Annotated in this window: 51 protein-coding genes, 1 tRNA gene and 4 pseudogenes; 22 read left to right on the top strand and 34 right to left on the bottom strand. The window is 50.0% G+C overall.

The genetic code is table 11. The annotated features are described in order from the left end of the window. Positions 1–134 precede the first annotated feature (134 nt). Positions 135–2,168, top strand: a complete 2,034-nt coding sequence (locus tag SU32_RS15075; RefSeq protein WP_082376814.1) for a M23 family metallopeptidase — start codon at positions 135–137, stop codon at positions 2,166–2,168. A 93-nt stretch (positions 2,169–2,261) separates the two neighbouring features. Here SU32_RS15075 and SU32_RS15070 read toward each other — a convergent pair whose 3' ends face one another. From SU32_RS15070 to SU32_RS15045, 6 genes are all read right to left on the bottom strand, one after another. Next, positions 2,262–3,191, bottom strand: a complete 930-nt coding sequence (locus SU32_RS15070; protein ID WP_054000204.1) for an electron transfer flavoprotein subunit alpha/FixB family protein — start codon at positions 3,189–3,191, stop codon at positions 2,262–2,264. Positions 3,192–3,211: 20 nt separating this feature from the next. Further along, entirely contained in the window at positions 3,212–3,961 is a 750-nt protein-coding gene (locus SU32_RS15065; protein ID WP_054000203.1) for an electron transfer flavoprotein subunit beta/FixA family protein, read from the bottom strand. 229 nt (positions 3,962–4,190) lie between these two features. Next, positions 4,191–4,973: a rhomboid family intramembrane serine protease gene (locus SU32_RS15060; RefSeq protein ID WP_054000202.1), complete on the bottom strand. Its 783-nt coding sequence runs from the start codon at positions 4,971–4,973 to the stop codon at positions 4,191–4,193. Positions 4,974–5,006: 33 nt separating this feature from the next. Continuing rightward, positions 5,007–5,588: a cob(I)yrinic acid a,c-diamide adenosyltransferase gene (locus SU32_RS15055; protein WP_054000201.1), complete on the bottom strand. Its 582-nt coding sequence runs from the start codon at positions 5,586–5,588 to the stop codon at positions 5,007–5,009. 19 nt (positions 5,589–5,607) lie between these two features. Further along, positions 5,608–5,805, bottom strand: coding sequence for a twin transmembrane helix small protein (locus tag SU32_RS15050; protein ID WP_054000200.1), 198 nt, complete (start codon positions 5,803–5,805; stop codon positions 5,608–5,610). A gap of 71 nt (positions 5,806–5,876) precedes the next feature. Next, positions 5,877–6,725, bottom strand: coding sequence for an SDR family NAD(P)-dependent oxidoreductase (locus SU32_RS15045; RefSeq protein WP_211097788.1), 849 nt, complete (start codon positions 6,723–6,725; stop codon positions 5,877–5,879). Between the two features lie 84 nt (positions 6,726–6,809). Here SU32_RS15045 and SU32_RS15040 point away from each other — a divergent pair, with 84 nt between their 5' ends. Both SU32_RS15040 and SU32_RS15035 read left to right on the top strand, forming a co-directional pair. Continuing rightward, positions 6,810–7,685, top strand: coding sequence for a YihY/virulence factor BrkB family protein (locus tag SU32_RS15040; RefSeq protein ID WP_054000199.1), 876 nt, complete (start codon positions 6,810–6,812; stop codon positions 7,683–7,685). 71 nt (positions 7,686–7,756) lie between these two features. After that, on the top strand, positions 7,757–8,050 hold the full coding sequence (locus SU32_RS15035; RefSeq protein ID WP_054000198.1) for a hypothetical protein: 294 nt from the start codon (positions 7,757–7,759) through the stop codon (positions 8,048–8,050). On the opposite strand, the gene gluQRS is transcribed toward SU32_RS15035, so the two are convergent. Then, positions 8,047–8,925, bottom strand: a complete 879-nt coding sequence (gluQRS, locus tag SU32_RS15030) for a tRNA glutamyl-Q(34) synthetase GluQRS (protein ID WP_054000197.1) — start codon at positions 8,923–8,925, stop codon at positions 8,047–8,049. The two genes, SU32_RS15035 and gluQRS, sit on opposite strands and share 4 nt — an antisense overlap. 83 nt (positions 8,926–9,008) lie before the next feature. Between gluQRS and SU32_RS15025 the strand changes: the two genes are divergently transcribed. Continuing rightward, on the top strand, positions 9,009–9,647 hold the full coding sequence (locus SU32_RS15025) for a DNA-3-methyladenine glycosylase family protein (protein WP_054000208.1): 639 nt from the start codon (positions 9,009–9,011) through the stop codon (positions 9,645–9,647). A gap of 137 nt (positions 9,648–9,784) precedes the next feature. Then, on the top strand, positions 9,785–10,342 hold the full coding sequence (locus tag SU32_RS15020; protein WP_054000196.1) for an HNH endonuclease: 558 nt from the start codon (positions 9,785–9,787) through the stop codon (positions 10,340–10,342). A gap of 9 nt (positions 10,343–10,351) precedes the next feature. Here the strand turns inward: SU32_RS15020 and SU32_RS15015 are convergent, their stop codons facing one another. After that, the gene (locus tag SU32_RS15015; RefSeq protein ID WP_054000195.1) at positions 10,352–10,870 is read right to left on the bottom strand and encodes a disulfide bond formation protein B; all 519 of its coding nucleotides are present in this window, start codon (positions 10,868–10,870) and stop codon (positions 10,352–10,354) included. A 30-nt stretch (positions 10,871–10,900) separates the two neighbouring features. Then, positions 10,901–11,536: an exopolysaccharide biosynthesis protein gene (locus SU32_RS15010; RefSeq protein WP_054000194.1), complete on the bottom strand. Its 636-nt coding sequence runs from the start codon at positions 11,534–11,536 to the stop codon at positions 10,901–10,903. 160 nt (positions 11,537–11,696) lie between these two features. Here SU32_RS15010 and SU32_RS15005 point away from each other — a divergent pair. Then, positions 11,697–11,781 (top strand) — tRNA-Leu (locus tag SU32_RS15005). 387 nt (positions 11,782–12,168) lie between these two features. On the opposite strand, the gene SU32_RS15000 is transcribed toward SU32_RS15005, so the two are convergent. The 5 genes and pseudogenes from SU32_RS15000 to SU32_RS14985 form a co-directional block, all read right to left on the bottom strand. Beyond that, positions 12,169–15,765 carry an error-prone DNA polymerase gene (locus SU32_RS15000; protein ID WP_082376812.1) on the bottom strand — a complete coding sequence of 1,199 codons (3,597 nt, stop codon included), beginning with the start codon at positions 15,763–15,765 and terminating at the stop codon, positions 12,169–12,171. A 2-nt stretch (positions 15,766–15,767) separates the two neighbouring features. After that, positions 15,768–17,426 (bottom strand): Y-family DNA polymerase, encoded by a 1,659-nt coding sequence (locus SU32_RS14995; RefSeq protein WP_160316316.1) that lies wholly within the window; start codon positions 17,424–17,426, stop codon positions 15,768–15,770. Continuing rightward, positions 17,323–18,195, bottom strand: a complete 873-nt coding sequence (locus SU32_RS17335) for an ImuA family protein (protein WP_054000192.1) — start codon at positions 18,193–18,195, stop codon at positions 17,323–17,325. Before SU32_RS17335 ends, SU32_RS14995 begins: the two co-directional genes overlap by 104 nt. Before the next feature lie 655 nt (positions 18,196–18,850). After that, a complete protein-coding gene (locus SU32_RS17610) occupies positions 18,851–18,979 on the bottom strand; it encodes a hypothetical protein (protein ID WP_281175898.1) in 129 nt (42 codons plus the stop codon). 13 nt (positions 18,980–18,992) lie between these two features. Then, positions 18,993–19,337 (bottom strand): annotated as a pseudogene (locus SU32_RS14985) (DUF3560 domain-containing protein); the annotation flags it as partial. A gap of 42 nt (positions 19,338–19,379) precedes the next feature. Here SU32_RS14985 and SU32_RS14980 point away from each other — a divergent pair. The 5 genes and pseudogenes from SU32_RS14980 to SU32_RS14960 all read left to right on the top strand — a co-directional run. Continuing rightward, positions 19,380–20,101 (top strand): annotated as a pseudogene (locus SU32_RS14980) (transposase); the annotation flags it as partial. A gap of 564 nt (positions 20,102–20,665) precedes the next feature. After that, complete coding sequence (locus tag SU32_RS17555; protein ID WP_201454972.1) at positions 20,666–21,097, top strand: hypothetical protein; 432 nt, start codon at positions 20,666–20,668, stop codon at positions 21,095–21,097. After that, the gene (locus SU32_RS14970; protein WP_054000190.1) at positions 21,094–21,612 is read left to right on the top strand and encodes a GIY-YIG nuclease family protein; all 519 of its coding nucleotides are present in this window, start codon (positions 21,094–21,096) and stop codon (positions 21,610–21,612) included. Before SU32_RS17555 ends, SU32_RS14970 begins: the two co-directional genes overlap by 4 nt. A gap of 41 nt (positions 21,613–21,653) precedes the next feature. After that, complete coding sequence (locus SU32_RS14965; RefSeq protein ID WP_054000189.1) at positions 21,654–21,926, top strand: type II toxin-antitoxin system ParD family antitoxin; 273 nt, start codon at positions 21,654–21,656, stop codon at positions 21,924–21,926. Further along, positions 21,923–22,225 carry a type II toxin-antitoxin system RelE/ParE family toxin gene (locus SU32_RS14960; RefSeq protein WP_054000188.1) on the top strand — a complete coding sequence of 101 codons (303 nt, stop codon included), beginning with the start codon at positions 21,923–21,925 and terminating at the stop codon, positions 22,223–22,225. The genes SU32_RS14965 and SU32_RS14960 overlap by 4 nt, the downstream gene beginning before the upstream one ends. Positions 22,226–22,249: 24 nt before the next feature. Here the strand turns inward: SU32_RS14960 and SU32_RS14955 are convergent, their stop codons facing one another. From SU32_RS14955 to SU32_RS14940, 4 genes are all read right to left on the bottom strand, one after another. Further along, on the bottom strand, positions 22,250–23,530 hold the full coding sequence (locus SU32_RS14955; protein WP_054000187.1) for a relaxase/mobilization nuclease domain-containing protein: 1,281 nt from the start codon (positions 23,528–23,530) through the stop codon (positions 22,250–22,252). Beyond that, positions 23,527–23,883, bottom strand: coding sequence for a hypothetical protein (locus tag SU32_RS14950; protein WP_054000186.1), 357 nt, complete (start codon positions 23,881–23,883; stop codon positions 23,527–23,529). The genes SU32_RS14955 and SU32_RS14950 overlap by 4 nt, the downstream gene beginning before the upstream one ends. Before the next feature lie 569 nt (positions 23,884–24,452). After that, on the bottom strand, positions 24,453–25,391 hold the full coding sequence (locus tag SU32_RS14945; RefSeq protein WP_054000185.1) for a PRC-barrel domain-containing protein: 939 nt from the start codon (positions 25,389–25,391) through the stop codon (positions 24,453–24,455). 301 nt (positions 25,392–25,692) lie between these two features. Next, a complete protein-coding gene (locus tag SU32_RS14940; RefSeq protein WP_054000184.1) occupies positions 25,693–27,309 on the bottom strand; it encodes a mechanosensitive ion channel family protein in 1,617 nt (538 codons plus the stop codon). Positions 27,310–27,761: 452 nt separating this feature from the next. Here SU32_RS14940 and SU32_RS14930 point away from each other — a divergent pair, with 452 nt between their 5' ends. Then, a complete protein-coding gene (locus tag SU32_RS14930) occupies positions 27,762–29,282 on the top strand; it encodes an ATP-binding protein (protein ID WP_054000182.1) in 1,521 nt (506 codons plus the stop codon). Between the two features lie 110 nt (positions 29,283–29,392). Here the strand turns inward: SU32_RS14930 and SU32_RS14925 are convergent, their stop codons facing one another. The 8 genes and pseudogenes from SU32_RS14925 to SU32_RS14895 all read right to left on the bottom strand — a co-directional run bounded on the left by SU32_RS14925 (position 29,393) and on the right by SU32_RS14895 (position 36,603). Beyond that, a complete protein-coding gene (locus SU32_RS14925) occupies positions 29,393–31,012 on the bottom strand; it encodes a dihydroxyacetone kinase subunit DhaK (RefSeq protein ID WP_054000181.1) in 1,620 nt (539 codons plus the stop codon). Positions 31,013–31,022: 10 nt separating this feature from the next. After that, complete coding sequence (locus SU32_RS14920) at positions 31,023–32,021, bottom strand: ABC transporter ATP-binding protein (protein ID WP_054000180.1); 999 nt, start codon at positions 32,019–32,021, stop codon at positions 31,023–31,025. Then, entirely contained in the window at positions 32,014–33,111 is a 1,098-nt protein-coding gene (locus tag SU32_RS14915) for an ABC transporter ATP-binding protein (RefSeq protein WP_054000179.1), read from the bottom strand. Before SU32_RS14915 ends, SU32_RS14920 begins: the two co-directional genes overlap by 8 nt. Positions 33,112–33,114: 3 nt before the next feature. Continuing rightward, complete coding sequence (locus SU32_RS14910) at positions 33,115–33,303, bottom strand: hypothetical protein (protein ID WP_054000178.1); 189 nt, start codon at positions 33,301–33,303, stop codon at positions 33,115–33,117. Next, positions 33,300–33,923: pseudogene (locus SU32_RS14905) on the bottom strand (carbohydrate ABC transporter permease); the annotation flags it as partial. The gene SU32_RS14910 and the pseudogene SU32_RS14905, both read right to left, overlap by 4 nt. A gap of 104 nt (positions 33,924–34,027) precedes the next feature. Beyond that, positions 34,028–34,238 (bottom strand): annotated as a pseudogene (locus SU32_RS17685) (carbohydrate ABC transporter permease); the annotation flags it as partial. Continuing rightward, positions 34,235–35,182 (bottom strand): carbohydrate ABC transporter permease, encoded by a 948-nt coding sequence (locus SU32_RS14900; protein ID WP_054000176.1) that lies wholly within the window; start codon positions 35,180–35,182, stop codon positions 34,235–34,237. The gene SU32_RS14900 and the pseudogene SU32_RS17685, both read right to left, overlap by 4 nt. A gap of 86 nt (positions 35,183–35,268) precedes the next feature. After that, positions 35,269–36,603, bottom strand: coding sequence for an ABC transporter substrate-binding protein (locus tag SU32_RS14895; RefSeq protein WP_054000175.1), 1,335 nt, complete (start codon positions 36,601–36,603; stop codon positions 35,269–35,271). A 285-nt stretch (positions 36,604–36,888) separates the two neighbouring features. Here SU32_RS14895 and SU32_RS14890 point away from each other — a divergent pair, with 285 nt between their 5' ends. Next, positions 36,889–37,914 (top strand): LacI family DNA-binding transcriptional regulator, encoded by a 1,026-nt coding sequence (locus SU32_RS14890; RefSeq protein ID WP_245625553.1) that lies wholly within the window; start codon positions 36,889–36,891, stop codon positions 37,912–37,914. A gap of 58 nt (positions 37,915–37,972) precedes the next feature. Here SU32_RS14890 and SU32_RS14885 read toward each other — a convergent pair whose 3' ends face one another. Then, on the bottom strand, positions 37,973–38,854 hold the full coding sequence (locus tag SU32_RS14885) for a helix-turn-helix domain-containing protein (protein WP_054000174.1): 882 nt from the start codon (positions 38,852–38,854) through the stop codon (positions 37,973–37,975). A gap of 190 nt (positions 38,855–39,044) precedes the next feature. Here SU32_RS14885 and SU32_RS14880 point away from each other — a divergent pair, with 190 nt between their 5' ends. The 9 genes from SU32_RS14880 to SU32_RS14840 all read left to right on the top strand — a co-directional run bounded on the left by SU32_RS14880 (position 39,045) and on the right by SU32_RS14840 (position 47,155). Beyond that, positions 39,045–40,073, top strand: a complete 1,029-nt coding sequence (locus SU32_RS14880) for a TRAP transporter substrate-binding protein (protein ID WP_054000173.1) — start codon at positions 39,045–39,047, stop codon at positions 40,071–40,073. Between the two features lie 90 nt (positions 40,074–40,163). Then, positions 40,164–40,679 (top strand): TRAP transporter small permease, encoded by a 516-nt coding sequence (locus SU32_RS14875; protein WP_054000205.1) that lies wholly within the window; start codon positions 40,164–40,166, stop codon positions 40,677–40,679. Further along, on the top strand, positions 40,676–41,959 hold the full coding sequence (locus SU32_RS14870) for a TRAP transporter large permease (RefSeq protein ID WP_054000172.1): 1,284 nt from the start codon (positions 40,676–40,678) through the stop codon (positions 41,957–41,959). The genes SU32_RS14875 and SU32_RS14870 overlap by 4 nt, the downstream gene beginning before the upstream one ends. A gap of 11 nt (positions 41,960–41,970) precedes the next feature. Beyond that, on the top strand, positions 41,971–42,813 hold the full coding sequence (locus SU32_RS14865; protein WP_054000171.1) for a dihydroorotate dehydrogenase electron transfer subunit: 843 nt from the start codon (positions 41,971–41,973) through the stop codon (positions 42,811–42,813). Further along, a complete protein-coding gene (locus SU32_RS14860; protein ID WP_054000170.1) occupies positions 42,807–43,751 on the top strand; it encodes a dihydroorotate dehydrogenase in 945 nt (314 codons plus the stop codon). Before SU32_RS14865 ends, SU32_RS14860 begins: the two co-directional genes overlap by 7 nt. Further along, positions 43,748–45,010 carry a Zn-dependent hydrolase gene (locus SU32_RS14855; protein WP_054000169.1) on the top strand — a complete coding sequence of 421 codons (1,263 nt, stop codon included), beginning with the start codon at positions 43,748–43,750 and terminating at the stop codon, positions 45,008–45,010. Before SU32_RS14860 ends, SU32_RS14855 begins: the two co-directional genes overlap by 4 nt. Next, on the top strand, positions 45,007–46,071 hold the full coding sequence (pyrC, locus tag SU32_RS14850; protein WP_054000168.1) for a dihydroorotase: 1,065 nt from the start codon (positions 45,007–45,009) through the stop codon (positions 46,069–46,071). Before SU32_RS14855 ends, pyrC begins: the two co-directional genes overlap by 4 nt. 30 nt (positions 46,072–46,101) lie before the next feature. Beyond that, the gene (locus SU32_RS14845) at positions 46,102–46,812 is read left to right on the top strand and encodes an orotate phosphoribosyltransferase (protein WP_054000167.1); all 711 of its coding nucleotides are present in this window, start codon (positions 46,102–46,104) and stop codon (positions 46,810–46,812) included. A 4-nt stretch (positions 46,813–46,816) separates the two neighbouring features. Then, positions 46,817–47,155, top strand: a complete 339-nt coding sequence (locus tag SU32_RS14840; protein ID WP_054000166.1) for a hypothetical protein — start codon at positions 46,817–46,819, stop codon at positions 47,153–47,155. A gap of 298 nt (positions 47,156–47,453) precedes the next feature. On the opposite strand, the gene SU32_RS14835 is transcribed toward SU32_RS14840, so the two are convergent. The 7 genes from SU32_RS14835 to SU32_RS14805 all read right to left on the bottom strand — a co-directional run. Continuing rightward, positions 47,454–48,449 (bottom strand): ABC transporter ATP-binding protein, encoded by a 996-nt coding sequence (locus SU32_RS14835; RefSeq protein WP_054000165.1) that lies wholly within the window; start codon positions 48,447–48,449, stop codon positions 47,454–47,456. Further along, the gene (locus SU32_RS14830; RefSeq protein WP_054000164.1) at positions 48,446–49,399 is read right to left on the bottom strand and encodes an ABC transporter ATP-binding protein; all 954 of its coding nucleotides are present in this window, start codon (positions 49,397–49,399) and stop codon (positions 48,446–48,448) included. Before SU32_RS14830 ends, SU32_RS14835 begins: the two co-directional genes overlap by 4 nt. Continuing rightward, positions 49,399–50,988, bottom strand: a complete 1,590-nt coding sequence (locus SU32_RS14825; RefSeq protein ID WP_054000163.1) for a gamma-glutamyltransferase — start codon at positions 50,986–50,988, stop codon at positions 49,399–49,401. The genes SU32_RS14830 and SU32_RS14825 overlap by 1 nt, the downstream gene beginning before the upstream one ends. Further along, on the bottom strand, positions 50,981–51,853 hold the full coding sequence (locus tag SU32_RS14820) for a polysaccharide deacetylase family protein (RefSeq protein ID WP_054000162.1): 873 nt from the start codon (positions 51,851–51,853) through the stop codon (positions 50,981–50,983). The genes SU32_RS14825 and SU32_RS14820 overlap by 8 nt, the downstream gene beginning before the upstream one ends. Beyond that, entirely contained in the window at positions 51,850–52,608 is a 759-nt protein-coding gene (locus SU32_RS14815) for an SDR family NAD(P)-dependent oxidoreductase (RefSeq protein WP_201454970.1), read from the bottom strand. Before SU32_RS14815 ends, SU32_RS14820 begins: the two co-directional genes overlap by 4 nt. After that, positions 52,608–53,453 carry an ABC transporter permease gene (locus SU32_RS14810; RefSeq protein WP_054000160.1) on the bottom strand — a complete coding sequence of 282 codons (846 nt, stop codon included), beginning with the start codon at positions 53,451–53,453 and terminating at the stop codon, positions 52,608–52,610. The genes SU32_RS14815 and SU32_RS14810 overlap by 1 nt, the downstream gene beginning before the upstream one ends. Further along, positions 53,453–53,757: ABC transporter permease subunit (locus SU32_RS14805; RefSeq protein WP_144421164.1), on the bottom strand; the 305-nt coding region annotated here is incomplete at its 5' end. The genes SU32_RS14810 and SU32_RS14805, both read right to left, overlap by 1 nt.

The following is a 53,757-nucleotide window of genomic DNA, read 5'->3' as shown; positions in this document are numbered from 1 at the left end:
CTTTTCTATATTTTTTATGACATTTTTTTTAAAGCCCCAAAAATCAGGCCGGAATCTTGTTAAACCACGCTGACATGGTTCATCTTCTTCTTGTGAGAAAACCCGCCGCGTTGACATAATTTGGGCTAGAAGGCATGAAACATACTTATATCAAATGCCGCATATTAAGTGGCCCTCATTTAAACCAAGTGGCTTTTAATTTGAGCAACCGCAACAACAATGCCTTTCAGCTTATTGGTGACGAACCGCCTATACCGGCAGGGCGTCGCCGGCGTGCGCCTGATCGCCGCGAAATATCCATGCGCTGGCTCAGCGGGACGTTTCTTACCGGCCTGACATCAACTGTTCTTATGGGCGCGGCATTGTTTGCGGCACTGGACGGCAAACAATTACTGGCCACTCCGCCGGAAGTTATCACTCAGGCAAGCGTACAAAGCAGTGCGCCGGGTAACAATGCGAAAACAGAACGTCTTGCCCGCCCGGGATTAAATGCTGCTAGCGAACCTTCAGACAGACGGCGCATGAGTGTGTCCACTGTTACCCGTGTGGGCGATGCCGATGTGATACGTACAAAACCGTTTGAGTATTTAAAGGTCGCCCTCGCCGCACCGCATAAAACGGACCAAAGCTACCCTGCCTTTAATCCGCTTTCGATTTTTGCAGAAACGTCAGAAGTCGCACAGGATAATGAAAGCCTTGGCAGTTTGATTTATGGCGCCGAGGTGGAGACTGAAGCATTAATCCGGACAACGGATTTTGTATTCAACGAGGACATGAAACAATCTTCGCTGACATTGAGCGATGCAGAGGTTGAGGAGATTGTTCGCGAAACAGCGCCGATTCTGACCGATGGCTCTGTTGAAATTGCTTCTCTCTATTATGTTGATCCGGCTCGTTTTGGTGTTCCGGATATGGCACTGGGCGCATTTGACATTCCGCAGGGTGCCAAGATTGTTCCGCAAAATGTTTCGGTGGCAGCGCCGGATACCGAATTCACACCCGAGCGCTCATTTGACGAGCAGCTGATCATCATTCGCGATACGCGCAATATTCTCGAAACCCTGGAAAATACAGGTTTTGGAAAAGCGGCCCCGATGGCAGACGCGTTAATGACACTTTTGCGCACAGAAGAGTTCAAAGAAGGCAGTGTTATCCGGCTTGGATTGCAAGGCTCCATGCTGGGCCAGGAAATCGTGCGCGCCAGTGTTTATGACGACAATGAACACAGACTGACAATCGCGCTCAACGATCAGGAGCAATATGTGCCCGCTCAAGAGCCCTTTGACGACGGCATTATGGCACTTCAGCAAAACCGGAAGAATCAATCACGGCCTGCCGTGCCAGTCGCCCGAGATTTACCAACCGCATATGACGCGATCTACCGGAGCGTTCTGGCCTACGAATTGCCCTCGGATGTGGCCGGCCAGATAGTGCGAATGGTAGCAGCCGATGTCGACTTTCAATCGAAGATCAATGCAGGCGACCAACTTGAGCTTTTCTATTCCGTGCCCGAAGAAGGTGCGACAGGAGAAGCCAAGGAAGAACTGCTTTTTGTCGAAGCCACGTTTAATGATCAGACCCGCACTTTCTACCGCTTTAGAGGCGAACAGGGCGATATCGATTATTATGATGAAGAAGGCCGCAGCGCCCGTCAGTTTTTGCTGCGCAATCCGGTACCGAACGGAAAGTTCCGCTCACCCTATGGGATGCGACGTCACCCTATCTTGAAATATTCAAGGATGCATTGGGGCGTCGACTGGTCCGCACCGCGTGGCACGCCGATCATTGCGCCTGGTAATGGCGTTGTGAAAAAAGCTGGATGGTCGAACGGCTATGGCAAGCAAACACTTATTACTCACGCCAACGGGTATGAGACCTCCTATTCGCACCAGTCGAAGTTCGCCAAAGGAATCACTCCTGGCGCGCGCGTGCGCCAGGGACAGGTCATTGGTTATATCGGAACAACCGGCCTTTCGACCGGCCCGCATCTTCACTATGAAATGCGCGTGAACAACAAGCGCGTCGACCCGATGCGGGTGCGGTTGCCAAAAGGCAAATCGTTGGACGGTGAAGAACTGGAACGCTTTATTGTTGAACGCGACCGCATCAATGATCTTCTTCAAAAGACAAGTGAAGGCAATCAGCAAATTGCTCAGGTTGCAGGGTAAAGACCTGCGCTGGAAATTTTTCCAATCTAAACAACAAATAAAAAAGCCCCGCATAAAAATGCAGGGCTTTCTAAAATTGTATGCGGCGTATCTTTAAACCGCTTTTTCCAATTCTGGCAAAACATCAAACAGATCTGCAACAAGGCCATAGTCAGCAACCTGGAAAATAGGTGCGTCTTCATCCTTATTGATCGCCACAATGATCTTGGAATCTTTCATACCGGCCAAGTGCTGGATTGCACCGGAAATACCCGCGGCAATATAAAGATCAGGCGCAACCACCTTGCCTGTTTGGCCAACCTGCCAATCATTCGGCGCATAACCGGCATCAACAGCGGCGCGCGATGCACCGACAGCAGCACCCAGTTTGTCCGCCAGCGGCAAGATTACTTCCTCGAACTTTTCAGAAGAACCAAGAGCGCGGCCACCGGAGATAATGATTTTCGCCGATGTCAGCTCCGGGCGGTCACCGCCGGAAAGTTCTGAAGACTTGTAAGTCGAAAGCGCCGGATCAGCAGCCGCGTCGATCGTTTCAACAGAAGCAGAGCCACCGGAACCGGCCGCATCAAATGAGGCCGTACGCACAGTAATAACGCGCTTTGCATCCGATGACTTAACAGTCTGAATGGCGTTACCGGCATAGATCGGGCGCTTGAATGTTTCAGCGTCGATCACTTCGGTAATTTCCGAAATCTGCATCACATCAAGAAGCGCGGCAACACGCGGCAAAATGTTTTTGCCGTTAGTGGTAGCGGCAGCAACGATCGCATCATAATTATCTGCAAGTGAAACGATCAATGCGGCTGTTGGCTCAGCGAGCATCATATTAAGTGACGCATCATCAGCCAGAAGAACTTTGGCAACACCATCCAGCTTTGCCGCTTCATCGGCAACCGCCTTCACACCATCACCCGCAACAAGCACATGAATATCGCCGCCGATCTTCTGCGCTGCGCTAAGTGCTTTTGCAGTCTGGTCGGAAAGAGCTTCGTTGTCGTGTTCTGCAATCAATAAAATAGACATTAGAAATATCCTTCCGCTTTTTAAAGTACACCGGCTTCGTTTTTGAGCTTGGACACAAGCTCTTCGACGGAACCAACGATGACACCGGCTTTGCGGCCTTCAGGCTCTTCAGTTTTGACGACAGTCAAACGCGGCGCTGTATCAACGCCGTAATCGCCGACGCTTTTTTCATCGAGCGGCTTTTTCTTCGCCTTCATGATGTTCGGCAGTGACGCATAGCGCGGCTCGTTAAGGCGCAAATCTGTTGTGATGATCGCAGGCATTTTAATTTCAATGTTCTGCAATCCGCCATCAACTTCGCGCTTCACTTTTGCGGTATCGCCGGAAATTTCAATCTCGGATGCAAATGTGCCCTGGCTCCAACCGAGCAAGGCAGCCAGCATCTGGCCGGTCTGGTTGGAATCATCATCAATGGCCTGCTTGCCCAGAATAACAAGGCCCGGATTTTCTTCTTCAACCACGCCTTTCAGAATTTTTGCAACGGCCAGCGGCTCGACAACATCATCGTGTTTGACAAGAATGGCGCGGTCCGCACCCATGGCCAACGCCGTACGCAAAGTCTCTTGCGATTGTTGCGGCCCAACGGAAACCACGACAATCTCTTCAACCTGCCCCGCCTCTTTCATACGAATCGCCTGTTCGACAGAAATCTCGTCGAATGGATTCATAGACATTTTGACATTCGCAAGCTCGACGCCTGAATCATCCGATTTAACCCGGATTTTCACATTATAATCGACAACCCGTTTTACCGGTACGAGGACTTTCATAATTTCATCTCCCGAAAGGCTTTTGCCAACCTAACGCTGCAAAGGCCAAGATTTCCATTACAATGATCTAACCGCACAGCGGCAGAACATTCTTACTTAGTGACGACATTTTACGTCGACAAAAAATCAATTTCCCGCATGCCCTTTTCCGCACCGCACCACAAGGCCACCTGTTGAAAAAAGACTATGCCAGTGCTCTCAACTTAAATGACGTTTACGTTCACGTCAATTATGTTGACGACCCCCTACCCCAGATATTTGTGTCCCGTTCTTTTGTATTTGCGACCGCAGGTTCAGTCTCAACGACTACAGCTTCCGGCGTTACCAAATTCTGGTCGAAAAGCGGCACGCCGCGGCGGCGCATGAAAACAACAAGAATTGCCCCGGCCGCAAATCCGCCAATATGCGCGCCCCAAGAAACAGCATCTTCGGGCATGGCAAAAACCATAAATATCTGAAACCCGATCCAGATAATAAGCGGAATATAAGCGGGCACGCGCAGCGGAATACGGCTGAATGCCAGAACCCAAACGCGCACCTTCGGGTGCAGGACCAGATAAGCGCCGATGATACCGGCCACAGCGCCCGACGCGCCAATCAGCGGTGCAACCGATACCTGATCCATGAAGCCGTGGGCCAAAGCGCCTGCTATAGCGCACAGAACATAGAAGATGAGAAATCTAATATGCCCGAGCGCGTCCTCAATATTATCACCGAACACCCAGAGGAACAGCATATTTCCCATCAGATGCATGAAATCGCCATGCAGGAACGAATAAGAAATGAGCGAAAGGTTTTCCGGAATATAAACGAGTTCAACCGGCAATTCTTCGAAGTCGTTCACGACAGCGGGAATGTAGCCGAAGGAAACAAATGTTGCCTGCATTGTTGCCGTATCGGTCAGAACATTGACAAACAGATAGGCAAGCACATTCAGCGCGATGAGCGTTAGCGTCACATATTGGAGTTTAATGTGCTTGAGGACATTTGCATCTTGCAATGGTATGAACATGGAGCCGCGCTCTTTTAATCGGTATGTACAAGCTTAACGGTTTTCACCTGGAACCCAAAGCAAATCGTCCGCACCATTATTATTTACAACACGGCCGGCAACAAAAAAGAAATCTGAAATCCGGTTGATGTACTTCACCGCCGCCGGATTGACATGTTCGCCGGGCTGTTCACCAAGCTCCACGATCAAACGCTCAGCGCGCCTAGCAACCGTACGTGCCATATGCAGGGCCGCCGAAGCTGGCGAACCGCCAGGCAACACGAATGAGCGAAGCGGTTTCAGGCCGCTGTTAAGCGCATCGATATCCGCCTCTATTCTCGCAACTTGAGCTTCGGTAATACGAAGCGGCTCGTAAGCAGGTGGCTCTTCGGTTTCAGGTGTCGCAAGATCAGCGCCCAGATCGAACAGATCATTTTGGATACGCGAGAGCATACGGTCCAGATCATGGTCTATTGTGGATGTGTGCAAGCGCACCATGCCGACGCAGGCATTGGTTTCATCCACTGTGCCATAGGCATTGACGCGCAAATCATACTTTAAGCGTCTTTCACCGGTGCCAAGCGCGGTTGTTCCGTCATCGCCGGTGCGCGTGTAGATTTTATTCAGAACAACCATGATGAAGGACCTCTATCTCTTAACTTGCCTGACGAGCAAAATACACAACGATAACGATTGCAACCACCGCCACAAATTGAAGGAATACGCGCAGTTGCATCATCTTGTTTGAGAAGTTTGCATCACCGCCTTTTAACATGTTGCGCAAACCGGCAAGCAGCACAATAAATACAGCAATCATCAAAACGACGATTATATAAAAACTTGTTCCAGACATCACTTTCTCTCTTCAAATATGATGCCCAACCAGCACCATTGGTTCTACTACTTCACATAGGCTCTGTTAAACTAAGACCAGCGATTTATGGTCTGATAAAATAGCCGTGACGGAAGCAGTCTTTTGAGCATACCTGCTATATAGGTCTCGCGGGTCACAAAATATTGGGGGCGCGGCGATTTGTCGTTTAAGGCTCTTTTCAGTTTCACATAGACCGGCTCTGCGCCTTTACCTGAAGCATCAGGTGTTCCGCCGGCTTCAAGTTTGGCAATGCGCGCCTTATACGCATTTTCATGCCGCGAGTTTTCAACATCAATAAATTTCTTCAAGTATGGCAAAGCATTGATCGCGATTTTGGATGGGATCGGGCCGGTTTGAATGAGCGAAACATGGACATCCGAATTTTGCAGTTCGGTGTGCATGGTACCATAAAGCCCCTCCAGTGCATATTTTGATGCGTTGTACGCACCGCGTAAACTCATCGGGCAAAAACCGAGTATGGACGAGTGCTGAACAATCCGGCCATGACCCTGCGCACGCATGTGACCAACCGCAAGAAGTGTCATTTCATGAACAGCGAAGAAATTAACCTCGAATTGCTCGCGCAGCGCTTCAATCGGCAAATCTTCAACAGCGCCTGCTTGGCTGTAACCTGCATTGTTAAATATTGCGTCCAGCTTCCCGCCGGTTGCTTCAAGCGCAGCATCAAAACAGGCTTTGATTGATTCAGAATTTCTACATTCCAGATAAAATGTTTCGTAGCCATCCGCTTTAAGCCGCTCGATATCGACTTGTTTTCTGGCTGTTACAAGCACCTGCCATCCGTCTTCCCGCAGCCTTTTGGCGCAATGTGCGCCAATGCCCGATGAGCAGCCGGTGACTAGAATTACTTTGGATTTTTCCACCATTTCAGGAGCCATTTGTCATTTCAAGTTTGCTAAAGCCAATTTGTGCAATATCTGAAATGGTAAGAAACACAAACAGCAGGCGCATCTAAACCTTTTATGAAGTCATCAATCATCAAAATAAAACGCATTGTAGTTGATGCTGTTAAAAACTTTAACGACAGCGATGGCTGGGCACTGGCAAGTCACGTCGCCCTGTCGACAATCCTCGCATTATTTCCGTTTCTTATCTTTGCAACCGCGCTCGCGACCTTTCTTGGTGCGGATCAGTTTTCGGAGACCGCTATAGAACTGATATTCGACACGTGGCCCGCATCCATTGCCGAGCCGCTTGCTAAAGAAGTTCACAATGTCCTTACCGTGCAGCGCGGCGGCTTGCTGACCTTGTCTGCGATCGCAGCGGCGTTCTTTGCATCAAATGGCGTCGAGGCGCTGCGCGTCGCACTAAACCGAGCGTACCGTGTCACTGAAACACGCAATTATTTCCTCCTGCGCCTGCAAAGCATTTCCATGGTTCTGGCAGCAACCGTAGGAATGTTGATCATTAGTTTCCTCCTGATCCTTGCGCCGCTTCTGGTAACGTTTGCAGAAGAGCTAGTCGGCTTTTTACCTTGGACAAAGCAGGTCAGCCTCCCCAGCGGCTTTCTAAGATTTGGTGTCGTGTTATTGTTGATTATGACGGGCGTGACCATTGCGCATAAGTGGCTTCCCAACAGGAAAAGACGCATAAAGTCTCTTGCACCGGGCATTATATTTACAATGATAACATGGACTTTGGCCGGTTATTCATTTGCCCTGTATCTCGACAGTTTTGCCAATTATGCCTCAACCTATGCCGGTCTGGCATCGATTATGATCGCGCTCGTTTTTCTCTATATTCTGGCAGCAATCTTCATCTTTGGCGGCCAGATCAATGCGGCAACGCTTTATCTGAAAAACCATCCACCCCGACCAAAACATCAACGAAACGGGTAAAATGCCGAATGCTTTATTAGGCCGTGTTTAAAGAAAACATGAGATAATTTTGCAAAGTGAGGATTTATCTCATGCTCAATAATCTCGATACTCAAACACTTCTTGTCGTTGGCCTTGCTGTTGCAATTGCCGCATTTTTCGTTGGTTCTGCCATGAACGCTGTGCTTGAAAGCACAGGGTTCGGTACGGTCGGCAATATGATGATTCTTATTGCCGGTGCCTTTTTGGGCTTTTACTTGGGTGACAGTTTTACAAGTTTCACCCGTGATACGGCCTTTATCGCAATTTCCGGCATATCCGGCGGGTTTTTCTTCTTAGCCGCGCTCGCAACCTTAAAGGTAACGCTCAACAAATTCGGCTTCTAACCGCCCGTCAGACCGACAAGCGCGCGGATATCATCAGGCGTTGCGCCGCCCGCGCGCAGACTTGCCAAGCTTGTATCATCTCGGCTCTTTGAAAGCTTGCGCCCGTTATCATCACATATCAAAGAATGGTGGTAATATGCTGGTTGAGGCAGGCCAAGCAGTTCTTGAAGCAGCCGTTGAACAGATGTCGCCTCATATATATCTTTGCCGCGCACAATATGTGTGACGCCTTGTATCGCATCATCAATCACAACAGCCAAATTATAACTGGCAGGCGCATCACGCCGCACCAGAATGATATCACTCCACTTAGCCGGTTCGGCCATCACATTTGTCACCTTTGAAAAGTGGTTGTCAGATGCCTCTTGCCAGAACAAATTTCGACCCACTTTGCGCAAAGCCGCGTCAATATCCAGCCGCACAGTATAGCTATCGCCATCATGCGCATTCTGCTCCTCATGTTGACGGCCCGGAAAATGCGGCGCGCCGTCAGGATCACGGGGCCATAGACACCCTTTGGCCTCATAAGCTTCAACAATGCGCTTGATGTCGGACCGCGTCAGATAAGAACGATAAACGATCCCTTCTGCCTCAAGTTTACCCATCGCGGATTGATAGTCCGCAAAATGATCGGATTGCCGGCGCACCGGCTCTTCCCATTTAATACCCAGCCATTGCAGATCATCAAAAATGGCCTGTTCGAACTCCGGTCTTGCCCGCGTAAGATCTGTATCTTCAATACGAAGAAGAAAGCGCCCGCCCAAAGCTTTGGCTGTATCGAAATTCAATAGCGCTGAATAAGCATGGCCCAGATGCAATAAGCCGTTGGGGCTCGGTGCAAACCGGAAAACGGGTGGTGATGTTTTTAAAGCCATGCAAAGTTCCTTCACCGCAATGCCTATCGGCTTTTCAACTCAATGTGCAAGATCGCAATAATAAGGCCCTGATAATTATGACAATGAATACGATTGAAAATGAAAAGGGCATTCAAACAGGGCTTTCGGCTTTGGCTGGCTGTTGTCCGGTTCTAAGATCGGTAATTGCACAAACACCGGATGTCCCCCTCAGACGCACGACTCCGGGCTTTGCAAGCCTCGCCTCCATTATTATTTCGCAGCAGGTTTCCAAACAAAGTGCCGAAGCCATTTTCGGCCGTATGCAGGAGCTTGTGGTACCGTTGACCGCTGAGCGCTATCTCGAGCTTGGGGAAGAGGTCTGGATAAAGATCGGCCTGTCGCGTCCCAAACAGCGCACATTTCTAGCCTTATGCCAATCGATAGAACGCGGCGAAATCACACTGGATGAATTGTCCGCCATGACAGCGGCAGACGCGATGGAAAAGCTTGTCGCAATAAAAGGGATTGGTCCGTGGACCGCCGAAGTCTATTTGCTGTTTGCTGTTGGCCACCGCGATATTTTGCCCGCCGGCGATCTGGCTTTGCAGCAAGCCGCAGCCGATGCTTACGGGCTTGAGCAGCGCCCCACTGACAAAGAGCTGCGTGCCATGGCCGAATCATGGGCACCCTGGCGCGGTGTTGCCGCCCGGCTTTTATGGGCCTTTTACGCCGTTAAAAAAGGCAGGGCTGCAATGCCTTAACGTGAGAAAACACGTATATCCATTACAAAACAATGACTTAGACTATTTTCAGCCCTAAAAACCAAACGCTTCACATTCCTGTCATAACCCGCTTAGTATAAGCTGTGTAAAGAACGGAAAACGATGAGGGTCGAAAATTGACAATCGCGGTTAAGCCGGAGGCATTGCCCGCTTTGGTGCTCAATGCAGATTTTAGGCCGCTGAGTTATTATCCGCTGTCTATTTGGTCATGGCAGGAAGCCATTAAAGCCGTTTTTCTGGATCGCGTGAACATTGTCGCCGAATATGAACATGCGGTACATTCACCATCCTCATCCATGAAACTGCCAAGCGTTATAAGCCTGAAAGACTATGTGAAGCCCGCGCTTTATCCAGCCTTTACCCGCTTTAACGTTTTTCTACGCGATGAATTTCAATGCCAATATTGCGGAAGCCCGAATGATCTGACTTTTGATCATCTCATACCGCGCCGCTTTGGCGGGCAAACGACTTGGCAGAACATCATTACCGCCTGCTCGCCATGCAATTTGCGCAAAGGCGGTCGGATGCCATCAAAAACAGACATGCATCCACGCACGATGCCCTATCAGCCGACGGTTCATAATCTGCACAATAATGGCCGGAAGTTTCCGCCCAACTATCTGCATGAGAGCTGGATGGATTATCTTTATTGGGATGTCGAACTGGAGCCCTAAAAGCTTTTATCAGCCATTATTTTTGGCAAAGGCTGCTTTAAACGCGACAAGCGCCAAAACAAAGCTTGCGATCACGTTCCATCCGGCAAAGGAAAGACCGAGAAAGCGCCCTGCGGCTTCGTCGCAACTTGGCGGCTTCTGCACGTCAATTGCGCCTAGCAAATCACTTGCGTCAGTCGTCAGACCGCTCGTCGAACTTGTGCTGCAATCAAGCGGTCCCGGCCACCAGCCCCATTCAACCCCGCTGTGAAAAACGCCCAGATACAGGCTGTAGGCCATCAGCAACCCGACAATGATTAGGGCGATACGGGAAATAACACCCGGCCATTTCATAATAGCCGCAACAAGGCCGATAAGTGCAATCGGCACACCGACATAATAGGGGATGCGCTGTTCAAGACACAGCTTGCACGGAATGTAACCGCCAATACGCTCAAATCCAATGGCAGTGCCCACCACGGCGGCCATGGCAGCGGCCATAAATGCGCTTCCTATAACCTGCGCACGTCCTACACTTTCTTTCAGCATTCAAAAAGCTCCGTTTCAGCCCGTGTCATTTCAGCGAATAAGCAACCAGTCAATAACAAAATATACGAGTGCAGGCCCGCCAATCACCAACAGCGCAACCCAGATCAGGCCACCCACAATACCCAGCCCGACGAAAACACCATCGCGTTCAATCAAACCTGCGGCTGCCACCGCCACCGCGATGCCGGGCACCGTATTGGTCAATGGCAACGGAACCAGAATAGACGCACATGGAATAAGCAGCAACGCGCCAACAAGACGCATGCCGCGCGGACTGGTCATCGAAATCAGACGTGCATGGGCAAGCCGTTCAAGCCACCCTGCATAGCGCCGCGTATTGGCCACCAGTTTTAAAAAGGATTGAACCGGCAGTTTTCGCTTTCGAAGCGTTTCAGGCAACCAAGGCGAACGGCGGCCGCTGGCCATTTGATAAACCAGCACAAGCATCGGCAAAGCCACAAGCTGCGGCAACCCGTAAACAAATGGCAGTCCGCACGGCAGAGCCAGAAGCAAAAGCAATAGCCCGAAAGCACGCTCTTCCATGCCATCGCTTAGATCACCAAGTGAAATATGCGCCGCGTGACCGCCTTCAGGCAAAGCGCTTTTGGAAAGCAGAACATGTTCGATTTTATCGAACGCGCCGCGCGGTTCGCTCTGTGTGTACATGGTGATCCTCTATCATCGTTATGCCGAATATGGCGTGCTCATACAGCACAAACAATAATACTGCGTTGACAGCGCACAAACCTGTTACGGAAATCCGGTTTAATGCTTGACGTGCAAACATGTCAGGCGTAGGAAGCGCGCTGTCAATGCCGATTTATGTGCCCCTCTGGTGGAATTGGTAGACGCGCGGGATTCAAAATCCCGTTCCTTCGGGAGTGCCGGTTCGATTCCGGCGGGGGGCACCATTCATCGTAATTTCTGTTAATTTTTCAATGCAATAAAGACAAGGGCGCTGGGAAAGCCACCCATCAGTCCACCTTTGCAACTCCGTTCATAAGTCTGGTTTAGTAAATGTATAGGCTAAACAAGTCGAATTAACCCGGGTTCATTGTTAAGGGCAGTAGCGACAGAGGGACTTGAACCCCCAACACGCGGATTATGATTGAGTCTAAATGGCGCTATGTCTAGGCGCAAATTATCTCAATTGGTCTGCAAAGTGTTTGAAATTCATGGAGTTGAAAGAGCCATTTTTCTGCATAGTGTTTTATGTGGGCGCAATGCAGATCAATCATTTGAGAACCCATATGACACCCGGCGAGGTTTCATAAACAAGTTGCCTGTTAAATGAGGCATCAATGAAAATCCCTACTTTTGGGGATGATGCGTACATTGCGCGGGTGGCGGCCCTGATTGACGACGGCAGGTTTGCGCGGCTTGTGGCATTCATTGACAAGAACCGGTAGACCGCGCCGGTCATCCTGCGGGTTTTTGACTTCATCGGCGTTGGACAACGGGATAATGTCCGCATTCTTCGCTTTCCCAAAACCCGACGCGCCGGGATTGCGGCGGGATTTGTCGTCAAAATTCGCCACATCGCTCTCTGCCGTTTCGCCCCGCGCTGCCATGCGTGATAGTTTCCGGTGTGCGGACGTTGTTTCCGGAAGTGGTGATTTCACGTGGTCGGCATTGGCGAACTGCAACTCGAACTCATCATCTGACAGCGTATCAAGATCATGGGTGCGGTCGATCAATTCATGGGCAACCACATGGATGACATCGCCTTCACGCTGCACTTGTCCGCGCACGGCCATCAGACGCGCAGCCATGATTGTGCGTCGGTATTTTGTCATCAGTTTTGACCAGCAGACAATGTTGACGGTGCCGGTTTCATCTTCCAGCGTGATGAAGACTACACCTTTGGCCGTTGCCGGTTTCTGGCGCACGAGAACAACACCTGCGACTGTCACCCATGTTCGGTCGCGTGTCTGGAATAGCTCTTTTGCAAGAACTGTGCGTTTGGGTTTGCGCCATGCATGCTTCGGGTCATTGCTTTTGATGCCGCGCCTATAAATGGGCCTCAGTAACTGCATGGGATGGGCTTTGAGCGACAGGCGGTGTGTCTGGTAGTCGGCCACAACATGCTCACGCAATGGCATTTGTGGCAACTGCACGCTCGGGTCTTCACCCAGAGAGGTTGTATCCGCCGCATCAAACAACGGCATCTGATCATCACTGCCCATACCACGCACAGCCCACAACGCCTCGCGGCGGTCCAGACCCATTGAGCGCATGGCATCGGCAGAGGCCAGCCTTTCAAGATTGGCGATGGTCAAGCCAGTCAAACGCCGTGCTTCATCCGGTGATGAAAGATGGCATTTGCGGCGAATAGTAAATGCGGTCATCACATCTTCTGACAGGCCGGACACCTGCCTGAAGCCGAGACGCACGGCATAGCGCCCGTCCTCGCACTCGCTTTCCAGCGTGTTGTCCCAATAGCTGTGATTGATGTCGATAGGTAAAATCTCAACGCTGTGTTCGCGCGCATCACGCACGATCTGCGCAGGGGCATAAAAGCCCATGGGTTGCGAATTCAATAGCGCGGCACAAAACACGTCGGGGAAATAGTGCTTTATCCAGCAGGATACATAGACAAGTTGCGCAAAGCTGGCCGCATGACTTTCAGGAAAGCCGTAGGAACCGAAGCCTTTGATCTGCTCAAAACAGTTGTCGGCAAAGATAGGATCGTAGCCACGGGCAATCATCCGGCTGACCATCTTTTCTTGTAACAGATGGATGGTGCCGACATTGCGGAAGGTTGCCATCGCACGGCGCAGCTTGTTGGCTTCTTCCGGTGAAAACTCAGCTGCATCAATGGCGATCTGCATGGCCTGTTCCTGAAAAAGCGGCACGCCTAATGTGCGGTTTAATATGTTGTAGAGCTCATCTTTGCGTTCGGGCTTATTCTTTGGATACGGATAGACAACCGGCTCAATACCATCGCGGCGCTTCAAATAGGGATGAACCATATCGCCCTGAATGGGTCCGGGGCGCACAATCGCCACTTCAATCACAAGATCATAAAAGTTTTTTGGTTTCAGACGCGGCAGCATGTTCATTTGTGCCCGGCTTTCGATCTGGAACACGCCAAGCGTATCGGCGCGTTGTATCATCTCATAAACCTGATCGTCCTCCTGTTTAATGGTCGCCAAATTGTAGGTCAGGCCATAGTGTTGTTTGATCTCCGCAAAAGATTTGGCGATGCAGGTGAGCATTCCGAGCGCCAGCACATCGACTTTCAAAATGCCGAGTTCGTCAATGTCATCTTTGTCCCATTCGATGAATGTGCGCTCGTCCATCGCCGCATTGCCGATAGGCACGAGTTCTTCAAGCGGGTCTTCGGTCAGCACAAAGCCACCGACATGCTGTGAAAGATGACGCGGAAAACCGAGCAATTGCTGTGTCAGATTCATGGTGGCTTGCAGAAGCGGGTCGGCAATATCCAGACCGGCCTCACGTATCTGGTCTTCGGGTATGTCCTTGCCCCATGACCCCCAAACGGTAGACGCCAGCGCGCTGGTCACATCCTCGGATAGCCCCATGACCTTGCCGACTTCGCGCACCGCTGAGCGGGGACGATAGGTAATAACGGTGGCGGCTATGGCAGCACGCGCACGCCCATAACGTTCATAGACATATTGGATGACTTCCTCACGGCGCTCATGCTCGAAATCGACATCAATGTCGGGCGGCTCTTTTCGCTCCTTGGACAAGAAACGCTCAAACAGAAGCGAGGATTGCATCGGGTCAACGGCGGTCACACCAAGATAGTAGCAAACGGCAGAATTGGCAGCGGAGCCACGCCCCTGACATAAAATGTCCTGATCTTTGGCCCAAGCGACAATGTCATGGACGGTCAGGAAATAATGGGCGTATTTGAGTTCATCAATCAACGCCAATTCCTTATCGATCAGCTTTTGCACCTTGTCCGGCACAGAGCCAGAAAAGCGCGCTGATAGTCCATCGGCAACCAAGTCCTCCAGATGTTGCTGCGCCGTCTTGCCGGGTGGCACCGGTTCGTTGGGATAGTTGTATTTGAGTTCATCCATAGAGAACTTGCAGAGCGCGACGATCTCCTGCGTTGCCACTAACGCTTCGGGATAGTCCTTAAAGAGCCGAGCCATTTCCTGCGGTGTTTTCAGATGACGCTCGGCATTGGCTTCCAGTAAAAACCCGGCCTCATGAATTTTTCTGCCTTCGCGGATACAAGTGACAACATCCTGCAATTCGCGGCGCTCGGTCGCGTGATACAGGGGCGCGTTGGTCGCAACCAGTGGGACATCACATGCTTTGCCAAAGGCGGCAATGGCACGCATACGTTTGCGGTCATCACCATGGAACAACCAGTGCATGGCTAGCCAGATGCCTGCCGGTTTGGCCGCGTTAAGCTGACCCACCATGGTTGTCAGATCGTCATATCGTGCATCAAAGTCATCAGGCGGCGGAACGATCAAAATCTGGCCCTTGGCACAGCCTGCAAGATCGGAGAGTTCAATATGGCATTCGCCTTTGGGTGCAGACCTCTTGCCGTCGGACAATAGTTTGCATAGCCGCCCATAGGCCGCACGATCGGTCGGATACACAAGACAAGACAGGCCATCGGCCAAGTCGATGCGGCTACCGACCAGCAGTTGAATGCCCTCTTTCTTAGCCTGAGAATGCGCACGTACCATTCCCGCCAATGTGTTACTGTCAGCTATGCCAATGGCTGTGTGTCCCAAGGCTTTGGCTTGAATAACCATCTCACCGGGATGCGATGCGCCGCGCAGAAACGAAAAATTGGTCATACACTGCAATTCGGCATAGGCGGGCGCATTCGATGCCGATTTTGGCACAGATATTGTGTCGGATCGTTTAAAGGCAATGGGTGGATTTTCGGGCGGTCTACTCATAGCTAAAAAAGCCCATGCACAAACCAGTTGATGGTGCGCACCATCTCATCACCGTCTTCGGTTGGCTCGTCCTTTATTGAGCGGAACAGCCAGTATCGAAGCCCATCTGCGTCTTCGACATCGTAATAATCACGAAATGCCGCGCTCCGCTTGGTCTTGAAATTGTCCTTCCACCATTCCGGCAAAATGCGTTCCGGCCCGCGTGATCGCACAACTTTGCGAAGTCGCTTGCGCCAGACGAACTGCATCGGCGGGCTGTCTGGCAATTCTGCCGTCACTTGCGCCGGTTCCGGTCTTATGAATAGACGCAAAGGGCGTAGCGCCCAGTTGGGTTGCACAGATTTCCACGCATCCCAATCCGCAATGATGTTGACCGGCGCCTGTCTTTGGGCGCGCTCCGGCACATAGCTTTCATTTGGGACCAAGCGCACAACACTGTCCTGCGCTGATTGGTTCGTCACAACATCAGCAAAACCGGCCAGTGATGAAGTGGCAAGGGCTGCATTGTCCGGTGCCTCCATATCGGGCTGCACTTCTGAAACCGGGCTGACCAGCAAGCCTTCCAACACAAAAAGATCAATGCCAAACCCGCAATCTATCCGCTCATATTTGTCCTTGAAGAGACGTTTGATGTTTTCAGGCTTGTTGGCAGGTGCGGACAGACGAGCTGACACGGAACTCATACCGCCATCGGCGCGGTATCCTGTAAGTCGAAACCGTCTTGCACTCATGCCAGCAGTGCGCAATTGCTCGCAAAGCGACGGCAGCAGTTCATCCAGCGCAATTTCCACAGCGCCGGTTTCCAAAGCCAAAGCCGGACATTGCTTTGTGGCACGAAAAGCCTGTGGTTCGGTGATGTAATCAAGCGGCTCGGTAATGCTGCCTGTCAGCTGGTCAAGTCGCCACTGCACCGCTTGTGTCAATCCAGTGATCTTGGTTTTGGTCTCAGATTTCTTGGAAGCGCGAAACCGGCGTTCCAACGCGGACCGTGGCAGGCAGCGCACGTCTCCAATCAACTTCAAGCCCAATCGTTTGAGAAGCGTGACGGTTTCATCATTCAGCCGCAGGGCTTCAACCGGCAAATTGTCGAGGCTATTCGGGTTGTGTTGTCGTGGCAGAATATGAACATCATCTGCACCATACGAAACAAGCGCAAGCGCAGCACCCACCGTATCGGCAAAAGCAAGACGACAGGTAAAACCCATCGCAGAAAATCGACTTTGAATATCGTGCGCCATCGCCACTTCACCGCCGAACAAATGCGCACAGCCGGTTATATTCAGCACAAAACCGTCTTCGCCCTGCAAGGCAACGCTTGGGCTATAGCGCAGCATCCACAGGCCAAGGCGATTATGCAAAAGCCGGTCGGCGACCACATCATGATTTCTGACTTGCAGATCAGGCAGCATGGCGCGCGCATCATTGAGCTTCATGTCGGTCCACAGACCTTCAGCAAGACCGTCTGGCCCAAGCGCAGAGATGCGCGTTCCCTTGGCACCATGTGTAACAAGAACAAGCGGACCTTTGTTTGTTTCTTCTTTTTTCGTATTGGTGTTTTCATCCCACCAAGGCTTTTGGCGGTTCGCGGTTTGGCGCTGAACTTTCAAAAAGCGCTCGACTGGAAAAAACGGAAGCCTCACTAAAAGAAAGCGTCTGGTCATCCCATACAATCCTCCATGGGTAGTTGGTTTTTTTGTTTTGTGTAACGTTTTGATCGTCCAGCGCAGGCATGGTTCTGCCGTAGCGCACTCGTGGCAATGCAACAGCCCAAGTCGGTAAGCCCGGTCCGTAAGGGTCACGCGGGTCTTCCACGCCATGCTGCGGGGCGACCTGCCAGCGGGTTAGAGCGGAAGAGCCATTGCTGGCATGGCTATCTGTTGTCATGGACAGACACGGCGTTTGATGTGTTTTGCAAAGCAGCGACAGACGGCGCGAACCGGTAAAGCACGGCCTCGGCCCTTCTCCAATAACAGCGCCGACACCATCAGTCTTGAGCGCCTCTTCCATCGCAAAAGGCAAGGATTTGTCTTTGGTGACCTTGGCAAAAATGATCTGCGCCGGAGAAACAGCAAAACGTGACAAGCCGAACGCATAAGGGTGCCCATAATCGCCGATCTGACTGGCTGTGATGCACCAGATAATAGGTTTGTCTGTTTGCAACCGAGATAAAAGCCCGAAAACAAAACCGGTCAAACAGGGCATGTCACTCGTTTTGAGCGGTGCAATCTCATGGAGCCCTGATTGCGAGAGGCCGAATGAGGGCAAAAATTCGTCAATTCGCTCGATACCCAGCTTCCAAGGCGTCTGTTGCTGCGAACTGTCTTGGGTGCTTTCCAGATCATTCGCGCAGGCAACACTGAGCGACGACTTACGCCGCCTCTCATTCATGCCACCGGCCAGATAAAGCTGTTTGAAAGAACTGGAACTCATCTCATCTCCGTAATCGGAATGTGATTATGTTCTTATTTTGTTCTCATTGCGAGTCTTTTATTGAAAATGGGAAATGGGTCTGCCGTATTGCAAAAAATCCTAAACTCGGACCAAAGAATTCTTTTCACCTTGCCCCAAACCATACCCTGACACGCGGATGTTGGGTGTCTTATTACGGGTGCATGAAAAAGACACTCACAACCAAATTAATCGAAGCGTTAAAGTTTGCAGCAATCAAGCTGCTATGAGGTTCGTGATGCCAAGGTGCAAGGCTTGCATGTCAGAGTTTCGACTTCTGGCACCAAGATTTTCTATGTGTTTGTTCGTCAGGACGCGAAAAGACATCGGTTAAAATCAAACCTAACCCAGCCCCAGCACGAATGCGTCTTTCGCCTGAAAGCAAATGATAGCAGCAAATTGAGAAAAGCTAAAGACTGTCTGGGGCTATCCCTGACACATCTTCTGTGGCTGTCTTATCGATTGGCATGTCCAACCAGAAGGAGACAACCCACGACCATAGAAATCATCACGCTGAAGCAGCTTTGCAAAGAACTGAAAATCGATCCACGCGAGGCGAGGGAAAAGCTACGCGCAACCGGCCCCAATAATTCGCGCTCATATGATAGGCGGTTTAGAACATGGTTGATCCACCGGCTCAGATTGTCACTTTGATGACGTTACGCGCTGATTTAATCGCCGCTTCTCTTGCCTTTTCTGGTGACATTTCACCGGCGTTGACCGCATTAAACAACTTATAGCCGCCATATTGAGTCCAGCCTAACACAAAATTTATTGCCTCATCGGTTCGCGCTGTTGCGCCAAACATCAAGAAACTTATGCGCAAAGTTTAACCGGCGTTGCAGGTCGCGCAATTCTGTTAAAAGCGCTTTAATGCGCCCTGCTCGAACCTTTGGGCTATTCTTGCGGTTCGCATGACGCTCAACACCTTCAGCACTATAAAGCCAATATCCAACGGCCTTTTGTGCCTTCGCCGCCTTATTGTCATTATTGGTCATGCGGTCATGATCTTTACGCGCCTTGCTTTCAGAATGTTGACCGGACAAGATCGGTTGACCATAGGCAAAGCGTTCCGAAATAATTTGCGCGGCCTTACGAAACGCGCTTGCCTCATTTTCTCTTTTCGATGCCTGCGCATCCTGTTTCCCGTCAGCGCCTAATGGACAGAGTTGGCTTTCAGTTTCACTGACGCCAAGCGTTACTTCCTGTCGGAAGCCAGTGTCTACCGGCTATTGAAGACTCACGACCTCATCACCAGCCCCGCCTTTGTGGTGATCAAGGCTGCTGATGAGTATCAAGACAAGACCACAGCGCCCAATCAACTGTGGCAGACGGACTTCACCTATCTCAAGGTCATTGGCTGGGAATGGTTCTATCTGTCAACCATCTTGGACGACTACAGCCGCTACGTCATCGCATGGAAGTTGTGCACCACGATGCAGGCCAGTGATGTCACAGACATTCTACAACTCGTCTTGCAGGCCTCCGGCTGTGTCAGGTCAATGTCCGTCACCGACCAAGACTACTGTCGGATAATGGCTCCAGTTACATTGCCACCGAACTAGCTGAATGGCTCGACGACAACGGCATGGATCATGTTCGTGGCGCACCCTACCATCCACAAACCTAGGGCAAGATCGAGAGATGGCATCAAACCCTCAAGAACCGTATCCTGCTGGAAAACTAATTCCTCTCCGGCGATCTGAAAGGCCAGATCGTCAGGTTCATCGGCTATTGCAATCATAAGCGGTACCATGAAAGCCTGCAGAACCTAACCCCCGCCGATGTCTGCTTCGGACGCGGCGACGAAATCCTGCAACAACGTGAAAGGATCAAACAAAACACGATCAACGAACGCCGCTTGCAATACCGTAAGCAAGCCGCTTAAACTCAACAAACAGATAAGCCAGATACTCGCTTAACCTAAGCTGTAATCTGTTCAGAAATCTCTGACGACGGACAGGTTCGTATTATACACTTCCGGTTACTGATTTCCCAGTCTGATTATCGAGCAACGTCTAAATTTAATAACCAAGACGTTGTTGATGAAGCAATCAACCTTGTAGCAGCCGTCTGCGGAAATAATAATTGTATCTCATTATCAAATGTTTCGTTCATCAAAAACAAAAGACAAAATATTGGCTGAGCTTAGCGGAAAACAGCCAGATTTCTTTGATCGACTTAGGACTGTACAACAACACAACTAGAAAACGGTAAAAATGCATAAGGCTTTGTCGAACATCCCCAATCAGATTTTGCATTATGCTACTGGTGCTCTAGCGCAAGCAAGCCATCACGCAGTTTTTTTGGTCCGGGAAATACACATTAGGGATTTATGTCTGTCGTTAATAGTGCACACGCGGGAGAACTTTACCTAAAAGCAGTAATTGCAAAAGTGCAACCATTATTGATTTTCAAAGATTTTTTTAACCTAAGTGACAAAAATGAATAAATGAGCTTTGAAGATTTAGTAAGAAAAGGCAGGACGCATGACTTCGACAAGCTACCCAAAGTTATGTGGGCTGCAACGGGTGAAACTATTCCTTGCCCTGATATTTATCAACCGATGAAAGAGACAAGAAACTCAATTCAGCATTTTTGTGCGGCTGAAGATGATCAAAGTTTTATATGGCTGTCACTGCAGTTTATTTATTCTGTTCTAGATCCGCTTATTCAAAAACACTTCGGCCTTTATGCAATCAATTTTCAAGAGGATCACGACATTGGATATGACTACGTAGTCGGGTGTCTTTTACGTCGTGAAATAAAATTTTTAATGCCTCCGGACTTCGAGATCCATGAGATTGATCCACACGAAGAATTGAAAAATGCATCACCAGCGTATGCTGAATGGTACGTTGCATCAATTAAGGCTTTGACGTGATCCAATTTATCCCATCTAAATCACTGAGCAATTTTTATGTTCAACCAATCGATCCCGGTTTTATTTATGTTATCCAGCATACTGAAATGCTAAAAATTGGAAGATCCATCAACCCTAGAAAACGCATAAAAGAAGCAAAGACTTGGATACCTGATATGAGGATTATTGGGATCAAGCCATTTTGGAATCATCGAGAAAAAGAAAATTCTATTCATATTGGTTTGGCCCAATTCTGGAAACAAAGTGAATGGTATGATTTCGGGAACGATGAGTTCTTTGAATATTTTTTGGATGAATTTCGTGCATTAGACGATCAAGACATAAATTCTAACTCTATAAACTTCACTTATATGATGAATGGTACAGGCATGTCTGAATTCACACTTGAGCAAAGTCGAGAGAGGATTGTTAAATCCCGTTTTCTACGGAAAAACAGCCAAACCAGCATAAAGCGAGTGATTAGATGCCTGACGAAATTCCGTTATTGGCAGTCAAAGATAATTAGGTATGAATAAATCATACTTTCTGATATATTGGATATTGAAAGGATGATTTTATGGATAAAAGAACTATCAGTTTGCCCGATGAACACGCCACCTATATTGACCAGAAAGTGAATTCTGGCGATTACGCATCTGTAAGCGAAGTTGTCCGTGCAGGACTTCGGGCGTTGCAAGAACGTGACCGCGCCGTTGAAAACTGGCTACACCAACAGGTTGCGCCTGCCTATGATGCGATGATGCAAGACCCATCACGTGGCATTCCTGCCAAATCCGTGTTTGATGAAATCCGCGCCCATCATAATGAAAAAGCCGAAGGCAGCGCGTGATACAACGAACTGTTGAATTTTCGCCCGAAGCCCGAGGCGACCTGTTTGCGCTTTATAATTGGATAAGCGACAAAGCCAGTCCTGCCATTGCAATGGGGTATATTGAACGCATTGAGACCTATTGCGAGGACTTTGACTTTGCATCGAAGCGTGGTCAATCACGCGATGATATCCGTTCAGGTTTGCGCATCGTTGGATTTGAAAAACGACTGACAATTGCATTTATCGTGTCAGATAGCATCATTACAATTTTGCGCATTTTCTATGGCGGTCAAAATTGGGAAGATGCGTTTGATTAAGCAATGAGTGCTTCCAGAGTAATTTTACAAACTCGGCCCGCGATAGCGGGTTTGTTCGCGTTGCCGCTCCATTGCCTGCATGCGCTCTGACTGCTGCGCCATCCGCATCGTTTGCAATATCTCCCGCGCCAGTAGTCTGCGGTCCTGTGCATGTTTGCGGCGCAGCTTCTCAATTTGGATTTGAAGCTTACGCCGCTCAACCATCTGCGCTTTGACCAGATCATCGCGTTGCTGCTGATCGCGCTTGGCGGCGTCCCACGCTTCGCGCTCGTTTTGTGTTTTGACTTTGGATGATTGGCCTGTGACCTTATCCCAAAGACCACGCAGCCCTTTGTTCAATCGCAGGGATCGTTCTGCGGCTTCGCGTTTCTCGCGTGCTTGTTGACCAGACTTGAGTTTGGTTCGCTCATCGCGGTGCGCGCTCACCATTGCTTGACGCTGTTGATTGAGTGGCTCAAAATCCTGTTGGCGTTTGCGATCCACATCATCAATAAAGCCATGCAGCTTATCGTTTACTTTGGATTGAATGCGCTTGCGTGTGTCATCCACGCCATCGAGTTGTTCTGGTGTGCCGAGCTTGGCTTTGACCTCTTTTGTTTTAACACCGACCATCCGCGCGACAGAAAACACTTCGCCCTCAATGTTGAGCGCTACAAAGCCACGTCGATCACCCTTGGCTAGAAAGTAGCCCCGTTCTTCCAGCGCATTCTGAAAGGCTTTGACACTATCGGATTGCTGCCATGCTTCGATAAAGCTTCGTTTGATCTCACGCGGATCAAGTTTAAGCCGTTTGGCTTGTTGCCATTCTGCCAAAGTAAAGTTGAGCGGTGACCGGCCACCATCACAGCGCAGCCCATCGGGCAAATCCCAACCATGCTCTAAATAGAGTTCACGCGATAAACTCATCAATCGGTTTTTAAAGTGCGGCAGATTGATTGCTGTCATGGTATTGGCATCAATGCGTGACCAAACAACATGGGCGTGTCGCCGCCCCACTTTTTCATGAAAGACGATGGCCCGTGGTTGATTATCCAAGCCGACTGCTCTTTCTGCCCGCTCAATGGCATCCAATAAATCTTGCTCGCTTGCATTTTGATCCTTGGGCGGATTGAAGCTCAGCGAGAACATATATTGCTGACACTTTGTGCCTTTGGAGATCGCATGCGCTTCGGCCAATGCCTCATGTAAATTACGTCCAACGAATCCACGTAGCTCATAGAGTGTTACATGATCATTGTCTTTGTCATTCATCAAATGTTCGGACAGGTTCTTTGCACCGCTGCGCTGTGAGCCTTTCAAGATCATGACGTGTCACCGTCAACACGAGCAGCATCAGCAAACAAGTCCGATACGGATTGAGGCAACTCTTTATCATCAGGCATTTGAAAGCCCACCGCCCGCATTAATAGCAAGCGCATCACCATGATATCTTCACAGGCTTGTTCAATCGCCTTTGGCACATCATCATCAATATAGAGCGTACCGCTCTTTGAAGCATGAGAGAGCTGCTGCATGCTTTCGCCAAGACGCGATTGTCCAAGACAGGCCAACACTCGTCCTAGCGCCGCATGATCTTTGACAGGCGCACGCGCACCGCGCTGCCTGCGATCATCATGATCGGCAAACAAAGCGGCTTTGATATATGTGCCAAGCGCCATCTCACCAGCGCGGCGTTCAAGCTCGGCGCGTTAAGCATCACTCAAACGTATGGCAAAAGGCTTAGTTTTTAAGGGCAAACGCCGCTCATGGTTTTGGCCCTCGCAAGTCTTGAGGTGTCACACCAGCGTTTGACAAAACAGTTTTCCAGTCTTCTAAAATTTCAATAAGTTCGTTCGATGTGTCGCTGTCCAAGCGCACCAATATTTCTATTTCCACCAATTTAAACTGATTACTACCGCTCTTTTATTCCGCCTAGGGTAGATCCCGTGAATAAATCAACGGCATCATCTCAATAAAAAATTAGCGCGAATGACAGGTGCTTATGGCCGCGATAAAAACAATTAGGAAGCTACCAGATCGCAGCTTCTTGTGCAGAAGCCTTCGAACCTCAAAATTGAGAGAAGGTTGTTCAAATTGTTGGCGCTGGCTTTGTAACTTTATGGGCTAGCGGCGTTGGTTTGATTGCAACACTGCCGACTGCAAATGCATAATAAATGCCCGCGTGCAAAAAACGCGACCGTCAAGGCCGCGTTCATTGCGTTTGGTATTCTCAGAAACCGCCCTGAGATTATCCGTTATATTCAGGCTGCGCTTCAAGCTCTTCCTGGGAAGCATCAAGATAGACACGCACATCGCCGCCTTCGGCATTGCGGATAATGCGTAGCTCATCCATTGAGACTGCGACGCGGTGTTCGCCAATTCCCAAAAAGCCACCAACATCCAAGATCGCTTGCTTAAGTTCCTTACTATCACCCATGATGAGCTTATCGATTTCACCGATATCTTCATCATTAACGCCATAAATGCGTGCGCCTGTAAGGTCTTCGGTCGTTAGCTCATCGACGCGAGCAGTTTCGTAACCTTCACGCTCAATGTTAGGCGCTACAAATGGCGTGCCAGGTCGTTCTTCAACCACTGCAGTTTCTTGGGTTGCAACCGGCTCTTCAGTTTTCATCTCAGAATTAGCGGCCATTTTCTCCTGCTCAGCAGGTTTTTGCTCAACGGATTCTGCAGTTTGCTCCATTGCGGCATCGTCGTTGCTGTTGGCTTCCGCCATTTCGCTTTCAGATAGACGAGAATATTCCGGCGCTTCCGTCAACTGTTGCTTAGTAGTATTTACAACAATGAAAAAGTCATCTTCATCATCTTTCTCTGCAACAAGTTTCAAGCTGTCCATATTGACAGCCACATCCTTTTCACCAAGACCAATAAAACCGCCAACACCCAAAATTACTGCTTTAACCTGTCCATCAGTTCCCAGAATAACATCGTTTACTTCGCCGATATCGTCCCATTCTGTTTCCGCGCCAGCTTCAATGCGTGTTTCGGCAGTCAGTGAATCATAATCTTTTTCTGCAGAGTATACGCGCATACCGATGAAGTTAGATGCATAAATATCGCCGCTTTGCTCGGCTTCATACATCGAAAAGCTTCCTGTCTGGCTCTCTGCGAATGCTGCTGTTGAAAGCATCAAGCTTGCTGCCGTTGCTGCAATAATCTTTTTCATTGTTATTTCTCCCTTCAGATTGGTTGAAGTGTTTTTTGGCGGCCCCAGTCATGGACCTGCTATCCAACTGCTTAACGAGCAACGTCCCAGTTGGTTCCAACGATATCTAAAATTGCGAGGATGCCGGGTTCGAGCGACTCGGTATTGATCGCACAATTGGAGCGACATCAGCCAAACGTGCCAACTCTGCTGCAAATCGCGAATAAGAAGACGCTACTGATTTTCTATTTTCAATCCCGGAATTCGGATTTGGAATTGAAGAAATAGACTTATAAATTACCCCGAAATCGAACTTGGTGCCTCATTCCTGCCCCACGACCAAATGACGCCGGCGAGGTAAGTAAGCGCCGCCTTCAAGTTCCCGAATATAGGCCACCAGCTTTTCGCGTACCTCATTATGCAAATACCATGAAGTCAAAGCTGTTGTGCCGGATACCCATACCCATAAAATCGCCACTTCTTCAGTTAACTCGACCACCTCAACCTCGGGTGGCTGTTCTGTTGAACGGGGGTCCGCCTCGACAATCTCTTCGACTTTTTGCCTGATCTTTTCGACATCAATCCTATAATCGACAGGAATTTTCACGATGCGGCGCACCTCTTCTCCATCCTTTGACCAGTTCTCGAAAGGCCGGGATAGAAAATCACTATGAGGAACGATGAGGCGGGTTTCGGTGAGCGTTCGAAGTACCGTGTGAGCAAATGAAATATCTTCAACAGTGGCCCACTGGTCATCATATACGACAACATCGCCAATACGGACGGGGTCTGTCAGGGCAATCTGCAAGCCTGATACCATATTTCCAAGCAATGGGCGGGCTGCGATCGCAACCAGAACACCCAAAGCACCCGCTGAAGCCAGCACAGAAATTCCAAAGGACTCAAAAATTTCAACCCGCAGCAGAATGTAACCGATACTTAAAAGTGCCACGGCCACTAAAGCCAGTCTGCGCACCACATACATTGTTGTCTTAAAACGCCGGTTTTCCGGATCATCGACACCCAGCGGCACAACATATTTCTGGCTTAAGGCGAGGCTTAAAGTTGAAGATAATTGAACAACCAGCCATGCCCCAGCGACCAGCCCGATAGCTTCTGATGCTATATCCAGCCATGAAGCGACGGGGCCCGTTAATATCACAAATTCTGTCAGGCAGATACGAAACAGCAAGGCCGTTATTATTGTTGCAAACGGGATTGTAATTCTTCTTGCCGTGCTCCAATATCGCAATGGCAATTTGCGGATAATAGCGCGCACGATATATGCGAGTGAAAACCAGAAAAGCAACGCCAGCAATAAGAGGATCGCCGCAGCCGTCCACTCCAGAACGGACGGTTTTCCGAGCATATCGACACGGTCGCGAAGTGGATACCAACGGCTAAGGAAATCGTGCTCCGTCTCACCATAAAGATCAGGCACTCTTTTGACCGCAAACGGAGAGAACAGCCATACGGCCTCACTGTCAGGCGACATAAAACGTTGAAGACTTATAGGCACAGGCCGTCCGTCCACATTGACAACACCGAGCTCAACAGACCGTCGGCTGTAAGGACTTGATGATTGCTGTAAGCCTGGAAGCACCCGCGCATCTGGCTGATCGGGTAGATCATCCCAGACGATCAAGTCATGACGCCGCAAAATAAACGCCATCTGCAACGCAAGTTCCGGTGCCCGCTTGGCTTGCTCTTCAACTGGAATTGCATTCAAATTTAATGCGCGGCCAGCTCTTAAAAAATCATCCTGGCGCACCGCATCAAGAAATGTTTCGATGGTAGCTCTGGGCGTATCGAGCCGCAAAGGCGAGGTAACGGCGGGCAACCCCTCATTGATTGTCTTTTCCTCGAACGCAAATGTGTTGGCACCACTTTCACCATCTTGCCCCTGCGCTGGTAATAGGGCGAAGGAACTGAGCAGCATGCAGACGCAAATGATTAATCTGCACGCCTGAATTAACATCTTCATAGCTGTCATTAGCCTTATCCTTGATGGGATGTTACAACGAAGCCTACCAACTTTGCCAAAAAATCACGCAGCGGAGGCAGCGTATTTTTAGCTACCGGAATTGAAGAACTAAAATTTCTCTACAAGCGACTTTAAAATTTAAACCAGATGGTATTTTGAAATGTAGGGCACTTTAGTCAAAAATCTAAATTCAAAAGATATCGTCGGTATCGGCAGTATAGTTTCCTTCCTGTTTCCTACCAAAAGCCTACCGCTGCTCGGCAAAAAATCCCTAGCCTCCTCAATTTTAAATCTGTGTATTTCAACGATCCCGGGCAGCAGCATACAGATAATCTTGTTATGCATCGGGTCTATCTTGCGCTCAGCAGATATTCCGTTTTCAAATCAGTATATGAGGTCGCGTAGAAGTGCAGGTCGCAGTTGAAATGGGGAACTTGAAAGATGGAACCCCGGCCAACCTTGATATTGAGGAACTGCTGGCGACCCGTCTTTTGGTGCAGGGTAATTCCGGTTCGGGGAAGTCCCATCTGCTACGACGTTTGCTTGAGCAGTCCTCTCAATGGGTGCAGCAGGTGGTCATCGATCCAGAAGGCGACTTTGTGACATTGTCGGAAAAATACGGCCATCTGGTTGTAGAAGGAGATCGCACCGAAGGCGAACTTGCTGGCATTGCCAGCCGTATTCGGCGGCACCGTGTATCATGTGTTCTCTCGCTTGAGGGACTGGACGTTGAAGAACAAATGCGCTCTGCGGCGACTTTTCTCAACACCCTGTTCGATGCCGAACATGACTATTGGTATCCCGTTCTTGTCGTTGTCGATGAAGCTCAATTATTTGCCCCTTCGGTAGGCGGCGAAGTCTCCGAAGGCACACGAAAAATGTCATTGGGGGCAATGACAAATCTGATGTGCCGGGGCCGTAAACGCGGGTTGGCAGGTGTTATTGCGACGCAGCGTCTGGCAAAGCTTGCCAAAAATGTTGCAGCGGAGGCTTCCAACTTTTTAATGGGGCGTACATTTCTTGATATTGATATGGCGCGTGCGGCTGATCTTCTGGGCATGGACCGGCGTCAGGCAGAAATGTTTCGCGATCTAAAACGGGGAAATTTTGTCGGGCTTGGTCCAGCCTTGTCCCGCCGGCCGAGACCAATCGCAATTGGCAAGGTGGAAACACAGGCGCGCTCATCCAGCCCCAAATTAATGCCGATGCCTGAGGCCACCGAAAATGTGGAAGATCTGATTTTCACACCGGATCCGGAAGAGTTCAAACAGCTTCCTCAACAACGCACACGACCCGCGCCCCGACCAAAAACAGATATTTTGGCCGAGCTGTCCCGAGCCACTCCGCTCAGCGATGCTCCTCTGCCAAGGAATGATCATTCAAGTACCCCTGAAATGTCTGCAGAAGAGCGCGAAGCCAATGTCTCCAGCGTTCTGGAGGAAATACTGTCCGACCCGCAGTCGGGCTACCGTACAGACTCAGCGCTTTATCAGGATTTTCTGGTTCGGCTTCGTATGCGCCGCCTGTCCGGCTCGCCAATGGCGCTGAGCGAGTTTCGTCGCCGCGCTGCCATTGCACGTTCCGGAGTAGACGCCGACACACAAGACACCGAAGCCTGGGGAACTGCGCTTACCATGTCCTCTTTGGTGACAGATGATCTAAAAGCTGTTTTTTTGATGCTCGCCTATGCTGCAGTCAAGAATGCTCCCTGCCCTTCCGATGAGCGAATTGCCCGCGCTTATGGCACCTATTCGGCGCGGCGTGCGCGTAGGCTGCTGGACTATTTAGAAGAGCAAGGTTTAATCATAATCCATGCTGACCAGTCGGGTAAACGTATTGTCGGCATTCCCGAACTTGGTTCGGAAACAGCGCCAGGGTCTCCTGATGCCCCAGATGCGGCTTCGCCAAGCGCTGAAGCCGCCGAATAGCAATGTTTGGATGAAAGCGTTGCCTGAACACCTTCATCAAATGCTAAAGTTGTGTGCGCTCTCAGAGTCCAAAAAACTATTGTACTCGATTGCAAACGTAACAAGTCAATCTAAGCGGCTAGGTGTTCAAACAGCCTTGCAACGGCTTCCGCACCGGGATCGACATGCCCCTCAAGTTGCTGCGCATTGATATACGCTGCGCGGCCCGCTTTTGCCTGAAGAATACTGGCCGTGTGGTCGGCGCCTTTTCGTGCGGCCTCAGCGGCATCAGCCAACCCTGTTTCCAGTGCATCCAAAGCCGGAGCCAGTGCGTCGACCATTGTCCGGTCACCCAATTGCGCTCCGCCGATTTCCTGCATTCTTGCCAATCCGAGTTTTAAAGCTTCCCGCATCGGCAAACCGCTTGATGCGCCGTCACCGGCAGCAGCAAAGAAAATGGCCAACAGTACGCCGGAGGAACCGCCCATAGTCTGCGTTAATTCAAGACCAATAGCACGGTAGAGCTGTGTGTGATCAGCCAGAGGCAGTCGGTCCATCGCGTCAATTAATGCGCGCGAAGCTCCCGCCAAGGTCGAACCTGTATCACCATCGCCGGTTTTGGCATCAAGTGCATTCAAATCATCCTCTGAGGCGATGAGAACTTCGCAGCAGCCGCTTAAAAAGGCTTCCGTTTCATCATGCTTGGATGGAAGTGGTGTAATAGCGGTGAGACCATCACTGAGCGGTTTGATCTCAATATTAGCAAGCTTACCAACACCAGGCCACGCGGATAAAGATGTCGGCTGCATAAGTAGAGCCAGTTCATCACTATTTGCCGGATAGAGCGAGACAGAAAACCCGCGCATATCAAGCGCCGTCATCATTGATGCTGGGCCAACGACATGGGAAATGTTTGAACCAAAATCAGATGTCGCAAGCTCTTTCAAAATAATCGACATTTCTAGAACCGAAGCACCGCCCAGATTATTTACGAGTGCCACATGAGGTCCGGCTTTCATTGCAACCTTTAATTTTGCGGCAATGGCTGCAAAGGCATCTTTTGCCGAACTGAACGGAATTTGTTCCACGCCAGCCTCGCCGTGAATACCGAGCCCCAATTCGGCCATGCCCTCGGGTATACGGTTTTCTTTCGGTGATCCGGGAACAGTGCATGTATCAAGAGACATGCCAATGGAATGCGTACCGCCAATTACTTTTTTTGCTGCCTTTGCAACAGTTGCAAGATCCGCTCCGTTTTCTGCTAAAGCTCCGGCGATTTTATGAACAAAAAGCGTGCCTGCAACACCCCGCGCCTGCGGCAAGTACGGTAGCGCGACATCGTCATCAACGATCACCATTTCGACATTAAGCCCAAAAGCCCTTGCGCGCTCTGCAGCCAGTCCAAAATTTAAACGGTCTCCTGTGTAGTTTTTCACCACCAGCAGGCAGCCCGCAGAGCCGGTGACTGCCATAATACCGGCCAGAACAGCATCAACGCTCGGGGAAGCAAACACATCGCCGCAAACGGCTGCCGTCAACATGCCTTCACCGACAAAGCCGGCATGAGCCGGCTCGTGGCCAGACCCGCCACCGGAAACAATGGCAACCTTGGATTTATCCCAATCATTACGCACGACAACACGAATGTGAGGGTACCCATCCAGACGGGCGAGCTTGCCACCGGAAGCGGCTAACACGCCATCAATGGCATCCGTTACGATGTCTTCTTTCTTATTGATAAACTGCGTCATATCTTTCCCCTTACGCAATACGTGCGCCGTCAGCGTCAAAGAAGAACGGCTTATGTGGTCTAATTTTAACTGTCTCGCCGCGTTGCAGAGAGGTGTGGGCGTTGGTCACTGTGATCAAATCCTGTTCCTTAAATTTAAGATGCAGCCTTGTTTGATCCCCCAGATGCTCAACACGTGTGACAAAACTTTCTTCACCGGTACCTTGGCTGATTTGCTCAGGACGAAGACCAATTGATTTCGCGCCATCCGGTACCGGCCCCTTAAATAAATCAGCGGGAAGAATGTTTATCCGCGGTTGTCCGAGGCGGCTTGCCGCATAAATACTCACCGGGTTTTCATAAATTTCCCGTGGTGAGCCAAACTGCACAAGTTTGCCATGATCCAACACGCCGACATGTGTGGCCATAGTCATCGCTTCGATCTGATCATGGGTCACATAAAGAAGCGTTTGTCCAAAATTGGCTTGAATATTTTTTAGCTCAATTCTCAAATCAGCACGCAGTTTAGCGTCCAAAGAACTCAGCGGCTCATCCATTAAATAAATACTGGGAGACCTCACCAGTGCTCTGCCAATTGAAACGCGTTGCATTTCACCACCGGAAAGAGCCGTCGCTTTATTATCAAGCTTGTGTGCAATTTGCAGAACACGCGATACAGCCTCAACCTTCTCGTCGATCATGCTTTGGGGTGTTTTCAGAATTGGAGATTTTAGAGGAAATTCCAAATTTTGCCGCACAGTCATGTGCGGGTAGAGAGAATATTGCTGGAAAACCATCGCAACATCACGCTGTGCCGGTGTCAGTCCAATCATCGGTTGATCACCGATAAAAATTTCACCTGCATCCGGCGTATCAAGTCCCGACACCATTCTGAGCGTTGTCGTTTTACCGGCACCGGTCGGCCCCAGAAGAATGACAAATGATCCGTCATCAATCGTCATTGATACGTTATCAAGTGCAACCACATCACCGAACGTCTTGGTTACCTGGTCCAGAATAACTTTAGCCATGCTGAAGCACCCCCTCATTTGCTTGAGACGGCAAGGCAAGCCCGCTTTCACCCTCAAAAATGCTCAATGTTCTGGCATCAAAAGCCAAACCGATGGTCTCGCCGGTCTTGATGAGTTTTGTTGATTCCGTCCGCGCTTTAATCGTTCCGTTCGCGGTCTCTAAAGTCACAAGCTGATTGGTGCCCAGATATTCGGTCGCGACAACGCGGCCCTTATAATTCGACTTATCGGAGAAATGGATATGCTCGGGCCTGACACCTAGCGATATCTCTCCTTCAGCGCCCGTTTTCAGCACCGGAATTTCGATCTCAATATCATTCAGCTTAATCGACTTGTCACCGGCAGCAACTTTGCCTTTGAAGTCCAGAAAATTCATCGGCGGCGACCCTATGAATTGGGCGACAAATTTGGTCGCGGGCCAATTGTAAATGTCCTGAGGTTTTCCGAATTGTTCAACAACACCGTGGTTCATGACCACAATTTTGTCGCCCATTTGCATGGCCTCCAACTGGTCATGCGTAACATAGACAGTTGTTGCACCCATGCGATCGTGCAATGCCCGCAATTCCTCCGACATATGCTCCCGAAACTCGGCATCCAGCGCGCCCAGCGGCTCGTCCATAAGGAATGCTTTTGGCTCTCTAACAATAGCCCGACCCAGCGCCACACGCTGCCTGTCACCGCCAGATAGCCCCCCAACAGACATGCCGAGGATATTTTCAATTCCGAGAATACGGGCCACTTCCAGAACCCGTTTATTCGTATCTGCTTTCGACATTCCCTGGCTGCGCAAAGGATAGGCCATATTCTGCCCAACCTTCATATGCGGATAGAGAGCAAACATTTGAAAAACGAATGCGATATCGCGTTCAGAAGCAGGCTTCATGCCCACCTCTTCACCATCAATATAGATTTCGCCACTTGTTGGTAGCTCAAGTCCAGCCATCATACGCAGCGTCGTTGTCTTGCCACACCCTGATGGTCCCAAAAGCATGAAGAACTCGCCATCCTCAATTGTAAAACTGGAGGACTGGACAGCAGTGAAAGTGCCAAATTCTTTGCGCACATTTTTAATATCTATCTGTGCCATGGGTTACTCCGGGAAATGGCTGACGATGATAAACATCACGGTGCCAATCAGGGTGACAACGAAGGAGTATGTGAAGAGCGACAGCACAAATGGTTGCATCAACATGATCACTCCCAAAGCGATGAGTATAGAGGCAAGCATTTCCCAAGCACCGCGCCTGAAGTGCAGTAGTCCATTGATAAATCCGGTCATTTGCGAACAGCTCCAAATGTGATGCCACGCAGCAGATGCTTGCGGAGTAGAATTGTGAACACCATGACCGGCACCAGGAAGATGGTTGCACCGGCCGCAACAGCAGGCCAGTCTTGCCCTCCAACGCCGATGATCGTCGGAATAAACGGCGGCGCAGTCTGTGCGGTACCTGAGGTCAAAAGAACCGCGAGGGCATATTCATTCCACGCAAAAATCAGGCAAAAGATTGCGGTAGAGGCAATACCGGTAGTAGCTTGCGGTAGAACAACTTTGTAAAATGCCTGAAACCTCGTGTAGCCATCAATGAGAGCGGCTTCCTCATATTCAACCGGAATCTCGTCTATAAATCCATTGATCAACCACACTGATAAGGACAAATTGATTGCTGTGTAGAGCAGGATCATACCGGCATGCGTATCGCTCAACCCCAAGTTCCGAAACATCAGAAAGATTGGAACAGCCACGGCAATCGGGGGCATCATTCGTGTAGACAGAATGAAGAAAAGCAAATCATCTTTCAAAGGAACCCTGAAACGCGAAAACGCATAGGCGGCCATTGTTCCCAGAAGAATCGCAAAAAACGTCGACCCAAATCCGATGATAACCGAGTTAAAGAAACGCTCGCTGTATCGCGACGCGCCGACAATTGTATTTCCTTTTTCACGTACGAGCTGTTCATACCAAGGCAAGTCTTCGCGCGGTTCTGCCCGAAGGTCTTCACCCATCCGGGTCTGGGTCGTGAAGAGATTTACATAGCCTTCAACAGTTGGTTGGAAGACCACCTTCGGCGGGTATGCAATTGAATCTGCCGACGATTTAAAACCGGTCGCAATAATCCAAAGTAAAGGTATTAATGTGATAAGGGCGTAGCCGACAACAAGACTTCCCGCGATCCATTTTTGCCGTCGTGACGGCTCCGTAACTGAAAAACTCATCGTGCTTTCACCTTGTTAAGTGCTTTCACGTAGATCGATGCCAAACCAAAGACTGTTACGAATAGAATGACGGCATAAGCAGATGAGAAACCGGTGCGCCACTTCTCGAATGCTTCGCGCTTTAAATCGATTGACGTCAAAGTTGTTGTATTGCCCGGTCCGCCACCTGTGAGCTGGACGACCAAATCGAACATTTTGAAATTTTCGATACCGCGGAAAAGTACCGCCAACATCAAAAACGGAAGAATCATCGGAATTGTAATTGTCCAGAATTGCCGCCATTTGCTTGCTCTGTCGCACTCAGCCGCCTCATAAATGCTATCCGGAATAGAACGCAGGCCGGCAAGGCAGATCAACATGACAAAAGGCGTCCACATCCATGTGTCGACAATAATGATCGCCCAAGGTGCCAAGTCGACACTTGCAATCATTGAGAAGCTCGATGGATCAGCACCGGTGAAAAAACTGACCACATAATTGAACAATCCAATCTGCGGCTGGTAAAGAAAGGTCCAGAAATTCCCTACAACGGCGGGCGATAGCATCATCGGAAATACGATGATGGTTGTCCATAAATCATTGCCGCGGAATTTCTTGTTTATGAGATAGGCTAGCGTAAAGCCAATGAGCACCTGAATGACGATTGTCCAAATCAGGAAATGGGCGGTTGCCTGCATGGTTGCCCAAGTGCCCTCATCACTGAGGATACGCTCATAATTGCGCAACCCAACAAAGCTCACGTCGCGGTTCGGCCTGTTCACCGCATAATTGGTGAAGCTCAAATATATCGTCCAAATCAATGGAAAAATATTGATAGCAAGCAAAATGATGATCGTTGGGGCAACAAAAATCCAAGCGATTGCCCGATCTGACAGGCCCTTGATCTGTTTTGCTACAGGTGGAGGGGTAGCCCGCGCGGCGCGGTCCATTACAGAAGTGCTCATGGAAATCTCTTAGTTTTACCCCCGAAGTGAAGAGCAGAGTTTAAACTCCGCTCTCCAAGTCCACTTGGGAGGATTGTGAGGACTGGTTACTTCTTGCCTTCGTCTTCGAAGATTTCATTCCAATCTTCAACGAGACCATCAAGCGCTTCCTTTGCAGTACCCTGTCCGGCTACCACATAGTTATGGACGCGCTCTTGGGTCGCCAGCAATAAAGATGCATAGGCAGGCTCAGCCCAGAAGTCTTTAACGATAGCCATAGAATCGAGGAACGTTTGTGCAAAAGGCTGGCTGTCCGCAAAGCCAGGTGCCTCAACAACCGAACGCATCGCCGATGCGCCGCCAACGTCCCACCACTTTTGCTGAACCTCCTCTTGAGCAAACCACTTGATGTATTCCAGTGCCGCATCTTTACTGTCGGAATTGGCAACAACGGAGATACCCTGACCGCCAAGCTGCGCGAACTGGCCTGCCGGACCGGCTGGATTAGCAAAGTAACCGGACTTACCGCCGCCCACATTCGGATCGGCTTCAACGCCCGGCCAAATAAATGCAAAGTTCATCTGCATGGCAACCTGACCCGATTTGTAGGCATCGATATTTGCAGACATGTAGGCATCTGACGCACCGGGAGGCGTCGCGGTTTCATAAAGCTTCTTGTAAAGCTCCAGACCCTGAATTGCCCCTTCAGAATTTACAAAACCTTCGAGCTCATATGGCTTGTCCGGATTGTCATATTGGAAGCCATAATTATACAAAACGTTGGTGACACCCATTGTGATGCCTTCCGAACCGCGTTCGGTATAAATGGCTGCGCCATAGACAGTCTTGCCGTCAATTTCGCGTCCTTGGAAAAACTCTCCAACTTCCTGAAGCTCTTCTAGAGTTGCAGGAACGGCTAGATCACGGCCATATTTTTCTTTGAACTCTTGAGCAATTTCAGGACGCTCGAACCAGTCTTTGCGATAAGTCCAACCAACGACATCCGCATAGGCTGGAAGCGCATAGTAGTTCGGCGTATTCTTTGGCCACTCAGCATAGCCTGTTACGGTAGCGGGTAGGAAATCGTCCATCTTGATTCCCTCTTTCTCGAAGAAATCATTCAATTTCACAAATTGACCATTTTCTGCCGCGCCGCCGATCCATTGGCTGTCACCGATAAGCAGATCACACAGCTTACCGCCGGAGTTAAGTTCGTTGAGCATGCGGTCGGCAAAATTTGGCCATGGAACAAACTCAAAACTCATCTTATGACCCGACTGCGCTTCAAACTCCTTGCTAAGCTCAACCAGAGCATTGGCAGGATCCCACGCGGCCCAGCATAGTGTCAGCTCATCCGCTGAAGCGGTAGAAGCACTGGAAAACACCGCACCTGAGGCAACAACACTCATAACTGCAACGGAATTCAGTAATTTGGATTTCATAATTGAATCCTCCCTTAAGGTGTTTCGGCGCGAGCCAAAACGTTTCAATAAAATGAGCGTTTTTGTTTGAGGTTAGAGCCTCAGCAACATTCTAGAACACTCCCCAAGCCGGCAATTAACAAATGACTTCCTCCACATTTGTAATTCTGGCGTGAACTTCTTTATAATTGAGGTACCTACCTCAATGCAAGTCAAAATTGAGGCAGGAACCTCATTTTTCTTGATTCTGAATGAAAACTGTTGGAAAACAGGCACTAATAAGCCGAAAGAAATAAGGAGCATTTTGTGGCGGCAGCAACAACAAAAGACCTGGCAGCTGCTGCCGGCGTAAGTCTGGCAACGGTGGACCGGGTTCTGAACAACCGGCCGAACGTCAGCGAGAAAACAAAAGCCAAGGTGAAAGATGCTATCGAGAAAACGGGCTTTGTTCGTAATCTCGCAGCGGTCAACCTTTTGCGTAACAGGCCTTACCGGTTTCGCTTTATACTGCCGGCAAATGGCGACGAATATCTCAGCGAACTTTTGTGCGAAGTTGAACACACGGGCAAAGTTCTTAAAAACGACATGACTGAAGTCGAGACCGTGCAGTTAGACATGGCCGATCCCATAGCGGTCGCCAACTACCTTTCAGGACTTGAAACCAGCGACTTGGAAGGCGTCGCGGTCATGGCACCGGAATCGCCACCCGTCCGCGATGCTATTGCACGGCTGCATGAACGCGGGCTGCATGTTGTTCAGTTCCTGTCCGGCCAGGAAAAACTGGATGACATTGATTTTGTTGGCGTCAACAATCTGGCAGCCGGCTCCACTGCGGCGAAGATAGTTGGCAAGTTTTGCGGGGGCAGAAAAGGTTCAATTATGGTCGTGGCTGAAACAATGCAAGCCATGGACAGTATTGAGCGGCGCCTTGGCTTCGATAGAACCATTGCCAGAAGCTTTGCCGGGCTGCGCCCGCTCCCGTCGCTCGAAACGTATGGTAACGCACCAAGAGCTGAGAAAATAATCGCCAACCAGCTACAGCACAACGCTGATATTATTGCGGTTTATGTTCTATCGTCCGAGGCGCGCCTGCCAATTAAAGTTTTGCAGAAAATGAGCAATCTCAAAGAACTCGTTGTTGTTGCGCATGAACGCACACCGTTCAGCGAAGCCGCATTGGTATCAGATGAGATCGATGCAATCATTGCACAAAATCCGGGTCATGCTGTTCGGAGCGCACTGCGTATTCTAAGAGCGCGCAGCGAGGCAAGAGAACCTATCGCAGCGCAAGAGAACATTCGGATTGAAATCCTTCTGAGCGAGAACCTATAGATCAAGACAGCGGGCATCAGGTACCACAACCAAACGGAAAATGATGCGTCCAACACGGTTATTTCAACACATGTTTTTCCAAATAGTCTGCCGCCTGCTCGCCCTTTAATGAACGGGACCAAAGCTGATTGGTAACCGATTGATACAGTTCTGTTGCGTCCGGTGCGGAACTGATTGTAGCAACACCTAAGCGGATATTGGCAAAGACACCCAACCTGTAAGGGCTAACAGCGACAGACTTCTTAGCCGCCTGCTTGAAAAGCTGAAGGCTTGATCCGGGCATTGAGTCCAGAACAACACCAAGCTGAACGCCAATTGGCTGGTTACGCAGCAAGCTGACCATGTTCTCAATTTCAACGCGCGCAACTTCTCGCCGCTTTTCCATGTCCACACCCGACGGGCTGTGCACACCAACAAATCCCAAACGAAGAAATTGTGTCAATTCGGCCGCCGATATCAAGCTGATCACATTAGGGGTTCGCTTATTGTAGCTGGCCTTTCGCGCATGCAAAACATTGATAAGCGTATCGACATCGCGAAGCGCCTGCTCATAATTGTCAATGTTAGTCGGGATGCTTTCTCTTAGAATTTCCGGCAAAAACTCATCGTACAAATCGGTTGTAAGAAGATAGGATACCGGGCCAAACAGCACGGTAATCTGATCAACATTCTCTTCCAGCTGCCGCATACGTTCGAAAAAGCTTATCGCCGATGCGATATATTCAACGCCGGCCCCCAACAACGAGGCTATAGACACATCAAGCAGATCAGCGATCTTCACCAGCGTATCGATTTTTGCCGGATGCCCCGCCTCGTAACGATAAATTGCTGCTCTTGATACACCTGAACGATTGGCCAACTGCTCCGGAGTAAGCCCGGCTCCCAAACGGAAAGCCTTCATACGCGCGCCAATTTCTTCAACAGATATGCCGTGATTCATTTACCGGAACCTTTAACCTATTGTTTGAAGCCACCCCAAAGCCGTGCTGGAATTAAGCTAGAATCCTCTCATAGTAGTCTCAAAAATAACGGTTATGCAATCATATTCTCATTTTTGAGATTATTATTGACTTTGCGACGCATCTCTCATACCGTCGCGTCCTTCAGCGCAATGTAACAGGGAGACTAAAATGAGAGCGTTAGGGAAAATCACAAAATTAACACGGAGAGCTTTGCTGATTGGCACGGCTGTCACGCTGACAGCTTCAGCAGGATGGGCAGCAGAATTTACAGCAAAAATCGGACACCTTGAATCCGATCAGCAATCTAGGCACGTTCACTTGGCCAAGGTCGCCGAACTGGTCAAAGAACGCACAGATGGAGCGGTTGAATTCCAAATTTTCCCCTCAGGTCAACTTGGTAGCCAACGTGAAATGACCGAAGGCGTGCAGCTTGGGACATTGGAAGGCACAGTATCTCCGGCCGCTTTTTTAGGTGGTTTTAATCCGGCAGTATCTATTCTCGACATTCCGTTTCTTCTTCCTGCAGATCCTGAAGACGCACAAAAATTGCGCGAAAGTGCATTTGGAGAAGAACTCTTGGAATCTTTCTCGTCAAAAGGTGTTGTCGGCATCGCACTATGGCCCAACGGCTTGAAAAACTTCACATCGAACAAACCGCTTGATGATTTGGAAGCGTTCAAGGGTCAAAAATTCCGCACAATGGATTCCAAAATCCTTATTGAGCAGTTTGATGCTCTTGGTGCTTCTGCCATCGCTTTGCCGTTTGGTGAACTTTACACATCTCTTCAAACTGGTGTTGTTGACGGTCAGGAAAACCCGCTCGACACTATTCAACGGATGAAGTTCGATGAGGTGCAGAAATACCTTGTGGTTTCTGAACACGGCGCCATGGAAGACGTCGTTATGTTCAATCCAGCTTGGTGGGACAGTCTTACTGATGAGTATCGCACAATTATCACAGACACTTTCAATGAAGTAGTGCCGGAACTCAGGGACCACAAAGCAAAAGCGGTCGAAGAAGCTCTTTCAGCCATTAAAGAAGGCGACATTAATGTTCGCGTCGCTTCAGACGAAGAAAAAGCCGCCCTTCGTGAAATGACTTACGAAAAAGCGAAACAAGCCTATATCGACCGCGCCGGTGAAGCGGGCGAAGCTCTGATTGCTACATATGAAAAAGCATATTCAGAACTCAAATAACGCTGGCTGACACATGTGGAAGCGGCTCTTTCAGGCCGCTTCCATCTGGCGAAGCAGTTGCCTTAGTTAAACTCAAAACGGCTGGTGAAAATGCGATATCTACGTCAATTCGAACGGGTATTTCTCGTTTCTGTTCTGCTTTCCATGGTGGCATTATTCTCGTTGAACGTGGTTGCGCGCGAAATTGGCGGCAATTTCGCAAGCCAGATGGCTTGGGTCGATGAGGCCGTTCGTTTGATGAATATTTTTCTTGTCTTCGGCGCCCTTGGACTGGCATTGGAAAAAGGCCGCCATGTTGGCATTGATACTTTAAGAGAACTGCTGCCAAAAACCGCGCGAAATACACTGCGCAAAATAATAGATGTTGTTGGCTGCATATTCTGCGCTTACATGACCTATCTAGCCTATCTGCTCGTCGTTTTTGTTTTAAATACCGGGCAAAGAAGCCCGACCCTCGATATTCCTGTCGGGTGGCTTTACACGGCACCGGTCGTCGGTTTCGGCCTATTGTCTCTTCGCTACTTTTTGAGCCTTATTTCCATTATTAATCGTTATTCTCCGGACGAAGAGGACGACGCTTCATCATTTGAGGGAGCCAAGTCATGATTGCTCTGGTTGTACTCCTCGCTATCGTCCTGCTTATTGCCGGATTTGAAATGCTGCTCGTGCTTGGAATCCCTGCACTGGCGACAAAGACTATCTTTTATAGTTCGCTTCCTGATCTCGTTTTCATTCAAAAAGCCGTCGGCGGCATCAACCATACGACACTGCTGGCAATTCCGTTTTTTATATTTGCCGCACAATTGATGGGATCAGGCCAAATTGCCGGCCGGTTGACCGGACTGGTTAAATCGCTCGTTGGACATAAACGCGGCGGCATGGGTTACACCGTGATTGGCGGATCCATGGCATTTGGTTCTGTTTCCGGCTCTGCGCCAGCAACGGTCGCGGCGATGGGCCGTATGGTCTACCCGCAAATGCGCTCGGTTGGATTTTCTGACAAATTCAGTCTTGGCCTGCTGGTTGCCAGTGCGGAAACCGCTCTGCTTATTCCGCCATCCATTACATTTATTATTTACGGATGGATGACCGGTTCATCAATTTCACGGCTTTTTGCTGGCGGACTAGCCGTAGGCCTAGTGCTAGGCCTGGCATTTGCCATTCTTGTAAAACTCGAAGCCAAACGCTCCGGCGTTCAGTCATTTGAGAAAACGTCTGCGCGCGAAAAGCTTCAGGCTGTTCGGGAGGCGGGCTGGTCGCTGGGAATGCCAGCCATCATTCTTGGCGGCATTTATGCCGGCTTTTTCACTCCTACTGAAGCAGCAGCAGTCAGTGTTGTTTATGCAATTTTGATCGAAGCATTCGTCTATAAAAATCTCAGCTTCTCCAAACTCGTCAAACTAACTGAGCGGGCCGCGATCCAGACCGCAACGATCTTTATCTTGTTGGCGATGGGCGGTGTGCTGGCATATTTCGTAACGCTTGCGCAGGTTCCGGCACAAATCACCGCATTTTTGACAGCCATTGATGCAGGTCCAATCTCATTCCTTCTCGCAGTTAATATCTGCTTCCTGATCGCGGGTATGTTTATCGATCCGAACTCTGCGCTGCTTATTCTCGTGCCGCCTCTTTATCCTGTGGCTATGGCGCTGGGCATCGACCCGATTCATTTTGGCATGATTGTAACGCTCAATATCGGCATGGGCATGATCACACCGCCTTTCGGTCTCGATATTTTCGTCGCGTCCTCTACCCTGAACAAGCCCGTGATCAGCATTATCAAAGGTGTCTGGCCCTTCGTTGCCGCCAACATTATCGTCCTGATGATAATCACTTACGTGCCGTCGATCTCCCTCTTCATTCCCAACCTTATCTTTGGCCAATAGGAGGTTTGATCGTGAGCAACATCGCTTTAGATACAAAGCCTGATTTTGAACTGGCAAAACCTATTCACGAAGTTGAATGCACAATCATCAGCAATGAGCCGGTAAACGGTGAATACCGTTTGCTCGTTCTCAATGCGCCGTCAAAGATTTTGGACTGTGAGCCTGGACAATTTTTCCATCTGCTCTGTCCTGTTTCTGATACTTTACAGCCCTATTTGCGGCGTCCGATGAGTATCTACGGTTATTATCCGGACAAGGGTGAACTGCATTTTCTTTACAAGGTCACAGGCGAAGGCACATCTGCGATTGCGACTTTAAAAGCCGGAGACAATTTTAATGTGCTGGGACCGCTTGGCCGCGGGTTTGATATCCTGCCTAATTGGCAAAACCTGCTGCTGGTTGCGCGCGGCGTCGGTCTGGCGACACTTGCACCGCTGGCATTGGAGGCCCGCCGCCTTAACCGGAAACTAACGGCGATTTGCAGTGCTCGTTCAGATCAATTTTTGCTGTCTTTGGATTATTTCAGAGAACTTGGCGCCACCGTCATCCCGCTTACAGATGAGGCGGGAACTTCAAGCGTCGAAAACATGCACTCAATCATAGAAGGGCTCATTGCCGATGAAGGTATTGATGCCATGTATACGTGCGGGTCAAACCGCATATTAAAGCTGCTTCAAACAGTGGGAAAAGAACACAATATTCCAGGACAAATTGCGCTTGAGCAGCAAATGGCCTGCGGCATAGGCATGTGCCAGTGCTGTGTGCGTGCTTTCAACCGGAATGGTGCAATCGTCAATGAAAGGGTCTGCCGGGAAGGTCCTGTCTTCGATTTACAGGAGGCAATAGGATGTTAGATCTGACAACGCAAATCGGAACCCTCACCCTCAAGAACCCGATCATGCCCGCTTCGGGCACTTTTTCGGAAGATCTTGCCCAAGTCTTCGACCTCGATATTCTTGGAGCGCACGTTACCAAAACAATTACGCGCGAAAAACGCAGCGGCAATCCTACCCCGCGCGTCTGCGAAGTGCGCGGGTCAATGCTCAACTCCATCGGCATACCGAGCAAAGGTCTGGATGCGTTTAAAACAAATGTAATTCCGTTTTATAAAAACTATGATGCGCCGCTGATTGTTAGTATTTCAGCCGGAAGTGCTGACGAGTTCGCATCTCTATGTGAGGACATCAGCGTCCCCGGTGTCGCGGCGATAGAAGTCAATATTTCCTGCCCGAATATTGAGGAGGACGGCAAGGCATTTGCCATGCGCCCCTCAACAACAGAAGCGGTCATGCGAAAATTGCGAAACGCTACCGACCTTCCGCTATGGGCAAAACTGACACCAAATACAGGCGAAACAACAGAAGTTGCAAAAGCTGCTGAAGAGGCCGGCGCAGACGCGCTTGTTGTATCAAACACCCTTTTGGCCATGGCCATAGATATTAATACCAAACGCCCAAAGCTCGGCAATCTTATGGGCGGGCTTTCAGGGCCGGCCTTTAAGCCAATCGCATTGCGTATGGCATATCAATGCGCCAAGTCGGTTGAAATTCCTGTCATTGGCTGCGGCGGCATTTCCACGATTGAGGATGTCATTGAATATCTCATCGCCGGCGCTTCTGCTGTGCAGGTTGGCACCGCTACCTTCATCAATCCCCCGATAATGGTGAAAATGGTGGAGGGATTGGAAAGCTATTTACAATCTCAGGGTCTGCACAGCGTCAAACAATTGATCGGAAGTGTTGTCGATCAGGAGGCTTCCGATGGGCTTGTCTTTATGGAGGCCGCGCCATGACCGGCGGATTCGACTCCGAAAGCACTGCCACGAAACTTTTCAACGACATTGCAGAATTTTCAGCTGATACAGAAGGGGTCAGCCGCCCGGCATACTCTTCTATCGAGACAAAAACGCTGGAATTTCTGGTCGGCTTTGCCCGCGATCAGGGGCTGGCCGTCAGCTATGATGCCGGTCAGAACGTGATTTTTTCTCTTCCCGAAGACGCGGACGCAGAGAAGTTTGTTTTGGTGGGCTCCCATGTCGACAGCGTTCCCAATGGCGGAAACTTCGATGGCCTTGCTGGCGTGATCGCAGGGCTGCTTTGTCTTGCACGCGCAAAACATCTTGGCATCGGTTTTGCAAAGCCCGTCAAAGTTATCGCGCTGCGCGCCGAAGAAAGCGCATGGTTTGGGCCGTGCTACATCGCATCAAAAGCCCTTCTCGGAAAACTTCAGGATTCGGAGTTAAATGCGCTTCACAAAGGCGACGGACGGGCGCTTAAAGCGCATATGACCGACATCGGTATTGAGGTGGACCGCGTACAAAAGCATGAACCGCTGATGGATATTTCAGCGATCGACGCTTACATCGAACTTCATATCGAACAGGGTCCGCTGCTGGTTGAAAAGAACCTGCCCGCTGCGGTTGTTTCAGGCATCAGAGGCAATATTCGTCACAGGAAAATACGATGTACGGGCGAGCCCGGTCATTCGGGGGCGGTACCGCGCGCCTATCGTAAGGACTGTGTTCTTGCGATGGCTGATTTGTTATCCCGTTTGGACGAAAGCTGGCTCACCATTTTGCAAAAAGGTGAAGACCTCGTTCTCACATGCGGAATGGTTGGGACAGACCCGCAAATTCACGCACTAACCCGCATTCCTGATTTGGTCGATTTTAGCTTGGACTTTCGCAGCCAGAGCACAACAGCATTAGATGCCATTCGCAATTTACTTGAGCAGATAATAAAATCTGTAGAACGTGAGCGGCGCGTCAAGTTTGAACTTGATGCCGAAATGTATACCGCTCCCGCATTATGTGACAGCCAAATGGTGAAGGGGCTTTTAGCGTCGATGGAGAACGTCGATTTGGAGCCTTTTACAATGCCTTCCGGCGGCGGCCATGATGCTGCGGTATTTGCAAATGCCGGCATACCTTCTGCCATGATTTTCGTGCGTAACCGCAATGGCTCGCACAACCCTCATGAAGCTATGGAGATCTCCGATCTCATTGCAGGCACTGACATTATATTCAATTATTTGACAGAGATGCCTGAATGAGCGCAACAGAATTCATAATCCGCAGGCCGGATGATTGGCATCTTCACTTGCGCGACGGGCAAATGCTCGCGGCTGTTGTGGAACATTCAAGCGCGAATTTTGCGCGCGCGATCATTATGCCTAATCTTGTGCCGCCCGTAGTAACAACAGATGAGGCAGCGGCATATCAAAAGCGCATAAAATCCAACATTCCAAAAGGCCACCAATTTGAACCGTTGATGACGCTTTATCTAACCGAAGCTACGAATCCCGACGATGTAGAAGAAGGCGGCAAGTCCGGTCTCATTAAGGCGCTAAAACTTTATCCTGCCGGTGCTACAACGAATTCAGACAGCGGCGTAAAAAATTTCGAGAACGTATTGCCGGTTTTGGAGCGTATGGCCAAAATTCAGATGCCTCTCTTGGTTCATGGTGAAGTGACCGATGCTGATGTCGATATTTTCGACCGGGAGGCGGTGTTTATCGAACGGGTTCTTGATCCCATCCGCAAAAGAGTGCCGGAACTTCGGGTGGTCATGGAGCACGTGACAACATCAGACGGGGTTGATTACGTGCAAAATGGCGGCGACGGCATTGCCGCAACCATCACGACCCACCATTTGATCATCAACCGCAATGCTTATTTGGTCGGTGGTATCAAGCCGCATTACTATTGCCTGCCTGTTGCCAAACGTGAAAAACACCGGCTCGCTTTAAGAGCCGCTGCGACCTCGGGCAACGCGAAGTTTTTCCTCGGGACAGATTCTGCGCCTCATCCGAACGGAGCCAAAATTTCAGCATGCGGCTGTGCCGGAATTTATACGTCAATCAACACGCTGAACTGTCTAGCTCATATTTTTGAAGACGATAACGCGCTTAATAAATTAGAGGCATTTACCTCAATAAACGGCCCTGCTTTCTACCGCTTACCTCTTAATGAGCAACGGGTGCGATTCACCAAATCATCGACGCCAATTAACTTCCCAAAAGAGTTCCGCGTCCAAAATGATAACGTAACCGTTTTTGATCCGGGATTTGAATTATATTGGCAGCATGAAGCGGTTAAAGCTGAAGGGGTTTGATCCAATGCTGTTCGCAAGAGGAAATGAATAATGCTTACAAGCTCATTCCCACAGCGCGAGTTGGTTGCCGAGTTGACGGCCAAAATGCTGCTCGAAATTGGTGCTGTCAATTTTAGAACAGATAAACCGTTTATGTTTACATCGGGACTTGCAAGCCCCGTTTATATTGACTGCCGCAAGCTGATCTCTTACCCGCGAATTCGCAGTACATTGATGGATTTTACAGCAGGCGTTGTTATCAGGGATATCGGATTCGAACGCATCGATAGTGTCACCGGCGGAGAAACAGCAGGCATACCTTTTGCGGCATGGATCGCTGACAAGTTGGGTTTGCCAATGCACTATGTTCGCAAAAAACCCAAAGGGTTCGGACGCGATGCCCAGATCGAGGGTGACTCAATTAACGGCAAACAGGTCTTGCTCGTTGAGGATCTGACGACTGATGGCGGTAGTAAAATCAAATTTTGCGAAGCGATACGTAAAGCCGGCGCAGAGATAACTGACACTGTTGTCATTTTTTATTACGACATTTTCCCGCAATCCCGGGAAAATCTCAAAACGATCGGACTAAATTTGCATTATCTGGCAACATGGCGGGATGTATTGGCAGTTTGCAAAAAACAAAATTACTTCGACCCTGAAACGCTAAAACAGGTTGAGAGCTTCCTAGATGATCCTCTTGCCTGGTCAGGCGTTAATGGTGGAGCTACTGAAATTTCAGCTTTAACTAAAAAGGATTAGTGACATGAGTATTTCGGATCTTATGGGTATTATCGAAAGTCAGAACAAAGGCGTGCGGGCATACTCCGAGTGCGCTCGCATTTGTCAGGAGCGCATCAGCACCCATCCCGAGCAAGCTGCCGCCTATTATCTTTTGAAAATTGCGGCAAACCGGTTTGTCGATGTTTATGACGATCAGCCTTTGGTAAGCACAATAGCAGACAATGAGTTTTTGAATTTCAAAAGCTATGTTGACCAACTTGACGCGTCTGAACAGGAAGCTGACCCGACAAAAAAACTGGACACATTGAACCGTATCGCATCTAAAATTGCGAACCATAAAATCCTGCGATCCGATGTGTGAACACATCCGCCGTATGAGCGCATAAGAGACGATATTGTGATGCGTAAATGATAGAGCGGTACTGTCAATCAGGCATGATATTGACCTTCATGCGCACTGGATAACTTATTATGTGCGCATCTAATACACCTCCTCGATTCGCTTGTGATGAACGGTATGGCGCTGGCTTTAGCCAGTCGTGACCCATGGATCCACAACCAATTAGCAACCCAGCGCGTAGGCATTGTCAAACATAAACCCAAGTTTTTGGCTGGAGACCATTTATTCACGACGGCAAAATTGAGTTGCCTGACCTGTTTTATGCACCAATCCTCGTAGTATCGCCTTCAGGCGCCCTCACCAGACAGCGCACATTGTGGCCCTCGCCGATCGTCTCCAGAGAAGGCCGTATTGTTTCGCAACGGCTTTCTGCCAATGGGCATCGCGTAACAAACGGGCATCCGACCGGAGGGCTAAGCGGGCTTGGCAGATCACCTTCCAAAACGATGCGCTTGCGTTTTCCGCGCAATTTGGGGTTAGGGATCGGAATGGCCGACAGCAGCGCTTCTGTGTAAGGATGAACCGGATTGGAAAAAACCTGTTCGGCGGGGCCTTCTTCGACAACCAGACCAAGATACATCACCGCGACTCTGTCCGCGATATGACGCACAACGGACAGGTCATGAGCGATAAATAGATAACTGAGCCCAAGTTCGCGCTGCAAGCGCATAAGCAAGTTCAGTATTTGACTTTGAATAGAAACATCCAAAGCCGAAACCGGCTCATCGCAAATAATCAATTTCGGGCTAAGAGCAAGTGCGCGCGCGATCACAACGCGCTGGCGCTGTCCGCCTGACAATGCGTTCGGACGTCGGTCCCGCTGATCCTTGTTAAGACCAACAAGATCCATAAGCTCGTCCACGCGATTGGTAATTTCCGATTTGGCATAACCATGGATGGTAAGCGGTTCTGCAATAGATTGGGCAATTGTGCGGCGTGGATTAAGCGCGGAAACAGGATCCTGAAAAATGACCTGCATCTCACGCCAGACACGTTTGCGTTTATCCTGATCGAGGCTTGTTAGATCCGTATCTTCAAACAGCACTCTGCCGTTTGTAATTTTAGCAAGGCCCAGTACAGCATTGCCGGTCGTTGATTTGCCGCAACCGCTTTCACCGACAATGGCTAGTGTCTCGTTTGTATTAATTGCGAGGTCCACACCATCAACAGCTTTGACAACAGCCTTCCCGCCGCCAAAACGGCCGGTACGAACGGGGAAATGAACCTTTAAATCTTCTATACGTAACAGGCTCATGTAACAATTCCTTCAGGATGAAAGCAGGCAACACGGTGCGAAGTGCCTTCAAGCTTGGGACGTTTTTTGCAAGCAGATGTTGCGCGATCACAGCGGGTGCGAAAACGGCAACCTTCCGGCCAATCATTGGGGCTTGGAACATTACCTTTAATAGCAAACAACTCCCCTTTCGGCTTTTCGTCCAAACGCGGCAGCGTTTTAAGAAGCATCCGCGTGTATGGGTGCAAAGGTGCAGCAAAAATTTCATTCACCGGACCCTGCTCAACGATTCTGCCGCCATACATGACACACACGCTGTCGGCCATTTCGGCCACAACGCCCATATCATGCGTTATCAGCAGGATAGCTGTGCGCGCTTCGGATGCAAGACCGGCCATAAGATCAAGTATCTGCGCTTGGATTGTAACGTCGAGCGCTGTGGTAGGTTCATCTGCTATTAAAAGCTGTGGTTTGGAGATGAGCGCCGTTGCAATCATAACGCGCTGGCACATGCCGCCGGAAAGCTCGGTCGGCAATTGTGTTGCTCTGCGCGCCGGATCAGGTATGCCGACTTTCTCCAGCATTTCAATCGCTTGTTTGAAAGCGTTTTCTTTGGTTGCCCGCCGGTGCACAATCAAACTTTCGGCGACCTGTTCACCCACTGGCACCAATGGGTTTAAAGATGATACCGGCTCTTGAAAGATCATCGCCAGATGCGCACCGCGAAAGCCTTTCAAAGCTTCTTCAGAAAGCGAAATTAAGTTCGTGTTGTCAAACTGGATACGGCCGTCCGTTATAGAAAGGCCCTCACTCAAAAGCCCCATAATCGATAAAGCTGTCAGAGACTTTCCTGATCCGCTTTCTCCGACCAACGCGACCACTTCGCCGGACTTTACATTTAAAGTTACACCATCAACCAGCGATATCGAGCCCGCATTGATAGCAAGATCTTCAATTGCGAGCAAATCCATTATTGCTTCTCCCCACGCGCAGCCGTCCAAGGGTTGTTAGGATGCACAACGCCAATATTGGGTTCGCCATCAGCGCCAGCCTGCACGAGCGAAGGTATAGCAAACTGGACCGGATAAAGGCTGTCCTCTGCAATTTGGACAGGATGATGCGCTGAAATTGCTGTTGCCGTATCCTTAGGCGCTTCACGGTTCACCAAGATTGTCGGAGAACTGGCATCAATACGCGGCGCGTGAAATGCGGCTTCTGGAGTTTCCTGGCGATCAATTATTCTCGACAAAAGCTGTGCGATTGCCGGAAAAATCTGCCTGCCGCCTGCCGCACCGATTGCGATATCCGGCTTACCGTTTTTCGTGGTGATCACCGGCGACATATTCGCCAGCGGAATAGCCCCTGATGCGATTGAATTGGGTTGGTTCGGGCGCGGGTCAAACCACATCATTCCATTATTCATGACCAGCTCAAGCGAAGGCGCAACGACCTTCGCGCCAAATCGCGACAACAGGGTATTGGTAAGAGAGACCACATTACCAGCCTTATCGATTACAGACAGATGACTGGTGCAATCATGCGCCGCCGCCGCATGGCCCATGGATTTCAGCCGCTCTTCATAAGTTGCTCTGATCGCATTGGCATGATGCGCGGCAAAATGCGCTTCGTCCATTTGCCCCAAATCATGTTCCGAAAGCCGCCCCAGAGAGGACAACAGGCTTGGACCGCCTGAAAGGCCCGGCATCGTATATATTTCGCGGTCACGATATGACGCTTTTGCAGGCTCGCGCCAAACGGTTTTATAGCCAGCCAGATCTTTTGATGAGATTTTTGAACCGCAAGCCTGCAGATCATGAACAAGCGTTTCAGCGATCTCTCCTTTATAAAAATCTTGAGCGCCGGCCTTAGCCAGTCTTTTGAGCATTTTTGCTTTTGCAGGCATCGGCAACAGATAGGCTGTCGGGTCTGTCAGGTCGGGCATGCGTCTTGATTTGTCCAGAAACAGCGCGGCACAGTGGGCATTGGTTGAAAGGCCTGCGGCATCTACCGCAAAAGCCAGATCGGCAAACCAATCAACCCGCATGCCACGTTCTGCCAACGCTATAGTCGGCGCAACGATATCAGCCCAGCTCATGGAGCCATATTTTGACAATCCTTCCGCAAATCCAGCTACAGCGCCCGGTACGCAAATCGACATCGGGCCAATCAGATTTCTGTCACCCTCAACCGAAGGCCAATTAAACCAGTCTCCACCCTCACCGCCTACAAGCGGGTAGTCTGCAGGATCAGCAGCAATTGGTGCCCTGACATTAAAATCCAAAGCTTCGACATGGCCCTGTTTGTCCGCATGTAACAGAAACCCCCCGCCGCCAAGTCCTGACAGCCATGGCTCCACGACCGATAGTGCAATCGCTGTAGCAATCGCAGCATCCATCGCATTGCCGCCCGCAGATAAAATATCAGCGCCGATTTGAGCAGCCTCATGATGCTGGGCCGCAACAATGCCGCCCGCACATTCAATTTGCGGTTTGGTAACAGCCCATGTCTGATGTGACACCGGAGAGGTCAATGATGTATTATGATGACTGCGCTCATCCATGTTGCTGGCTCCGTTTCTGCACGGCAAGAAGATCATTCAGATCGACGTTCACCCCCCCCTTAATGCCGCGGTGGTGCTTGGCTATATCACCGCAAGTTGTCACCCAAACATCGGGATCGTCGACAAAAGGTGAGAACAGCTCCTCTAAATATTCCACACGCGCTGCGCGCCCTGATATCCAGTCGTGCACCGTCAACATAAACAGCCCGCCATCGCGAATTTGCGCATCAGCTTCATGGCGCCATTGCTCAAAAACTTCCCGGTCTGGCCTTGGCGACTTATCACCGGCACCTAAAAACTTGAAAAAGATCGCGTCATCATTGTCCCATCTGACAGGAATTTCGCTCACATTTCCGATTGTGTAGGGCGTGTCATACCCCATCAAGCTGCTGTCCCACAGATCATGTCGTGCAAGTTCAGCCAACATATGGGGTGTCATTTCCCATGCAGGCGAACGGAAACCTTCCGGTTTTCTTCCCGTCTGGCTGACAAAAAGTTCGATTGAACCTTCCAGCGCGTCTGTAAATTTCTGGTCCGATATTTCCGCAACCATCTCGTGAAAATAGCCATGCAAACCGACCTCGTGGCCTCGGGCAAGAAGCCCCGGCAAAAGCTCGGGGTTTTCTTCTGCAACGATGGCCGGCACAAAAAAGCTGCCTTTAATCCCGATCCGGTCCATCATATTTGTCATGCGTACAAGCCCTTTGCGCATGCCGTAATTGCGATGCTCAAGGGCCGCTAATGTCTTGGGAGAACCGGCGCGGGTTTGCCACAAATAAGGTGCAGTCGCATCGACATCTACGCTTAGACACACCGCAGCCTTCTTCCCGTCCGGCCACGGATAATTTTCACTTTCCCAGTTCACAGCGCACTCTTTTTGCTTTGATAAACATCCATTGTTCCGGCAGAATTGCCGCCATCAACAGCAAGCGATGTACCGGTGATATTTTTGGCTGCCTGAGACGCAAGATAAAGCGCAGCTTGGCCCACATCTTCCGCGCCTGTTTCAGTACCAAGCGGGATAGCAGACATGACGCGGTCTATATGTTCCTGCGAAAGTGAGGAGACCTGACTGCCGGCGGCAAAGCCAGGCTCAAGACAGTTTACACGGATTCCGTACTCTGCCAGTTCAACGGCAAATCCTTTCGTCATACGGTCAAGGGCGGTCTTTGACATTGAATAAGTGACAGCAGTACGGCGCATTTTACGGGCCGCACCCGATGAAATATTGATGAAATTTCCCTTTACCTTCCGCTCGATCATTTGCAGTGAAAATCCGCGCATCAATACAAATGGCGCCCGCACATTAACAGCCATAATGCGGTCCCAATCGGCTACGTTCATATCCAGCAGAAACGAGGAGGGATAAATCGCCGCATTGTTCACAACCACATCCGGCGCACCCCACTTTTGCTTTACTTGCTCAAGAATGGTGTCCAACCCTTCATCTGTGGTCAGGTCAGCGGCAATGGCAAAACCGTTCAAGCCTTCCGTAGACTGGTCGGCAGAGCACACATCCGCACCAGCTTTGGAAAAATGGGATACGAGTGCCTTGCCCATAATCCCGGCGGCGCCGGTTACAACAACCCGCTTGCCCTTAAATTCGTCACCAAAGTCCATTATCGTCCCTTTCCAATGCGGTCGCCAAAGCGATCACCGATAAGATTTGCACTCAAGACCAGAGCAAAAAGTGCCATTCCGGGAAATGTAGCGATCCACCACGCCGACCCTACATAGTTGCGTCCTGTCGAAAGCATGGAGCCCCAGCTTGCGGTGGGCGGCTGCACACCGAGACCCAAAAACGACAGGCCTGCTTCAAACAATACCATCAGCCCGAATTCCAGCGTGGCAACAACCAGAAGTGGTCCAATGATGTTAGGCAGAATATGAATTGCAAGCACGCGCAACGTCGAAGCTCCCATTGCGCGCGACAAAGTTACAAACGGTTGGTCTGCGATGGCCAAAGTCTGCCCATAGGCGACACGCGCATAGCGCGGCCAGCGGGTGAGGGCCAGAACCAGAATAACATTGATGAAACCCGGACCGAGGACCGCAACAGTGATAATGGCGAGCAATATAGCCGGTATTGAAAGGAAGATATCGACAAGCCGCATTAAAATGGTTTCTGTCCACCCCCTAAGGTAAGCTGCGACCATGCCGACGGTTACACCCACTACGCCGGACAAAACGACCGATAGAAACGCGACAGAAAGCGATACTCTTGCGCCGTAAATCAGTCGGCTGGCTATATCTCTGCCAAGCTCATCAGAGCCGAGGAAATAGGTCACGCCGCGCGCTTCAAACCCGGGTGCTTTAAGCCTTGCAAGCAGGTTTTGACGATCCGGATCAAGCGGTGCGAGCCATGGCGCGAAGACAGCGCACAAAACCAGTGCGGCCAGCAGCAATAATGGCCACCATGAAAGCGCGACGGAAAATGAAACGGATGGTTTTGCTACCGTCCTCATCAGTTGCTCTCCAGACGTACGCGCGGGTCAACAACGGAATAAAGAATATCAGCAGCCAGATTGGCCGCGATTGTAACAAACGCTCCTAGAAGTACCACTGCCTGCACGACCAGAAAATCACGGGAAGAGATACTCTGAACGGTAAGCAGTCCCAAGCCGGGCCATGCAAATACTGTCTCAACAATGACAGCACCGGCAAGCAATTGGGAAATCTCAAGTGCGGTTATTGAAATAACCGGAATGAGGGAATTTCTGAGCAGATGTTTACGGACGAGCCGCTGCGTAGCGACACCGCGCGCGCGCG

This window comes from Ahrensia marina (assembly GCF_001293565.1).
Classification (GTDB): Bacteria; Pseudomonadota; Alphaproteobacteria; order Rhizobiales; family Rhizobiaceae; genus Ahrensia; species Ahrensia marina.
The sequence above is the reverse complement of the archived record's forward strand: the minus strand, read 5'-3'. Positions and strand labels throughout refer to the sequence as shown.

Excerpts from the sequence above, each read along its gene's own strand:
- SU32_RS14920 (WP_054000180.1), bottom strand. The coding sequence starts at position 32,021 with ATGGCTAAAGTTATTCTGGACCAGGTAACCAAGACGTTCGGTGATGTG.
- SU32_RS15050 (WP_054000200.1), bottom strand. The coding sequence starts at position 5,805 with ATGTCTGGAACAAGTTTTTATATAATCGTCGTTTTGATGATTGCTGTA.
- SU32_RS14830 (WP_054000164.1), bottom strand. The coding sequence starts at position 49,399 with ATGGATTTGCTCGCAATTGAAGATCTTGCTATCAATGCGGGCTCGATA.
- SU32_RS14880 (WP_054000173.1), top strand. The coding sequence starts at position 39,045 with ATGAGAGCGTTAGGGAAAATCACAAAATTAACACGGAGAGCTTTGCTG.
- SU32_RS14845 (WP_054000167.1), top strand. The coding sequence starts at position 46,102 with ATGCTTACAAGCTCATTCCCACAGCGCGAGTTGGTTGCCGAGTTGACG.
- SU32_RS15065 (WP_054000203.1), bottom strand. The coding sequence starts at position 3,961 with ATGAAAGTCCTCGTACCGGTAAAACGGGTTGTCGATTATAATGTGAAA.
- SU32_RS17335 (WP_054000192.1), bottom strand. The coding sequence starts at position 18,195 with ATGAGTTCCAGTTCTTTCAAACAGCTTTATCTGGCCGGTGGCATGAAT.
- SU32_RS15075 (WP_082376814.1), top strand. The coding sequence starts at position 135 with ATGAAACATACTTATATCAAATGCCGCATATTAAGTGGCCCTCATTTA.
- SU32_RS15055 (WP_054000201.1), bottom strand. The coding sequence starts at position 5,588 with ATGGTTGTTCTGAATAAAATCTACACGCGCACCGGCGATGACGGAACA.
- SU32_RS14855 (WP_054000169.1), top strand. The coding sequence starts at position 43,748 with ATGACCGGCGGATTCGACTCCGAAAGCACTGCCACGAAACTTTTCAAC.
- SU32_RS14840 (WP_054000166.1), top strand. The coding sequence starts at position 46,817 with ATGAGTATTTCGGATCTTATGGGTATTATCGAAAGTCAGAACAAAGGC.
- SU32_RS15060 (WP_054000202.1), bottom strand. The coding sequence starts at position 4,973 with ATGTTCATACCATTGCAAGATGCAAATGTCCTCAAGCACATTAAACTC.
- SU32_RS15010 (WP_054000194.1), bottom strand. The coding sequence starts at position 11,536 with ATGTACACACAGAGCGAACCGCGCGGCGCGTTCGATAAAATCGAACAT.
- SU32_RS14875 (WP_054000205.1), top strand. The coding sequence starts at position 40,164 with ATGCGATATCTACGTCAATTCGAACGGGTATTTCTCGTTTCTGTTCTG.
- SU32_RS14925 (WP_054000181.1), bottom strand. The coding sequence starts at position 31,012 with ATGACGCAGTTTATCAATAAGAAAGAAGACATCGTAACGGATGCCATT.
- SU32_RS14950 (WP_054000186.1), bottom strand. The coding sequence starts at position 23,883 with ATGGCGCTTGGCACATATATCAAAGCCGCTTTGTTTGCCGATCATGAT.
- SU32_RS14825 (WP_054000163.1), bottom strand. The coding sequence starts at position 50,988 with ATGGATGAGCGCAGTCATCATAATACATCATTGACCTCTCCGGTGTCA.
- SU32_RS14940 (WP_054000184.1), bottom strand. The coding sequence starts at position 27,309 with ATGCTGCTCAGTTCCTTCGCCCTATTACCAGCGCAGGGGCAAGATGGT.
- SU32_RS15015 (WP_054000195.1), bottom strand. The coding sequence starts at position 10,870 with ATGCTGAAAGAAAGTGTAGGACGTGCGCAGGTTATAGGAAGCGCATTT.
- SU32_RS14995 (WP_160316316.1), bottom strand. The coding sequence starts at position 17,426 with ATGACCAGACGCTTTCTTTTAGTGAGGCTTCCGTTTTTTCCAGTCGAG.
- SU32_RS15035 (WP_054000198.1), top strand. The coding sequence starts at position 7,757 with ATGCTCAATAATCTCGATACTCAAACACTTCTTGTCGTTGGCCTTGCT.
- SU32_RS14815 (WP_201454970.1), bottom strand. The coding sequence starts at position 52,608 with ATGGACTTTGGTGACGAATTTAAGGGCAAGCGGGTTGTTGTAACCGGC.
- SU32_RS14885 (WP_054000174.1), bottom strand. The coding sequence starts at position 38,854 with ATGAATCACGGCATATCTGTTGAAGAAATTGGCGCGCGTATGAAGGCT.
- SU32_RS14810 (WP_054000160.1), bottom strand. The coding sequence starts at position 53,453 with ATGAGGACGGTAGCAAAACCATCCGTTTCATTTTCCGTCGCGCTTTCA.
- SU32_RS14860 (WP_054000170.1), top strand. The coding sequence starts at position 42,807 with ATGTTAGATCTGACAACGCAAATCGGAACCCTCACCCTCAAGAACCCG.
- SU32_RS14945 (WP_054000185.1), bottom strand. The coding sequence starts at position 25,391 with ATGAAAAAGATTATTGCAGCAACGGCAGCAAGCTTGATGCTTTCAACA.
- SU32_RS14965 (WP_054000189.1), top strand. The coding sequence starts at position 21,654 with ATGGATAAAAGAACTATCAGTTTGCCCGATGAACACGCCACCTATATT.
- SU32_RS14900 (WP_054000176.1), bottom strand. The coding sequence starts at position 35,182 with ATGAGCACTTCTGTAATGGACCGCGCCGCGCGGGCTACCCCTCCACCT.
- SU32_RS17555 (WP_201454972.1), top strand. The coding sequence starts at position 20,666 with ATGAGCTTTGAAGATTTAGTAAGAAAAGGCAGGACGCATGACTTCGAC.
- SU32_RS14955 (WP_054000187.1), bottom strand. The coding sequence starts at position 23,530 with ATGATCTTGAAAGGCTCACAGCGCAGCGGTGCAAAGAACCTGTCCGAA.
- SU32_RS14915 (WP_054000179.1), bottom strand. The coding sequence starts at position 33,111 with ATGGCACAGATAGATATTAAAAATGTGCGCAAAGAATTTGGCACTTTC.
- SU32_RS14870 (WP_054000172.1), top strand. The coding sequence starts at position 40,676 with ATGATTGCTCTGGTTGTACTCCTCGCTATCGTCCTGCTTATTGCCGGA.
- SU32_RS14910 (WP_054000178.1), bottom strand. The coding sequence starts at position 33,303 with ATGACCGGATTTATCAATGGACTACTGCACTTCAGGCGCGGTGCTTGG.
- SU32_RS15040 (WP_054000199.1), top strand. The coding sequence starts at position 6,810 with ATGAAGTCATCAATCATCAAAATAAAACGCATTGTAGTTGATGCTGTT.
- SU32_RS15025 (WP_054000208.1), top strand. The coding sequence starts at position 9,009 with ATGAATACGATTGAAAATGAAAAGGGCATTCAAACAGGGCTTTCGGCT.
- SU32_RS15000 (WP_082376812.1), bottom strand. The coding sequence starts at position 15,765 with ATGAGTAGACCGCCCGAAAATCCACCCATTGCCTTTAAACGATCCGAC.
- SU32_RS15045 (WP_211097788.1), bottom strand. The coding sequence starts at position 6,725 with ATGGCTCCTGAAATGGTGGAAAAATCCAAAGTAATTCTAGTCACCGGC.
- SU32_RS14835 (WP_054000165.1), bottom strand. The coding sequence starts at position 48,449 with ATGAGCCTGTTACGTATAGAAGATTTAAAGGTTCATTTCCCCGTTCGT.
- SU32_RS15070 (WP_054000204.1), bottom strand. The coding sequence starts at position 3,191 with ATGTCTATTTTATTGATTGCAGAACACGACAACGAAGCTCTTTCCGAC.
- gluQRS (WP_054000197.1), bottom strand. The coding sequence starts at position 8,925 with ATGGCTTTAAAAACATCACCACCCGTTTTCCGGTTTGCACCGAGCCCC.
- pyrC (WP_054000168.1), top strand. The coding sequence starts at position 45,007 with ATGAGCGCAACAGAATTCATAATCCGCAGGCCGGATGATTGGCATCTT.
- SU32_RS14895 (WP_054000175.1), bottom strand. The coding sequence starts at position 36,603 with ATGAAATCCAAATTACTGAATTCCGTTGCAGTTATGAGTGTTGTTGCC.